The organism is Actinomadura rayongensis, from assembly GCF_009831215.1.
GTDB lineage: Bacteria > Actinomycetota > Actinomycetes > Streptosporangiales > Streptosporangiaceae > Spirillospora > Spirillospora rayongensis.
This window is the reverse complement of record NZ_WUTW01000003.1, coordinates 234,781-291,331: the sequence shown is the minus strand read 5'-3', so window position 1 is coordinate 291,331 and position 56,551 is coordinate 234,781. Positions and strand designations below refer to the sequence as shown.

Annotated in this window: 53 protein-coding genes, 1 tRNA gene and 1 riboswitch (2 of these 55 running past the window's edge); of the genes, 38 read left to right on the top strand and 16 right to left on the bottom strand. The window is 73.0% G+C overall.

Annotated elements, in window-relative coordinates; all coding sequences use genetic code 11:
• The 3 genes from GQ466_RS18225 to GQ466_RS18215 form a co-directional block, all read left to right on the top strand.
• Positions 1–963 carry the 3' portion of a hypothetical protein gene (locus GQ466_RS18225; RefSeq protein ID WP_161104163.1) on the top strand. Its footprint begins 258 nt before the window's first position, so 963 of the gene's 1,221 nt are visible here — the last part of the coding sequence; its start codon lies off the left edge, out of view; it ends in the stop codon at positions 961–963.
• A 394-nt stretch (positions 964–1,357) separates the two neighbouring features.
• The gene (locus GQ466_RS18220; protein ID WP_161104162.1) at positions 1,358–2,407 is read left to right on the top strand and encodes a glucose 1-dehydrogenase; all 1,050 of its coding nucleotides are present in this window, start codon (positions 1,358–1,360) and stop codon (positions 2,405–2,407) included.
• A 22-nt stretch (positions 2,408–2,429) separates the two neighbouring features.
• Positions 2,430–3,845, top strand: coding sequence for a sugar porter family MFS transporter (locus GQ466_RS18215; RefSeq protein WP_337193530.1), 1,416 nt, complete (start codon positions 2,430–2,432; stop codon positions 3,843–3,845).
• 876 nt (positions 3,846–4,721) lie between these two features.
• Here GQ466_RS18215 and GQ466_RS18210 read toward each other — a convergent pair.
• Positions 4,722–4,795: transfer RNA gene (locus GQ466_RS18210), tRNA-Arg, on the bottom strand.
• Positions 4,796–4,911: 116 nt separating this feature from the next.
• Between GQ466_RS18210 and GQ466_RS18205 the strand changes: the two genes are divergently transcribed.
• The 5 genes from GQ466_RS18205 to GQ466_RS18185 all read left to right on the top strand — a co-directional run bounded on the left by GQ466_RS18205 (position 4,912) and on the right by GQ466_RS18185 (position 10,311).
• The gene (locus GQ466_RS18205; protein WP_337193529.1) at positions 4,912–5,703 is read left to right on the top strand and encodes an aminoglycoside phosphotransferase family protein; all 792 of its coding nucleotides are present in this window, start codon (positions 4,912–4,914) and stop codon (positions 5,701–5,703) included.
• Positions 5,687–6,601, top strand: coding sequence for a cobalamin biosynthesis protein (locus GQ466_RS18200; protein ID WP_161104161.1), 915 nt, complete (start codon positions 5,687–5,689; stop codon positions 6,599–6,601). Before GQ466_RS18205 ends, GQ466_RS18200 begins: the two co-directional genes overlap by 17 nt.
• Positions 6,598–8,100: a cobyric acid synthase gene (locus tag GQ466_RS18195; RefSeq protein ID WP_161104160.1), complete on the top strand. Its 1,503-nt coding sequence runs from the start codon at positions 6,598–6,600 to the stop codon at positions 8,098–8,100. Before GQ466_RS18200 ends, GQ466_RS18195 begins: the two co-directional genes overlap by 4 nt.
• Positions 8,101–8,177: 77 nt before the next feature.
• Entirely contained in the window at positions 8,178–8,792 is a 615-nt protein-coding gene (locus GQ466_RS18190; RefSeq protein ID WP_161104159.1) for a DUF1444 family protein, read from the top strand.
• A 52-nt stretch (positions 8,793–8,844) separates the two neighbouring features.
• Entirely contained in the window at positions 8,845–10,311 is a 1,467-nt protein-coding gene (locus GQ466_RS18185) for an AMP-binding protein (RefSeq protein ID WP_161104158.1), read from the top strand.
• Here the strand turns inward: GQ466_RS18185 and GQ466_RS18180 are convergent, their stop codons facing one another.
• Positions 10,312–10,755, bottom strand: coding sequence for a MarR family transcriptional regulator (locus GQ466_RS18180; protein WP_161104157.1), 444 nt, complete (start codon positions 10,753–10,755; stop codon positions 10,312–10,314).
• Between the two features lie 118 nt (positions 10,756–10,873).
• Here GQ466_RS18180 and GQ466_RS18175 point away from each other — a divergent pair, with 118 nt between their 5' ends.
• Both GQ466_RS18175 and GQ466_RS18170 read left to right on the top strand, forming a co-directional pair.
• Positions 10,874–12,058, top strand: a complete 1,185-nt coding sequence (locus GQ466_RS18175; RefSeq protein ID WP_161104156.1) for an MFS transporter — start codon at positions 10,874–10,876, stop codon at positions 12,056–12,058.
• 42 nt (positions 12,059–12,100) lie between these two features.
• Complete coding sequence (locus GQ466_RS18170; RefSeq protein ID WP_161104155.1) at positions 12,101–12,739, top strand: LysE family translocator; 639 nt, start codon at positions 12,101–12,103, stop codon at positions 12,737–12,739.
• On the opposite strand, the gene GQ466_RS18165 is transcribed toward GQ466_RS18170, so the two are convergent.
• From GQ466_RS18165 to GQ466_RS18155, 3 genes are all read right to left on the bottom strand, one after another.
• Positions 12,736–14,412: a serine/threonine-protein kinase gene (locus tag GQ466_RS18165; RefSeq protein ID WP_378186477.1), complete on the bottom strand. Its 1,677-nt coding sequence runs from the start codon at positions 14,410–14,412 to the stop codon at positions 12,736–12,738. The genes GQ466_RS18170 and GQ466_RS18165 overlap by 4 nt on opposite strands.
• 19 nt (positions 14,413–14,431) lie before the next feature.
• Positions 14,432–16,102 carry a serine/threonine-protein kinase gene (locus GQ466_RS30880; RefSeq protein ID WP_202420719.1) on the bottom strand — a complete coding sequence of 557 codons (1,671 nt, stop codon included), beginning with the start codon at positions 16,100–16,102 and terminating at the stop codon, positions 14,432–14,434.
• 77 nt (positions 16,103–16,179) lie between these two features.
• Positions 16,180–16,845, bottom strand: coding sequence for a TetR family transcriptional regulator (locus GQ466_RS18155; protein WP_161104154.1), 666 nt, complete (start codon positions 16,843–16,845; stop codon positions 16,180–16,182).
• 280 nt (positions 16,846–17,125) lie between these two features.
• Here GQ466_RS18155 and GQ466_RS18150 point away from each other — a divergent pair, with 280 nt between their 5' ends.
• Both GQ466_RS18150 and GQ466_RS18145 read left to right on the top strand, forming a co-directional pair.
• Positions 17,126–17,365 carry a hypothetical protein gene (locus tag GQ466_RS18150; RefSeq protein ID WP_103562473.1) on the top strand — a complete coding sequence of 80 codons (240 nt, stop codon included), beginning with the start codon at positions 17,126–17,128 and terminating at the stop codon, positions 17,363–17,365.
• Between the two features lie 128 nt (positions 17,366–17,493).
• The gene (locus GQ466_RS18145; protein ID WP_161104153.1) at positions 17,494–17,760 is read left to right on the top strand and encodes a DUF6504 family protein; all 267 of its coding nucleotides are present in this window, start codon (positions 17,494–17,496) and stop codon (positions 17,758–17,760) included.
• Between the two features lie 65 nt (positions 17,761–17,825).
• Here the strand turns inward: GQ466_RS18145 and GQ466_RS18140 are convergent, their stop codons facing one another.
• The 4 genes from GQ466_RS18140 to GQ466_RS18125 all read right to left on the bottom strand — a co-directional run bounded on the left by GQ466_RS18140 (position 17,826) and on the right by GQ466_RS18125 (position 20,770).
• Positions 17,826–18,506 carry a DUF4328 domain-containing protein gene (locus GQ466_RS18140; RefSeq protein ID WP_161104152.1) on the bottom strand — a complete coding sequence of 227 codons (681 nt, stop codon included), beginning with the start codon at positions 18,504–18,506 and terminating at the stop codon, positions 17,826–17,828.
• A gap of 81 nt (positions 18,507–18,587) precedes the next feature.
• Positions 18,588–18,944 (bottom strand): hypothetical protein, encoded by a 357-nt coding sequence (locus GQ466_RS18135; protein WP_161104151.1) that lies wholly within the window; start codon positions 18,942–18,944, stop codon positions 18,588–18,590.
• Positions 18,945–19,595, bottom strand: a complete 651-nt coding sequence (locus GQ466_RS18130; protein ID WP_161104150.1) for a response regulator — start codon at positions 19,593–19,595, stop codon at positions 18,945–18,947. It abuts the gene before it with no gap.
• Positions 19,592–20,770: a histidine kinase gene (locus tag GQ466_RS18125; protein WP_161104149.1), complete on the bottom strand. Its 1,179-nt coding sequence runs from the start codon at positions 20,768–20,770 to the stop codon at positions 19,592–19,594. Before GQ466_RS18125 ends, GQ466_RS18130 begins: the two co-directional genes overlap by 4 nt.
• Positions 20,771–20,890: 120 nt before the next feature.
• Here GQ466_RS18125 and GQ466_RS18120 point away from each other — a divergent pair, with 120 nt between their 5' ends.
• The gene (locus GQ466_RS18120) at positions 20,891–21,139 is read left to right on the top strand and encodes a hypothetical protein (RefSeq protein ID WP_161104148.1); all 249 of its coding nucleotides are present in this window, start codon (positions 20,891–20,893) and stop codon (positions 21,137–21,139) included.
• Positions 21,140–21,650: 511 nt separating this feature from the next.
• Entirely contained in the window at positions 21,651–21,881 is a 231-nt protein-coding gene (locus GQ466_RS18115; RefSeq protein WP_161104147.1) for a hypothetical protein, read from the top strand.
• Positions 21,882–22,944: 1,063 nt separating this feature from the next.
• On the opposite strand, the gene GQ466_RS18110 is transcribed toward GQ466_RS18115, so the two are convergent.
• Complete coding sequence (locus GQ466_RS18110; RefSeq protein WP_161104146.1) at positions 22,945–23,751, bottom strand: SDR family NAD(P)-dependent oxidoreductase; 807 nt, start codon at positions 23,749–23,751, stop codon at positions 22,945–22,947.
• A gap of 98 nt (positions 23,752–23,849) precedes the next feature.
• On the opposite strand from GQ466_RS18110, the gene GQ466_RS18105 reads away from it, so the two are divergent.
• Positions 23,850–24,470 carry a TetR/AcrR family transcriptional regulator gene (locus tag GQ466_RS18105; RefSeq protein ID WP_161104145.1) on the top strand — a complete coding sequence of 207 codons (621 nt, stop codon included), beginning with the start codon at positions 23,850–23,852 and terminating at the stop codon, positions 24,468–24,470.
• 1 nt (position 24,471) lies between these two features.
• Here the strand turns inward: GQ466_RS18105 and GQ466_RS18100 are convergent, their stop codons facing one another.
• Positions 24,472–25,452, bottom strand: coding sequence for a sigma-70 family RNA polymerase sigma factor (locus tag GQ466_RS18100; RefSeq protein WP_161104144.1), 981 nt, complete (start codon positions 25,450–25,452; stop codon positions 24,472–24,474).
• 114 nt (positions 25,453–25,566) lie between these two features.
• Between GQ466_RS18100 and GQ466_RS18095 the strand changes: the two genes are divergently transcribed.
• The 3 genes from GQ466_RS18095 (at position 25,567) to GQ466_RS18085 (ending at position 29,152) form a co-directional block, all read left to right on the top strand.
• On the top strand, positions 25,567–26,967 hold the full coding sequence (locus GQ466_RS18095) for an MFS transporter (protein WP_161104143.1): 1,401 nt from the start codon (positions 25,567–25,569) through the stop codon (positions 26,965–26,967).
• 114 nt (positions 26,968–27,081) lie between these two features.
• The gene (locus GQ466_RS18090; protein ID WP_202420718.1) at positions 27,082–28,521 is read left to right on the top strand and encodes an MFS transporter; all 1,440 of its coding nucleotides are present in this window, start codon (positions 27,082–27,084) and stop codon (positions 28,519–28,521) included.
• Positions 28,522–28,525: 4 nt separating this feature from the next.
• Entirely contained in the window at positions 28,526–29,152 is a 627-nt protein-coding gene (locus tag GQ466_RS18085; RefSeq protein WP_161104142.1) for a TetR/AcrR family transcriptional regulator, read from the top strand.
• Positions 29,153–29,158: 6 nt separating this feature from the next.
• On the opposite strand, the gene GQ466_RS18080 is transcribed toward GQ466_RS18085, so the two are convergent.
• A complete protein-coding gene (locus GQ466_RS18080) occupies positions 29,159–29,686 on the bottom strand; it encodes a peroxidase-related enzyme (RefSeq protein ID WP_161104141.1) in 528 nt (175 codons plus the stop codon).
• A gap of 46 nt (positions 29,687–29,732) precedes the next feature.
• Positions 29,733–30,518 (bottom strand): SAM-dependent methyltransferase, encoded by a 786-nt coding sequence (locus GQ466_RS18075; RefSeq protein ID WP_202420717.1) that lies wholly within the window; start codon positions 30,516–30,518, stop codon positions 29,733–29,735.
• Positions 30,519–30,626: 108 nt separating this feature from the next.
• Between GQ466_RS18075 and GQ466_RS18070 the strand changes: the two genes are divergently transcribed.
• Complete coding sequence (locus GQ466_RS18070; protein WP_161104139.1) at positions 30,627–31,418, top strand: class I SAM-dependent methyltransferase; 792 nt, start codon at positions 30,627–30,629, stop codon at positions 31,416–31,418.
• Positions 31,419–31,439: 21 nt separating this feature from the next.
• On the opposite strand, the gene GQ466_RS18065 is transcribed toward GQ466_RS18070, so the two are convergent.
• The 3 genes from GQ466_RS18065 to GQ466_RS18055 form a co-directional block, all read right to left on the bottom strand.
• Positions 31,440–33,095 carry an acetolactate synthase large subunit gene (locus GQ466_RS18065; RefSeq protein ID WP_161104138.1) on the bottom strand — a complete coding sequence of 552 codons (1,656 nt, stop codon included), beginning with the start codon at positions 33,093–33,095 and terminating at the stop codon, positions 31,440–31,442.
• 128 nt (positions 33,096–33,223) lie between these two features.
• A complete protein-coding gene (locus GQ466_RS18060; RefSeq protein WP_161104137.1) occupies positions 33,224–33,421 on the bottom strand; it encodes a DUF397 domain-containing protein in 198 nt (65 codons plus the stop codon).
• Positions 33,418–34,260 carry a helix-turn-helix domain-containing protein gene (locus GQ466_RS18055; RefSeq protein WP_161104136.1) on the bottom strand — a complete coding sequence of 281 codons (843 nt, stop codon included), beginning with the start codon at positions 34,258–34,260 and terminating at the stop codon, positions 33,418–33,420. The genes GQ466_RS18060 and GQ466_RS18055 overlap by 4 nt, the downstream gene beginning before the upstream one ends.
• A gap of 208 nt (positions 34,261–34,468) precedes the next feature.
• Between GQ466_RS18055 and GQ466_RS31735 the strand changes: the two genes are divergently transcribed.
• The 19 genes from GQ466_RS31735 to GQ466_RS17960 form a co-directional block, all read left to right on the top strand.
• Positions 34,469–34,912: an ATP-binding protein gene (locus GQ466_RS31735; protein WP_337193528.1), complete on the top strand. Its 444-nt coding sequence runs from the start codon at positions 34,469–34,471 to the stop codon at positions 34,910–34,912.
• A 53-nt stretch (positions 34,913–34,965) separates the two neighbouring features.
• A riboswitch (cobalamin riboswitch) is annotated at positions 34,966–35,089 on the top strand.
• A 57-nt stretch (positions 35,090–35,146) separates the two neighbouring features.
• Positions 35,147–37,282, top strand: coding sequence for a VWA domain-containing protein (locus tag GQ466_RS18045; protein WP_161104134.1), 2,136 nt, complete (start codon positions 35,147–35,149; stop codon positions 37,280–37,282).
• A gap of 49 nt (positions 37,283–37,331) precedes the next feature.
• Positions 37,332–37,934 carry a cob(I)yrinic acid a,c-diamide adenosyltransferase gene (gene cobO, locus GQ466_RS18040; protein ID WP_161104133.1) on the top strand — a complete coding sequence of 201 codons (603 nt, stop codon included), beginning with the start codon at positions 37,332–37,334 and terminating at the stop codon, positions 37,932–37,934.
• The gene (locus GQ466_RS18035; RefSeq protein WP_161104132.1) at positions 37,928–39,277 is read left to right on the top strand and encodes a cobyrinic acid a,c-diamide synthase CobB; all 1,350 of its coding nucleotides are present in this window, start codon (positions 37,928–37,930) and stop codon (positions 39,275–39,277) included. Before cobO ends, GQ466_RS18035 begins: the two co-directional genes overlap by 7 nt.
• Positions 39,274–39,894 carry a GNAT family N-acetyltransferase gene (locus tag GQ466_RS18030; protein WP_161104131.1) on the top strand — a complete coding sequence of 207 codons (621 nt, stop codon included), beginning with the start codon at positions 39,274–39,276 and terminating at the stop codon, positions 39,892–39,894. The genes GQ466_RS18035 and GQ466_RS18030 overlap by 4 nt, the downstream gene beginning before the upstream one ends.
• A complete protein-coding gene (locus GQ466_RS18025) occupies positions 39,891–40,289 on the top strand; it encodes a hypothetical protein (protein WP_161104130.1) in 399 nt (132 codons plus the stop codon). Before GQ466_RS18030 ends, GQ466_RS18025 begins: the two co-directional genes overlap by 4 nt.
• Positions 40,286–41,191, top strand: a complete 906-nt coding sequence (locus GQ466_RS18020; protein ID WP_161104129.1) for a hypothetical protein — start codon at positions 40,286–40,288, stop codon at positions 41,189–41,191. Before GQ466_RS18025 ends, GQ466_RS18020 begins: the two co-directional genes overlap by 4 nt.
• A gap of 316 nt (positions 41,192–41,507) precedes the next feature.
• Positions 41,508–41,897: a cobalamin biosynthesis protein gene (locus GQ466_RS32855; protein ID WP_161104128.1), complete on the top strand. Its 390-nt coding sequence runs from the start codon at positions 41,508–41,510 to the stop codon at positions 41,895–41,897.
• Positions 41,898–41,923: 26 nt separating this feature from the next.
• A complete protein-coding gene (locus GQ466_RS18010) occupies positions 41,924–42,520 on the top strand; it encodes a precorrin-8X methylmutase (RefSeq protein ID WP_337193527.1) in 597 nt (198 codons plus the stop codon).
• Positions 42,517–43,527 (top strand): Rv2231c family histidinol phosphate aminotransferase CobC, encoded by a 1,011-nt coding sequence (gene cobC, locus GQ466_RS18005; RefSeq protein ID WP_161104126.1) that lies wholly within the window; start codon positions 42,517–42,519, stop codon positions 43,525–43,527. Before GQ466_RS18010 ends, cobC begins: the two co-directional genes overlap by 4 nt.
• A gap of 16 nt (positions 43,528–43,543) precedes the next feature.
• Entirely contained in the window at positions 43,544–44,602 is a 1,059-nt protein-coding gene (gene cobT, locus GQ466_RS18000; protein ID WP_161104125.1) for a nicotinate-nucleotide--dimethylbenzimidazole phosphoribosyltransferase, read from the top strand.
• Between the two features lie 174 nt (positions 44,603–44,776).
• Positions 44,777–46,015, top strand: a complete 1,239-nt coding sequence (cobA, locus tag GQ466_RS17995) for a uroporphyrinogen-III C-methyltransferase (protein ID WP_337193526.1) — start codon at positions 44,777–44,779, stop codon at positions 46,013–46,015.
• Positions 46,012–47,919, top strand: coding sequence for a GTPase family protein (locus GQ466_RS17990; protein WP_161104123.1), 1,908 nt, complete (start codon positions 46,012–46,014; stop codon positions 47,917–47,919). Before cobA ends, GQ466_RS17990 begins: the two co-directional genes overlap by 4 nt.
• On the top strand, positions 47,916–49,553 hold the full coding sequence (locus tag GQ466_RS17985; RefSeq protein ID WP_161104122.1) for a GTPase family protein: 1,638 nt from the start codon (positions 47,916–47,918) through the stop codon (positions 49,551–49,553). Before GQ466_RS17990 ends, GQ466_RS17985 begins: the two co-directional genes overlap by 4 nt.
• 107 nt (positions 49,554–49,660) lie before the next feature.
• Positions 49,661–50,176: a single-stranded DNA-binding protein gene (locus tag GQ466_RS17980; RefSeq protein ID WP_161104121.1), complete on the top strand. Its 516-nt coding sequence runs from the start codon at positions 49,661–49,663 to the stop codon at positions 50,174–50,176.
• A 1,835-nt stretch (positions 50,177–52,011) separates the two neighbouring features.
• Complete coding sequence (locus GQ466_RS17975) at positions 52,012–53,292, top strand: sensor domain-containing diguanylate cyclase (protein ID WP_202420716.1); 1,281 nt, start codon at positions 52,012–52,014, stop codon at positions 53,290–53,292.
• A 1,083-nt stretch (positions 53,293–54,375) separates the two neighbouring features.
• Positions 54,376–56,040, top strand: coding sequence for an energy-dependent translational throttle protein EttA (gene ettA / locus GQ466_RS17970; RefSeq protein WP_161104120.1), 1,665 nt, complete (start codon positions 54,376–54,378; stop codon positions 56,038–56,040).
• A gap of 65 nt (positions 56,041–56,105) precedes the next feature.
• Positions 56,106–56,543 (top strand): acyl-CoA thioesterase, encoded by a 438-nt coding sequence (locus tag GQ466_RS17965; protein ID WP_161104119.1) that lies wholly within the window; start codon positions 56,106–56,108, stop codon positions 56,541–56,543.
• A protein-coding gene (locus tag GQ466_RS17960; RefSeq protein WP_337193525.1) for a GNAT family N-acetyltransferase crosses the window boundary here: on the top strand, positions 56,540–56,551 show its 5' portion. It continues 573 nt past the right edge of the window; the window shows 12 of its 585 coding nt (coding positions 1–12); it begins with the start codon at positions 56,540–56,542; its stop codon lies off the right edge, out of view. Before GQ466_RS17965 ends, GQ466_RS17960 begins: the two co-directional genes overlap by 4 nt.

Sequence of the window (56,551 nt, the reverse complement as noted above, 5' to 3'; positions counted from 1 at the left end):
GCGCTCAGGGTCCTGGTGAAGCTCGGCCACGTCACCATTGCGTCGGACGGCCGCGTCACGCTCACCGACATCGGGCACAGGTCCGTCCGCGACCGGGTGCGTTACACGGTCGAGCGGCACGACCGCCGCAGGCTTTACTTCGACGCGTTCGCCTCGCGGCCGCTGACGCGGCCGTATTACGACCCGTCGACTGTCATGCTCCTCTCGTTGAAGGAGGCCCTCGACCAGGCGAAGCGTCGCGACGGACCGAAGTTCTCCGTTCTTTCCGGCGAGCGCCCGTTTCGGATGGCCGCTCTCGCCGAACTCGCCGGCCTGGCCGAACGCGACCGGTTCAATCTGCCGGAGCGCGTCGACATGCCGGTACTCGCCGGCGAGCCCGAAACCGTGTACCTGCCGATCTTCGCCGTACGGGCGGTCGAACCCGGCGGCCGGACCCGCTGTTTCGCCTACACCCGGGCGGGCGACACGGCCGATGACGACGTCACGGCGATATGTGAAGGCAGTCGCGAGGTCGTTGTCGTCTTGGAGAACGAAGAAGCGGATGCGCGCGGTGGCCGGGACGAGAGGAAGACTCAGGAATATCTGCGTAATCGCGGCCTCGCCGACCTGCGTCCGATCCGGCTCGATGACGGAACGCTCCGCGTGACTTTCCCGGCCCGGTGCTTCCAGGCGAACGGCGCCCGAGGTCAGGTACCGCTGAGCAAACTCGGATCGTTCGTCGTTCTGGGCAACGACTTCTTTCACGTCTGGTGCGCCGATGAACGGGTCCGTCGCGATGCCCTCCTCAAACGGGTGGACTCCTACCTCACCGCGCGCCTGCGAGCCGGACGGGATGATGTCGCCCACCACGCTGGGCGGATCGGGCGTCAGCTCGGCCTCGGCGAGATCAGTCTGCCCGAACTTCGCGCGCTTGCCGCCACGTCCGGAAACCAGGACCTCGTAGCACATCTGGATCGGTTGTGAACGGCGGACTACACGTTCGGAGACGTACCGGCAGCCTGAACACGCGGCAGGATTGAGTCCGCAAGCGTTGGTTCAGTAGAATTCAGCCTTCTCCCGCCCGTACTTCTATCTGCAGCATCACGTAGCCGATTGGTGCTCGGTCGACGAGGTCGTCCGCGTAATGGACGCGTTGCCATGGCGCAAGTTTTCCGGTGCCCCTCATGTGGGTCGCTGGGCCCAGTGGTTTCAGAGGGTGCGGTGCACCACCTCACAACGCACTCAGCCCGGTGTCGGTAGAACCTCATTTCACCGAATGTCCAAGGTTGGTCCGTGATCGGTCAACGGGGCGTGTGGTGCGGCGGGCCGCAGGGCAGCACTGTCCAGAGCGTGCGTCGGCGGCGAGGAGACGACACAGATGAAGGCGCTGACCGTGGTCCCCGGACGTCCCGACCTGGTCCGGGTGGAGGAACGGCCCGATCCCGTCCCCGGCCCGGGCGACCTGCTGGTGGAGGGACGGCTGCTCGGCATCTGCGGCACGGACAACGACATCGTCGAAAGCGACGGCTACGGCTGGACGCCACCGGGCAGCGACCGGCTGATCATCGGACACGAGTCGCTGGGCACGGTCATCTCAGCAGACCCCACCAGCGGATTCGCGGAAGGCGACCTAGTCGTCGGCGTCGTGCGCCGCCCCGACCCGGTGCCCTGCATCCCGTGCGCCCACGACGAGGCGGACTTCTGCCGCAACGGCGGCTACACCGAACGCGGCATCAAAGAGCTGGACGGCTTCGGCGCCCAACTATGGCTCACCGAAGATCGCTACGCCGTCAAGCTGAACCCAGCACTCGGGGACAATGGCGTCCTGCTAGAACCTGCCACGGTAATCGCCAAGGCGTGGGAGCAGACCGACCGGTTCCTCACACGCTCCTCATGGCGCCCCGAGGTCGCCCTCGTGACCGGCGCAGGCACGATCGGACTCTTCGCAGCCCTGATGGCAGTCCAGCGCGGCCTGGAGGTCCACGTCGTGGACAACAAGGAGAGCCCGGCGAAGCGCACGCTGGTCCAAGACCTGGGCGGAACGTTCCATACCACGGACGTGCGCGACATCGGCATCCGCCCCGACGTCGTCATCGAGTGCACCGGACACGGCCCGCTGCTCTTCCAGCTCACCGAGATAGTCGCCCCGGACGCGGTGATCTGCCTGACCGGCATCTCATCAGGGCAACGAAAGGTCCCCGTCCCCGCAGACGCGATCAACAAGGGCCTCGTCCTGGACAACACGGTCATCTTCGGCTCAGTCAACGCTGCACGCCGCAATTTCCAGCAGGCAGCCGACGCACTGGCCAAGGCCGACGCCGGCTGGCTTGACCGCCTGATCACCCGACGCGTCCCGATGAATGCATTCGCGGACGGCCTGAACCGCAAGCCCGACGACATCAAGGTCGTCGTAGACCTGCGGTCGTAACGTCCGCGTACCCGAGGAGGACGTGACATTGCAGGGCTACTCCAGCGCACCGATCGATGGGGGAGTACTAGCCGCGATCACGGGCCGAGGCCGCCGCAAGATCTGGCGGCACGCCGTACTGATCGCGGTAGGCGGCTTCCTGTTCGGCTTCGACACCGGCGTAATCTCCGGCGCACTCCTCTACATCAGGACAGACTTCCACCTGAACTCGTTCCAGCAAGGCAGCGTCGTAAGCGTGCTGGTCCTAGGCGCGATGGCAGGCGCACTAGCATCCGGACGACTAGCCGACCGCATAGGACGCCGCTGGATCTTCTGCCTGGAAGGAGCCGTCTTCCTAGTAGGCACGGCCATCGCAGTCCTGTCGACGGGTTACGGAATGTTGCTAGCGGCGCGCCTAGTCCTCGGCCTGGCGGTAGGAGCAGCATCGGCAACCGTCCCGCCATACCTCTCGGAGATCGCACCAAAAGAGATCCGAGGCCGTCTCCTCACCCTCAACCAGATGCTCATCACGATCGGAATCCTGATCGCCTACCTCGTCAACCTGGCCTTCGCCGGCGGCGGCAACTGGCGCGCAATGATCGCAATAGGCGCAATACCCGCCCTGGTCATGGTCATCTCCGCGCTCTGGGTGCTGCCCGAGTCACCCGAATGGCTGCTCTCCCACAACCGCCGCAAACAAGCGCACGCAGTGATAGCCGGCGTCAGCGACGACGCCACCGCGAACCGGCTGATCGAACACCGCGACGAGCAGCGCGCACAAAACCCGTCCGAAACAGGCTGGCGCTCCCTGCTGACGCCCCACGTCCGCCCCGCCCTGATCGTCGGCCTGGTCCTAGCCGCCGCACAACAGCTCAGCGGCGTCAACACGATCATCTACTACGCCCCAACGATCATCGAGAAGACCGGCCTGACCGCATCGAACTCGATCGTCTACTCAATCGCGATCGGCGTCATCAACCTAGCGATGACCATCCTGGCGATCCGCCTGATCGACCGCCTGGGCCGCAGAGAACTCCTGCTCGTCTCGTTCGCGGTAATGACCGTCATGATGACCCTGCTGGGCCTGGCCTTCATCGCAGACTGGCCGTCCGTCCTAACACTCCTAGCCATGGTCCTCTACATCGCCGGCTACGCAGGCGGCGTAGGCCCAGTCTTCTGGACCCTCATAGGCGAGATCTTCCCCCCGTCATCCCGCGCAACAGGCTCAGCCGCCTGCACAGCCACGAACTGGGCAGCCAACTTCGCCGTAAGCCTGGTCTTCCTCCCCATAGCCAACGCCATCGGCCAAGGCGAAACCTTCTGGATCTTCGCAGCAATCGCCGCTCTAGGCCTCCTGTTCACCACCCGTTTCGTCCCCGAAACCAAAGACCGAGACTTCCCCGAACTAGACCGCGACCTACAATCCCGCTTTGCCGCCCACCCCCACGCCACCGCGTAAGCGCATGGCTGCTCCCCAGCCCAGAGCAAGCCGTCCTGCGGGTCGGACCTGTGCGGATGCGATTGCGAACGCGTCCATGGTTTGAAAGTTCTGTCTGCGCAACCGCGCTAGCAGTGTTCGGGCTTGGCCAAAACCCAGCTGCCTGGTCTTTAATCGCGCCCGGTGGGAGCCGAACTTCTAGCCATTGGGTTAGAGAACCTTCGTCTCCTAGCCCGATTCGCCAATTCTCCACTACTTGCGGCAGCGGCTCGCGATGCGCAAGCTGCTGTGCCAGGTCTGTGGGAAGCCTTGCCGGGAGGACGCGGTCTGGGTGCTTTCGGCGCGGGAGTATCAGGATGCCGAAGGTCCCTGGCCCGCGCCCGTTCTGACCGCTCAGCCTCCGCTGTGCCCCGGGTGCGTCGAACGCTCGGTGCGGTTGTGCCCGCATCTGAGGGGCGGGCATGTCGTCCTGCGGGCGAGTCGCTTCACGCCTGCGGCTGTGTCCGGCATGCTCTACCGGCTCACGCCCACTGGGCTGGAGCAGGTTGAGCGCACCACGATCGAGTACGGCGATCCTTGGACTCCTTGGACTCCTTGGATGCGCCCCTCCCAGATGCATATGCGGCTGGAGGAGTACACCGTCTTGGGCCCTGGTCCGTCGGACTGACCGGCGTGCCGTTGCTGCGCGTTGGCCGCGTGAAGATCGCCACGTTGCCAGAGGGGCCGGAACCGTCCGGGGTCTCGTTGGTTTGTGGGCTCGACCTGCGCGGATGCGGGCGGGATCATTCCGCGTGTACTCCGTGAAGCGGGCGTTCCGGCTGTCGGAGGCGGTGTCCGGCTGCGCGCCCGGGTGAGGTGTTCGGGCTGGTCAGGGGGCAACTTACGGGGATCTTAGAGCGCGCCCGGCAGGATTCGAACCCGCGACCGTCGGTTTAGAAGACCGGTGCTCTATCCAGCTGAGCTACGGGCGCTTCGGTGTCCAAGTGGGCACCGGGTCACAGTGTAGGGCCGGGCGTGGCCGGGCTCCACACTGGTTTTGCGTGGTCGGTGCGGTCGTTGTTTGGTCTTATCGTCTATCCCTGTGGCGGTGGACGGTGAGGTGCCGCTTTCCGGGGGTGACGTCACGGAAGGCGTGGTGCGGGTCGGGGACACGGTGCGGCGGCCTGTGGGGGCGCATACTGCGGCGGTTCATGGGCTGTTGAGGTTTCTGGAGCGTTCCGGGTTTGATGGGGTGCCTCGGGTGCTCGGGGTTGATGGGCTGGGGCGTGAGGTGTTGGGGTGGGTGGACGGGGATGTTCCGCATCGGCCGTTGCCTGCTTATGCGGTGGACGAGTCTGCGGTTCGGGGGGTTGCCGGGCTGTTGCGGCGGTACCACGATGCCGTTGCTGCGTACCGGCCGCCTGATGATGCTGTCTGGGATGAGCTGGACGCGTCCAACGCGGATGGTCCTCCTGAGCTTGTCGGGCACTGTGATGTGACTCCGGAGAACGTCGTGTTCCGGGACGGGGTGCCGGTGGCGTTGATCGATTTTGATCTTGCTCGGCCCACCACGCGGCTCTATGACGTTGTCACGGCTGCTCGGCACTGGGCGCCGCTTGCTGATCCGGCTGATCGTGACGCCGTTCTCTATGACGTTGATGCTGGGCGGCGGCTTCGGCTGTTCTGTGATGCCTATGGGCTTGGGCGGGACGATCGGCGAGGTGTGTTGCCGCTGGCCAGGGCTCGGTTCGAGCGGTCTTATGCGGCTATGCGGCGGCGTGCGGAGCGGCTTGGCGGTGGGTGGGCGCGCATGTGGGACGGCGGTGCCGGGGAGCGCATCCGGCGTGCTCAGGACTGGCTCGACCTCCACTGGGAGGATCTTGATGCGCATCTCGTCTAGGGCCGCCGGGTTGCTGGTGGGCGTCGCGCTTGACGCCGCGTTCGGTGATCCCCGGAGGGGGCATCCGGTCGCCGCCTTCGGGCGTGCTGCGAAAGCTCTGGAAGACAGGCTTTATGCGGATCGGAAGCTCAACGGGGTCATCTATACGGCGACGCTCGTTGGAGGGGCGGCAGCCGCCGGGTACGCGGTCGAGCGCAGGGCACACGGCGGCACGGCTGAGGCCGCCGTCACGGCGCTGGCTACCTGGGCAGTGCTGGGCGGTACGTCGCTCGCCCGCGAAGGGCGGGTCATGGCCGGATATCTGGAGCGTGACGATATTGAGGCGGCGCGGAACAGGCTCGGGCATCTCTGTGCGCGCGATCCGAGTCATCTGGACGAAGGCGGGCTCGCCCGGGCCACCGTCGAGTCCATCGCCGAGAACACGTCCGACGCGGCCATCGCCCCGCTCGTGTGGGGCGCGGTGGCGGGCGTCCCGGGGCTGCTCGCCTATCGCGCCGCCAACACGCTCGACGCGATGGTCGGGTATCGCAATGAGCGGTACGAGCAGTTTGGCTGGGCGTCTGCGCGGCTGGACGACGTCCTGAACTGGGTCCCCGCACGGGTCACCGCCGCGATTACCGTCGCCTGCGCCCCGCGTGCCTGGCGCGTCCTCCGCAGGGACGGGGGCAAGCACCCCAGTCCCAACGCCGGACGGTGCGAAGCCGCGTTCGCGGGCGCCCTCGGCGTCAGGCTCGGCGGCGCGAACGTCTACCACGGACGGAAAGAGCAGCGGCCCGAATTGGGTGACGGCAGGCCGCCGGAGACGAGCGACATCCGGCGTGCGACCAGGCTGTCGGCGATTGTCACGGCCGTCGCGGCGCTGGCCGCCGCGCTGGCGGCGAACGGGAGCGGTAGATGAGCGGTGCCATCCTTATAGCCGGGACGACCTCGGACGCCGGCAAGAGCGTCGTCACCGCGGGCATCTGCCGCTGGCTGGCCCGGCAGGGCGTCAGCGTGGCGCCGTTCAAGGCGCAGAACATGTCGCTGAACTCGATGGTCACGGCGGACGGCGCCGAGATCGGACGCGCCCAGTACATGCAGGCCCAGGCCGCCGGCACGGAACCACGAGCGATCATGAACCCGGTCCTGCTCAAGCCGGGCAGCGACCGCCGCAGCCAGGTCGTCGTGAAGGGCCGTCCGGTCGCGGAGGTGGACGCGCTGCAGTACGGCGCGTTCAAGGACGAGCTGCGGACGATCGTCAACGACAGCCTGGCCGAACTCCGCGCGCAGTACGACGTCGTCGTCTGCGAAGGCGCCGGCAGCCCGGCCGAGATCAATCTCCGGGCGGGCGACCTGGTGAACATGGGCCTGGCCCGTGCGGCGGACATCCCGGTCATCGTGGTCGGCGACATCGACCGGGGCGGCGTGTTCGCCTCCCTTTACGGGACGGTCGCGCTGCTCGAACCCGAGGATCAGGCGCTCATCGCGGGCTTCGTCATCAACAAATTCCGCGGCGCGCGCGAACTCCTCGAACCGGGACTGGATCAGCTCAAGAAACTCACCGGACGACCCACGCTCGGCGTCCTCCCGTGGCAACTCGGCCTCTATCTGGACTCTGAGGACACCCTCGCCCTGGAGGCCCCCCGCCCAGACGCCCAAGCTCCGCACGGCGAGGAAACGTTGAGAGTCGCGGTCGTCAGATTCCCGCGCATTTCCAACTTCACCGATTTGGACGCGCTCCTCTGCGAACCGGGCGTCGCCGTCCGATACGCGGCGAGCCCCGGCGACCTGGCCGACGCCGACCTGGTCGTCCTCCCCGGCAGCCGCGCGACCGTCCAGGACCTCGCCTGGCTGCGCGAGAGAGGAATGGCGGACGAAATAGAAAAGCGCGCCAAGCAGAACCGCCCCGTCCTCGGCATCTGCGGCGGCTACCAGATGCTCGCCAGGACGATCCGCGACGACGTCGAGTCCAAGCAAGGCCAGGTCAGCGGCCTCAACCTGCTCCCGGCGGACGTCACCTTCCACCAGCACAAAACCCTGGCCCGCCCGAAAGGCGAGGCATACGGCCACGAGGTGGAGGCCTACGAGATCCACCACGGAATCGTCAGACACCAGGGCGAACCGTTCCTCGACGGCTGCCGAAGCGGCGCGGTCTGGGGGACGACCTGGCACGGCGCGCTGGAGAACGACGCTTTCCGCCGCGCCTTCCTCGAAGACGTGGCGAAAACGGCGAACCGGAAGTTCGTCCCGGCCCCCGACGTCTCCTTCCGCGCGCTCAGAGAAAAGACGCTCGACAAACTGGGCGACCTCATAGCAGACCACCTCGACACGACGGCGCTGAGAAGCCTCATCGAGGAAGGCGCGCCGAAGGGACTGAAGATCGTCCCGCCCGGCGGACCGGTCACGGAAACCCGATAGAACATCACCCACGGTAACGGCCGCATCCCGGTATCGTGATCCACTTGATAAACGCCGTCCCCGGGAGGAGCAACCTCGTGACCGAGCGGACCGATCTCGTCGTCCCGTTGCCGAAGGCGCGGGTCCCGGCCGAGGTCCAGTTGGAGTTCCCGCTGCCGCCGGGCGAGGAGCCCGTCCGGGACGACCTCGCGGGCGACCTCTACGTCACCTACGCCTTCGAGCTGCCCGACGAGAGCGCCGGCCGCAGACGCTACGAGCACGTCGCGCGAAGGCACTGCGACGAGATGGGCATCGCGCCGAAGGACCTGTGGCGGCTCGCGACCATCAACCTCCGCAACCGGCGCCGGGAGCTGTCGCTCGACTGGTACCCCGACGCGAGAGCCGTCACGGTGACGCTCGGCGGCGCCGGGCTGGAGGCCGCGCTGCTGCTGGACGACGGGTTCCTCGAAAAGCTCGCCCAGGACGTCGAGGGCGACCTCGTCGTGGCGGTCCCGGCGCGGGACGTGTTCGTCGCGTCCGGCACCGGCCATCCCGACGGCGTCGAGAAGCTGCGCTGGGCCGTCGGGCAGGTCTGGTCGGACGGACGCAGCGAGGACGACGCCGCCCCCGGCCGCGACGTCCCGGTCGGGACGCTGCTGGTCCGCGATCTGCTCGTCCGGCGCGGCACCGGTTGGGAATTGCTGGCAGGCTGAAAAACCGCGAACCGCGCGTGTCGGCGTGCATACCGGGCGTAGCCTCCTCTCCATGCAGGAGGTTCGGACGGACGACAATCTCGCCGCGGCGCTCGCGCGGCGCGCGGAGACCCGGGGCTGGCGGGACCGCCCCCTGTTCCGGACGGCCGCCGGAACGCTCGGCCACGGCGCGGTCCACGACGCGGCGGCGCGCGCGTCCGGGGTGCTGCACGCCGCCGGGGTGCGGTCCGGCGACCGCGTCCTCATCGCGCTGTTCGATTCGCCCGCGTTCGTTGCGGCGCTGCTCGGTACGTTGCGGCTCGGTGCGGTCGCGGTGCTGACGGGGCCGGAGCAGAGCCCGGACGAGCACGCCCACATCGTCGCCGACGCCGAGCCCCGCACGGTCGTCTGCGCCCCCGACCTGGCCGGACGCTTCCCCGGACGGCACGTGGTCACCGGCGACGACCTCGCCGACGAGCCCGCGCACGTCCCCGACCCCGAGCCCGTCGGGCCGGACGCGCCCGCCTACGTCCAGTACACGTCCGGGACGACCGGCGCCCCGAAGGGCGTCGTCCACCGCCACGGCGACCCCGAGGGCTACGTGCGGGCGCTCGCGGACGGCGCGCTCGCGCTGACGTCGAGCGACGTCGTGCTGTCCCCGGCCAAGGCGTGCTACCCGTTCGGGCTCGGCGCGACGGTCTTCTTCCCGATGTTCCGGGGGGCGTCGGCGGTGCTGTGGCCGGACATCCCGACCGTCGCGGGCGTGCTGGAGCAGGCCCGGACGCACCGGCCCTCGCTGCTGTTCACCGTCCCGACCCTGTACGCGCGGCTCGTCGCGGCCGACGGCGCGGACCTGCGCGACGCGCTCGGGACGCTGCGCGCCGCGCTGTCGGCGGGCGAGCCGCTGCTGCCGTCGCTCGCCGCCCGGGTCGAGGACGCGCTCGGCTGCCCGGTCCTGGACGGCCTCGGCAGCACCGAGGCCGGGCACACGTTCGTCTCCAACACGATCACCCGGCGGCGGCGCGGGACGCTCGGCGTCCCGCTGGACCCGTTCGAGATCGAGGTCCGGGTGGACGGCCGTCCCGCGCGGACCGGGGAGACCGGCGTCCTGTACGTGCGGGGGCCGTCGGTGACGCGCGAGTACCTCGGCCGTCCGGGCGTGCTCGGCGCGGACGGCTGGCTGCTCACCGGCGATCTCGTCCACGTGGACGAGGACGGCTTCGTCCACCACCACGGCCGGCTCCGCGACCAGGTGACCGTGCTCGGCGAGCCGGTCGCGCCGGTGGAGGTCGAGCGGACGCTCGGGCGGCATCCCGGCGTGGTCGAAGTGGCGGTCGTCCCGGACGCCGACGGGGACCTGCGCGCGTTCGTCGTCCTGGACGACGCGACCGCCCCGACCCGTGCCACCGAGGACGACCTCATCGGCTTCGCGGGGGACCGGCTGCCCGCGCACAAGGTGCCGCGCTCGGTGGTGTTCATGGCGGAGATGCCGCGCACGCCGTCCGGGACGATCCGCCGGGCGGCGCTGGCGCGCGGCTGATCACACCTTCAGGTCGGCGAGCGACTCCAGCGCGCGGACCAGCGGCGTCAGCTCGGGCAGGTCGGCGGCCTGCGCGAGCGCGTCCTCCAGCGCGGCGTTGTGGGTGGGGGCGGCGCGCAGCTCCAGCGCGCGTCCCTCGTCGGTGACCTGGGCGTAGATGCCGCGCCTGTCCTCGGCGGAGATGACGCGGGTGAGCAGGCCGCGCTCCTCCAGCCGGGTGACGAGCCGGGTCGTCGCGCTCTGGCTGAGGACGAGCCGGGCCGCCAGCTCCTGCATCCGCGTGTGCGGGCCGTCCGGGCCGGCGAGGTGGTGGAGCACGCAGTACTCGTTGACGCTCAGACCGTGCTCGGCCTGCAGCGACCGCTCGATGCGGTCCTCGATGCGGGCCTGGAGCGCGGCGAGCGTCCGCCAGCCGCGGGCCCGTGCGTCGTCCTGGCGTGACACGGCTCACCCTCCTGCGCGTTTGCCCCGCACGTTCCTTGCGTGCTGAGATAGTCGGCGTCTGCAACTAATGCTTCCGCTCGCTATCGGCGTACGCCGGTAATCCTACCGGAGGACCGTCATGCCCCTCGCCCTGCTGGCCCTCGCGCTCGGCGCGTTCGGGATCGGCACCACCGAGTTCGTCATCGCCGGACTGCTGCCCGACCTCGCCGGCGACTTCCACACGTCCATCCCGGCGGCGGGCCTGCTGGTCTCCGGCTACGCGTTCGGGACGGTCGTCGGCGCCCCGCTCGTCACCGCCCTCGGCGCCCGGCTGCCCCGCAAGGGGATGCTGCTCGGGCTCGTCGGGCTGTTCATCGCCGCGCACGTCCTGTCCGCGCTGGCGCCGGGGTTCCTCGCGCTGCTCGGCGCGCGGATCGTCGCGTCGTTCGCGCACGGCGCCTACATGGGCGTCGGGTCGGTCGTCGCGGCCGGGCTGGTGCGGCCGGAGAAGCGCGCCAGCGCCATCGCGCTCATGTTCGCCGGGCTCAGCCTCGCCAACGTGCTCGGCGTCCCGCTCGGGACGGCCGTCGGGCAGCGGTTCGGCTGGCGCGTCACGTTCTGGGTGATCGCGGTCGTCGGCGTGCTGGCGTTCGCCGGGATCGCCGCGCTGGTGCCGCGCTCGCCGCGTCCGGCGGCCGGGGTCCGCAGCGAGCTGGGCGCGTTCCGGCGCGGACGGGTCTGGCTCGTCCTGCTCACCACCGCGCTCGGCTGGGCGCCCGCGCTCGCCGTGATCACCTACGTCGCGCCGCTGCTGACGGACGTCACGGGGTTCTCGTCCGGCGCGGTGCCGCTCGTGCTGACGTGGCTCGGCGTCGGGATGCTCGCGGGCGGGCTGCTCGGCGGACGCTACGCCGACCGCGCGCCGCTGGCCAGCGTGTACGTGACGATCGCGGCGCTGGCCTTGACGTCGCTCGTCCTGCTGGTCACCGCGCACAACAAGGCGACGGCGGTGGTGACGCTCGCGGTGTTCGGCGTCGTGGCGTCCGCGACGATCCCGGCGCTCCAGTCGCGGGTGCTCGCCACGGCCTCGGACGCGCAGACGCTGGCGTCGGCGGCCAACGTGGCGGCGTTCAACCTCGGGAACACGGTCGGGCCCGCGCTGGCCGGGGTCGCGATCGGTGCGGGGCTCGGTTATACGGCGCCGCTGTGGGTGGCGGCGCTGCTCGGGGCGGGCGGGCTCGCGGCGGCGGTGGCGTCGGCGCGGCTGGAGCGGCCTTCCGTCGCGCCGGTCGCGGAGGGCGCGCGGGAGCGGTCGTCGGTATAAATCCTGTTTTGCCTGGCGAGTCGGGTGATTAGGGTGCCGGTCATGGTCGCCCCCGGAAACCTCCTCGCCTTCTCGGCCCTGGCGCTGCTGATCATCCTGGTGCCGGGGCCGAGCGTCCTGTTCGTGGTCGGCCGCGCGCTCGCGCACGGCCGCCGCGTCGCTTTGACGGGCGTCGTCGGCAACGAACTCGGCGCGCTCGTCCTCACCGCCGCCGTGGCGTTCGGCGTCGGGTCGGTGGTGGCGCGCTCGCTCGTCGTCTTCACGGTCCTGAAGCTGTGCGGCGCTCTTTACATCGTGTACCTGGGCGTGCAGGCGTTCCGGCACCGACGCTCTTTGGCCGAGGCCGCCGACGCGGTCGCCGGGCCGGTCGGGACGTGGCGCGCGCTGCGGCAGGGCTTCGTCGTCGGCGTGACGAACCCGAAGACGCTCGTGTTCTTCGCGGCCGTCCTGCCCCAGTTCGCCGACCCCGAACGCGGCGGCGTGCCCGCGCAGATGCTCGTGTTCGGGCTGGTCTTCTGCCTGCTCGCGCTGCTGTGCGACGGCCTGTGGGGCCTCGCCGCCGGGACGGCCCGCGCCTGGTTCGCCCGCTCGCCCCGCCGCCTGTCCGCCGTCGGCGGCACCGGCGGCCTCATGATGATCGGCCTCGGCGTCGCCATCGCCACCACGGGCCGCAAGGACTAGTACTCGCTGACCCTGATGTCGTCGAAGAAGGCCACGGCACTGTTGTCGCCGAAGCTGCTCGTGTCGATGCCGATGTCGCCGGGGATGAGGGGGTGCTCGGTGTCGGTGAACGACAGGGTGCGGTCTCCGTTGACCCACGCCGTGATCCGGGTCCTGCGGCCGTCGCTCGCGTCCACGGCCACCTGGAGCCGGTTGAGCCCGGTCGTGACGAACGAGCCGATCGTCGCGTGCTTCAGCTCGGTTCGGCCGCCGCCGGCGTATTTGCCGAGCCACAACGTCCCGTAGAGGCGCAGGCCGAGCTGGTAGCGCTCGCCACCGGCCGCCAGCAGGGTCAGGCCCGCCTCCCATGCCGCCGACGGCGGGCCGGTGCGCAACTGGACCTTCACGTCGATCAGGTAGCGGCCCGTCGAGGACACGCGCATGTTCGGGATCTTGCAGCCCTTGTGGGACTGGGCGTCGGCCATGAGCATGTAGCTGCCGTCGTCGTAGACGCCGCAGAGGAAGTGGCTGTCGGGCCAGCCGGAGGAGTCGTCGGAGAAGTCGTCCCGCACGATGAGCGCGCCGGGCTTCGGCGGGCCTCCGGGGCGGGTGGTGAACCAGGCCAGCAGGGCCGCGACGGTGATGAGGGCGACGGCGAAGGCCGCCAGCGGGACGGGGCGGCGCCACCGCCGCGCGCGGGACACGGGCGGGCGCGGTGCGGCCGGGTCGGGCGCGGCGGTGTTGAGGCCGGCCGGGTCGCGCACGGTGTGGTCGGGGGTGGCCGGGTCGGGTGCGGCGGTGTTGAGAGCGGCCGGGTCGGGCGCGGGGGTGACGGGGACGCGGGGGACGGTCGGGGGCGGGGTGTCGGGGACGGTCGGGGCGGGTGCGTCGTCGCCGGTCAGGTGGGCGAGGATCGTCCGGGTCGTGGGGCGGCGGGACGGGTCCTTGTCCAGCGCGGCGGCGACGAGCGGGCGCAGGGCCGGGTCGAGGTCGTCCAGGTCGGGGTCGGCGGTCGCGACGCGGTGCAGGATCTCCGGGACGGTCGAGCCCGCGAACGGGGAGCGGCCGGTGCCCGCGAACGCGACCACGCAGCCCCAGGAGAACACGTCGGCGGCGGGCGTGATCTCGCCGCCGCGCGGGATCTCGGGCGCGAGGTAGGCGGGCGTCCCGACGAACTGGCCGGTGCGGGTGGGGCCGTCCACGGCGTCCAGCGCCCGGGCGATGCCGAAGTCGATCACGCGCGGGCCGGTGGACGACAGCAGGACGTTCGCGGGCTTCAGGTCGCGGTGGACGATCCCGGCCCCGTGGATCGCGCCGAGCGCCGTCGCGATGCCGACCGCGAGCCCTTCGAGCGTCCCGCCGCGCATCGGCCCGCCCGCGCGGACGGCCTGCTCCAGCGACGGCCCGTCCACGAACTCGGTGACGACGTACAGCGGCTCGCCGTCCAGCCGCGCGTCCAGCACGGCCGCCGTGCAGAACCGGCGGACCCGCCGCGCCGCCGTCACCTCGCGCCGGAACCGGGTCCGGAACGCGTCCTCGTCGGCCAGCTCGGCGTTGATGACCTTGACGGCGACGGGCCGCCCTGCGGGGTCCTCGGCCCGGTAGACGGTGCCCATGCCGCCGCGTCCGAGCCGTCCGGTGAGACGGTAGGGGCCCAGCTCGCGCGGGTCGGTGCTCGTGAGGGGACGGGTCACGCGGACGCCTCCCGGGACGTCAGTGGATCTCGGAGATCTCGAAGTCGTCGAACAGAACGGTCACCATCGCGCTGGACGGTCCCACCCGTGCGACGGTCAGGCCGGCGTTCCCGTTCGGGAGGATCTGGCCGCCGTCGGTCGCGGACGCCGCGCGCGTGCCGTTCAGCCAGGCCCGCAGCCGCACCTCGCCGCCGTCCTGCTCGCACGCGAGCTGGACGGTGTTCTGCCGCCCCGGCCGGTAGCCGGGCGCGTCGTCGGAGGAGTACAGCTCCTTGGACCCGCCGTCGGGCGTGACCTTGCGCAGGACGGCACCCTTGCCGTCGCGCCGGACGAGGAACCGGTAGGACGGCAGCAGGTTCGTCTTCCCCGCCGAACTGCGGCAGTAGACGCCGAATTGTCCGTAGTCGGGCCCGCCGGTGATCTCGGCCTTCACCGTGACCAGCTCGCGCACGGGCAGCGGACGCTTGCGCACGTCGATCGGCGAGTCGGTGACGGCCGAGTCGTCGGAGTCGCGCAGGTCGATGCGGTAGTGGCCGCCCTCGTAGCCGTCGTCGGGCGCGGGCGCGGTGTAGACGTTCCCGGACCAGCCGGACGCGGTCTGACTGAAGTCGTCGCTGAACACGCTCGCGGTGTCGGACGGCGGCCCGGACGGACGCAGCGCCGCCCACAGCCCGACCCCCGCGACCAGCAGCAGCGCGACGGCCGCCGCGCCGAGCGCGAGCGGCTTGACCGGGAACCCGCGCGGCGGGGGCGGGTCGTGGCGGGTGGGGTCGGCGGAGACGCGGCGGGTCTGCATCGTCTGGTCGTAGGCGGGGCCGTGCCAGGACGACTGGACCGTCTCGGCGATCTGCGCCGGGTTCGGCCGCGGGTGCCCGACGAGGCGGCTCAGCAGGTCGTCCACCGTCGGCCGCTGCCGGGGGTCCTTGTGCAGGGCGGCGGCGACGAGGTCGCGGAGGGCGGGGTCCAGGCCGTCCAGCGCGGGCGGCTCGTGCGCGACGCGGTACAGGATCTGCGGCATCGTCGCGCCGTCGAACGGGGCGCGGCCGGTGCCCGCGTACGCGACGACGCAGCCCCAGGAGAACACGTCGGACGCGGGCGTGACCGGTTCGCCGCGCAGCAGCTCGGGCGGCAGATAGTTCGGGGTGCCGACGAACTGGCCGGTGCGGGTGGGGCCGTCCGCCGCGTCCAGCGCCCGGGCGATGCCGAAGTCGATCACGCGCGGGCCGGTGGACGACAGCAGGACGTTCGCGGGCTTGAGGTCGCGGTGGACGATCCCCGCCCCGTGGATCGCGGCGAGCGCGGTCGCGACGCCGACCGCCAGGCCCTCCAGGTCCGAGCCGGGCAGCGGCCCGCGGTCGGCGACGGCGCGTTCCAGCGTCGGCCCGTCGATGAACTCGGTGACGACGTACAGCGGCTCGCGGTCCAGCTCGGCGTCCACGACCGGCGCGGTGCAGAACCGGCGGACCCGGCGCGCCGCCGTGACCTCGCGGCGGAACCGCTCCCGGAACGCCGCCTCCCCGGCCAGCTCCGGGTTGATGACCTTGACCGCGACCCGGCGGCCCGCCGCGTCCTCGCCGAGCAGGACGGTGCCCATCCCGCCCCGGCCGAGCCGCGACAGCAGCCGGTACGGGCCGAGTTCCCGCGGATCGCCGGTGCCGAGCGCGTCGTTCTCTCGTGCGTGCGAGGTCATGGAGGGGTCCTGGAGGGGTTCTCGGGGAGCTGTGGGGAAACCATAGCCGTCCCGCACGCGCCGGGAGGAATCGGAATTCAGGTCCAGTCGCGCATGGTCTCGCGGGCGACGGCGGCGAGGTCGGTCATGCGGCGGGCGATGGCAGCGGGGTCCCACACGTCCAGCCGCGCGCACTGGTCGAACGCCACCCGGATCGCCGCCGAGTGGAACGCGACGATCAGCGCGGCCCGCGGGTCCCCGGGGTCGACGCCCTCGCGCTCGGCGACGACCCGCGCCAGCGTCTCCTCGGTCTCGTGGAACCGGGCCATCTGCGCGGCCATGAGCGACGGGTTGGCCTCCACGACCTGCTGGACGCGGCGGAAGCGGCCCGTCTCGTCCGGGCCGGTCTCGGCCACCGCGCGCAGCATCGCGCGCATCGCCTCGACCAGCGCGGTGAACGGCCGCTCGGCGGAGGGCCGGGCCCGGACGGCGGTGATCAGCACCTGGTCGAAGTCGGCCAGGAACGCGGTGACGACGTCCTCCTTGGTGGCGAAGTAACGGAAGAACGTCCGCTGGGACACCTCGACGGCCGCGACGATCTCGTCGATCGTCGTCTCCTCGTAGCCCTTGCGCAGGAACAGGTCGAGCGCGGCGTCGATGAGCGCGAGCCGGGTGCGCTGCTTCTTGCGCTCGCGCAGCCCGGCGGCGGGGACGGCGCCGGCGGCCTCGGGATCGGGCTGACCGGGACCGGGGGCGGCGGTCATCGAGGGCTCCTTCGCGCGGTGCTCGCTTTTTCTTAGTGGGTCTATCACGCCGGGCTCAAGGCCGCCCCCGCCGACCTCCCGCGTAAGCATCTCGTGACCCTCTGTTCCGTGACCGCCACGTTACGCGGGGGCAAGAATGAGCCGACTGAGCCCCGCGCGGCCCGGACCGCCGGGCGGCGCGGGGCGCGCCACCCCCTCGTCGCCGGGCGACCGGCGGCGAACCTTCACCCCGAGGCGGCTGATCACGGTGTCCGTAGCCCGTGCCCAAGAACCGGCGCAGATGCGCCGGCGTCATCTCGCGCTGCTCGCCCGCGCGGTCGGTGCGCGCGGGCTGCACTGGCGCCTGGCGGGGCCGGGGGAGTCGGTCCTCGCGGTCACCGGACCGCGCTCGGGGCAGCAGGTGATGATCGTCGCGATGCCCACCGGGGCGGGCTGGTCGTACCTGTGGACGGGCGGGGGCTACGCCGACGTGACCGCCGTCGATCATGCCGCGGAGGCCATCGCACACCTTCTGACCTGATGTTTCGTCCGACCCCGCCTTGCTCCCCCGTGGCGGCGTTCCCTAGACTCGGCCTGCCGAACACATGTTCGAGCGTTCCGCATGACTTCCCCCGTGCGGCGATGACACGACAGGGACGGGGGGAGTGGATGACGCGCGTGTTCGCCGATCCGGTGGCGGTCGCGACGAGCGGCGGGGAGCCGTCGGAGTTCGTCTGGCAGGGCCGCGCCCGCACGGTGCGGCGGGTGCTGGAGCACTGGGTCCTCACACCGGACTGGTGGCGGGATCCGCCCGCCGACGAGGTCCGGCTGGACTACTGGCGGGTCGAGGCGTCCGCCGGGGAGGGGCTCGCGGTGTACGAGCTGCGGCACGAGCCGTCCGGCGGCGCGTGGACGCTCACGGCCGTCTGGGACTAGGGCGTGCCTCGCGGTCGAAGATCGCTGAACGAGCCGCCGGGCGGCGGGGGACCTTGAAGCACCGGCTAGTCGCCGCGCAGCAGTTGCAGGCGGGTGATCTGGAAGACCGTGACCATGCAGAACGCGGCGGCGAGCGCCTGGCACGCCGCCGCCGCGACGCCGAGGTGGACGTCGAACCGGGCGTCGGCGAGCGTCTCGACGTCCGCCACCGCGAACAGGCGGGCCAGCAGCGCGCCGGACAGCAGGAACGTCCACCAGCCCGCGACGACCGCGCCCGCGACCTGGCGTTCCGTCGTCCGGTACCGGCCGCTGTTGACCCACACGTCGTACACCACGCGCGGCGGCACCCACAGGTTCACGACCGGGCATATCCACCCGAACACCACCCAGGCGCGGTGGTGGCGGTGCGGCCCGGGCGACTGCCGGTGCGCGCGCCACAGCCAGCCGAGGTACAGCAGGCCGGTCATGCCAGCGAGGACGGCGCAGACCACGAACACGTCCGCGTACGGCGCGAGGACCTTCCCGGTGTTCACCGGGTCATAGGTGTCGTGGGTCTCGCCGCGCAGCGGGCCGCCCGCGCGCAGCAGACTGATCCCCGAGCCGAGCGCGATGAACGCGTTGAACCCGAGCAGGAGGAACACCGCGACGCCGACCGCGCGGAAGTCCCGCCGCCGGGCCCAGGCGCCGCAGTGCGGGCAGCGCACGACTTCGCGGGGGATGATGTCGCCGCAGAGCGCACACGGCATGACCCCACCTCCCTGGCGCTTTTGCCCGCACGTATCCCGATCCTACGTAACGCATGACCGGACATCGTCCGATTAAGCGGGTCAGAGGATCAGATGCGTCCCGGCGGTCATGCCCAGCGCCGCGACGACCAGGAACAACGCGAGCCGGCCCCACCCGCCCGTCGCCACCAGCCGCCGCGGCCGGAAACCCGTCGTCAGCGTCAGCGACCACCACACCGCCGCGACCCCGACCGTCAGTGGCAGCGCGCCGTACCCGACCAGGGACGGCACCAGCAGCGCCGTCGGAGCGGTCAGGACGTGCGCGAAAACCGCCGGGCCGCGCGTCCCCTCGGGCAGGCCCGCGTGAAGCCCCGCGAGGACCGCGCCCCACCCCGTCGCCGCGACGATCCACAGCACGACCACCGGCGTCGGGAAGCCCGCCAGCGACTCGGGCGCCACCTAGCGCCCCACCAGCCCGGACTCCCACGCCCACGCCGCGACCTCCACGCGGTTGCGCGCCGCGAGCTTGCGCTGGACGCTCCCGAGGTGCGTCTTGACCGTGGACGGCGACACGAACAGCTCGGCCGCGATCTCCTCGTTCGTCCGGCCGCGCGCGACGAGCCGCACCACGTCCAGCTCCCGGTCGGTCGGGCGCTCGCGCGGCGTCCGGGGCACGGCGGGCGGCGTCGCGAGCCGTGCCAGCAGCCGCACGGTGATCGACGGGGACACCAGCGCCGCGCCCTCGGCCGCCGCCCGCACCGCCTCCACCAGCAGCGCCGGGCCGCTGTCCTTGAGCAGGAAGCCCGCCGCGCCGCCGCGCAGCGCGCCGTAGACGTACTCGTCCATGTCGAACGTCGTGACGATCACGATCCGCAGCGGGTCGGGGACGCCCGGGCCGGCGAGCAGGCGGGTGGCCTCCAGGCCGTCCATGCGCGGCATGCGGATGTCGAACAGGCACACGTCGGGACGCAGCTCGCGGGCCAGCTCGACCGCGCGGACGCCGTCCGCCGCGTCGCCGACCACGGTCATCTCCGGCTGCGAGTCGATGATCATGCGGAACCCGGCCCGCACCATCTCCTGGTCGTCGGCGATGAGCACCCGGATCGTCACGCGGACGATTCTCGCAGGACATCCCTTATGGGCAGGACGGCGGCCACCCGCCACCCGCCGTGCGGACCCGGCCCCGCCCACAATCGGCCGCCGAGGGACGCGACCCGCTCGTCGAGCCCGGCCAGGCCGAACCCGCCGGACGGCAGCAGCCGCCCGCGGCCCTGGCCGTCGTCGGCGACCTCGATCGCGACGGCGTCCGGGCCGCTCCTGGTGATCGCGATCCGCACGGCCGTGGCGTCCGCCGCGTGCTTGCGGACGTTCGTCAGCGCTTCCTGGACGATGCGGTGCAGCGTCGTCGCGACCTCCGGCGGCGGCGCGCCGACGTTTCGGTCGATGGTGAGGAACGCCCTCGGGCCCGTCCAGCGTCCGACCAGGTCGGCGATCTGGTCCAGCCCGCCGACCGGCCGCAGCCCGGCGGGATCGTCGGACGCGTCGCGCAGCAGCCCGACCATGCGCCGCATCGACGCCAGCGCCTCCCCGCCCGCCTTCTCGATCGAGGCGAGCATCCGGTCGAGCTGCTCGGGGCTCTGCGCGGCCTGGGACCCGGCCGCGAACCGGGCCGCCTGCGCCTGGACGACGATGCCCGTGACGTGGTGCGCGACGAAATCGTGCAGGTCCCTCGCCAGCTCCAGGCGCTCGTCCCGGCGGGCGCCGGCGAGCGCGCGGACCCGGCGGGCGTCCAGCGCGCGCAGGTAGAGCCCCGCGCCGACCGCGACGGCGACCAGCACGCCGAGCGGCGCGACGGCGACCGGCAGGACCGCCGCGTCCGGGCTCCGGCCGGCGCAGAACACCACCGCGCCGCCGGTCAGCGCCGCCAGCGCGGGCAGCCGGGGCTGCGGCGCCTTCCAGACGACCCGGACGACGAGCACGAGCAGCCAGAACACCTCCACCGGCACCGTCACGCCGAACTGCGCGGCGTTCTGCGCGGCGACCAGCAGCGTCACCGCGATCGACGCCGCCGCGACCCCGGCCGCCCAGCGCAGGACGTTCCGCCACATAAGCGCGCCGACCGCCGCCGCCACCGCCACGGCGTCCATCGCGAGGTGGACGGGGGAGACCTCGCGCAGGAGGAGCGAGGCGAGCACGGCGAGGGCCGTCGCACCCCAGCCCACCAGGCGCAACAGGCAGCCGCCCGCCGAGTGGACGCGTTCGAGCGTCCCGCGCTGTTCCGTCACGCCTCCTGAGGCTACGACCTGCGGCGCACCACCGGATCAACCGTTCGTATGACCTCGCGGGGCCGAACTGTAGACGGCGGGTTGATGTGGTCCGGGAGGCCGTGCGCGCACCCTTGACTCATGGACCTCATCTTCGTGCCCGCCGCGCTGCTGTTCCTGGCCTTCGTCCTGTACGCGGGCCTGGCCGTGCCGCTGACGGACGTCCTCGAACCGCTGCTCGACCGGTGGCGCGCCCGAAAATCCGTTGAGCACCGCGCGACCGATCCGCCATTCTCACCGCAAGCGCCCGACAGCCCCCGCGACCCGCTCGCCGCCCCGACAGCCCCCGAACGCACACCCACCGCCGCCCGCTCCAACGCACCACCGTAAAACCCGTCCCGGGGGGAACGCACCGGAGAGCCGTCCGCCACCCGCAACGGGCGTCAGTAACAGCGCCCGCAACGGCGTCGGGAACAGCGCCCGCAACGGCGTCGGCAACGGCGCCCGCAACGGCAACGGCGTCGGCAAGGGCGTCGGCGGGGGTGTCGGCGGGGGCGTCGGCAACGGCGTCGGTAACGGCAACAGCGCGCAACGGCGTCGGCGGGGGCAACGGCGCCCGCAACGGCGTCGGTAACAGCATCGGCGGGGGTGTTGGCGGGGGCGTCGGCGACGCCGCCGACGGCGCACCGCCGGAAATCCTGCTCGGGGAGCGCGCCGCAGGGCCGTCCGGCCACGCCCCGCCATGATCTGCGCACCGTCGGTCTCCGGGGCGCCGAAATGTCAGTGGCAGGACATAACGTGAGTTGCAGGTGAGACGAAGGCCACGGAATAGGAACCGGCTCGGAGAGCTTTTTCCTGGCGTGGTACCGGGTACGACCCGTGTCGGAGGAAGGGGTAGCCAGTGAACGAGACGACGTTCCATCTGACCCACCCGCGATTTCACGGACCCGCCGAACGCACGCTCGTCGAGCCGTGGCTCGGCGAACTGTCCGGCCTGTCGCTGAACGGCTACACCGAGACCGCCCCGTCCACCGGCCCGGCCCTCCTGCCGAGCCCGCTGTCGGTGGTGGAAGCGCTGATCACGCCGCCCGGCTACACCGCCCACCGCCGCCGGGTGGCCCTGGCGGCCTGACGCCCCGGTGCCCGTGGCCCAGCACCACGGGCACCCCCGAACCTTCCCGCCCCCGACACATCCCCGCCATTCACACGACTCAGACATAAACACCGTCCATCCGCGCACCCGCGAACTCTCCCCGCTATTCCGACATTCGCATGACGACTAGGTAACAATTACCTCACCGTCACGTCACTGCTCCGTGCACGCCCCACGCGAAAACCGGCGACCCCAAACCGCCGACGCACTTCCACCCACCGTCGCCCAAGACTTCTGCGTACCCGCGGCCCCAAGCCCAGCGCGCGCAACGAGCCCCGCGTATCGCACGACGTGCCGAACGATCTGCCGGGCGACGCATCGCGCCGCGACCCGCAACAACCTCGCACTGACACGACTGCCATGCGCCCACGCGGACAAGCGTGGAGCGGCCGAGTAGTGGGCGGACGAGCAGTGGCCCGCACGGCGCTTCGGCCCGTCAGCGCGTCCCCGGAGCAGCCGACGCCATCGCCAGGCCCGCCACACGTCGCCACACCGCGACGCCTCAACTAGGTCCCGCGTCGCCGCCCGCACGCCCTCACTTGCGTGTCGTGCCGGACGCCGGGTCCGTAGCCGTCCGCTCAGCCCTGCCGCGCGTGAACTCGCGCGCTTCGCACGCATGGGTGCATGGGTGCAGCGCGCCATGGCGCTCCGATCGTCAACGCGGCGTGCAGGCGTCGCAAGGCGACGCCGTGCGCCGCGCTGTTCGCGCACGCCGTGCGCCGCGCTGTTCGCGCACGCCGTGCGCCGCGCTGTTCGCGCACGCCGTGCGCCGCGCTGTTTTGGGGTCGCTGAGTCCGTGTTCTGTGGTTCGCGGTTTCGTGTCGTCGGGTGTGTTGGCGCGTTGGCGGGTGGCGGGGTCGGGGGTCGACTGGGGGTGGGGCGCTTGGGAGAGGGAGATCTTTTGGCTTGTCGGTGCTTGATCGGGGTGGGCGGCCCATGGTCCGGGGTGCCCACGGCGGGAGTTTGTAGGGCGTGATGTGGTTGTGGCTGTGGGCGTGCGTTGGCTTGGCCGCTGGGCGGGGCTTGGGCTGGTGGGGTGCGGTTAGTTGACGGTGGGGGTTAGGGCGCCGTCGATGCGCAGGTTTGCGCCGTTGATGGATGCGCCTAGTGGGCTTGCTACCAGGGCGGTCAGGGCGGCGATTTCGTGGGGTTCGGTCAGGCGGCCGGACGGGTTGGCCAGTGGGCCTTGGAGGAGCGCGCGGGTTGCGGCGGTCGTGTCGTCGCCCATGCCGTGGTGGTGAGCGAAGTTCAGGGCCAGTTCGTGGAAGTGCTCGGTGGCGGTGGGGCCTGGGCTGATCGTGTTGGCCGTTACGCCGGTGCCGGTCAGTTCCTTTGCGAGGGACACCGTGAGGTTGGCCAGGGCCGCCTTTGTTGCGCTGTAGGCCGCCTTCATCGGCAGCGGGAAGGGGTGGGCGGCGCTGCCGATCTGGATGACGCGGCCCCAGCCGGCCGTTCGCATCGGCGGTGTCAGGGCGGTGATCAGGCGGACTGCGGATGCCACGTTCGCGTTGTAGAGGGCCAGCCATTGGTCGGGGCCGTCCGCCGTCCAGGTCGGCTCGCCGTCGTTCGACGCGGCGTTGTTGACCAGGATGTCGATGCCTCCGAAGGCCGTTTCGGCTGCTTCGGCGATGCGCTGGGCGTCGGGGTTGGTCGTCAGGTCGCCCAGGGCGATCGCTGACCGGCCGCCTCGCGCGGTGATGGCGTCGGCCGTTTCCTTTGCGCGTGCGGCGTCGCGGCCGTGGACGATGACCGCGGCTCCCTCGGCGGCCAGGGTCAGGGCGATGGCCCGGCCTATTCCGCTGGTGCTGCCGGTCACCAGTGCGCGTTTTCCGTTCAGCTGCAGGTCCATTCGGCTCCCTGGTGGGTTTTCGTTGGACAGAGTGTCTTTCAGTGGACATGTTGTCTTCCGTTGGACGGTGTGTCAAGCGAAAGCTAGGATCCAGGTCCATGGCCACCCGCAAGTACGAGCAGCGGCTGCGCGCCGACGCCGCCGAGCAGACCCGCCGCCGTGTCCTGGACGCGCTCTACCGGCGGTTGTGCGAGGCGCCCGCCGAGCCGGTCGCCGTCGAGCGCGTCGCGAGCATGGCCGGGGTGTCGCGCTCGACCGTCTACCTGGTGTTCGGCTCGCGGGCCGGGCTTTTCGACGCCCTCGCCGACGACCTGCGCGGACGCGGCGGATTCGAGCTTCCGGCGGGCGGGGGCGGCGGCGATGCCCGCGCGGACCTGCGCGCCTCGATCCGCGCCGCCGTGCCGCTTTTCGCCGAGCACCGGCAGGTGCTGCGGGTCCTCTACTCGATGGCGGCGCTCGATCCCCGGGCCGTCGGCGGCGCGGTGGAGCGCATGGGCCGGGGCCGCGCCGAGGGCCTGGCCTGGCACGCCGAGCGCCTGGCCGGGCAGGATGCGCTCCGGCCCGGCCTGACCCCGGCCCGCGCCGCCGATCTGCTGTGGGCCGTCACCGGGTTCGAGTTCTTCGACCAGCTCCGTTCCGGACGCGGCCTGCCCGCCGCGACGGTCGCCGACCTCATGGTGGAGGCCGCCGAACGGCTGGTTCTGCGCGATGAGCCGTGAGCTAGGTCAGGACGCGCGGCACGGCGAAATCGTCGAACAGCGCCTCGTCGATGAAGCTGGACACGTGCGTGATGCCGGACGGACCGAGCGTCAGCACCTGGATGGAATGGGCGTGCAAGAGGCCGTCCGCGTTGCGCAGGTACATCGCGAAAGCGGGCTGGTTGTTCGCGGTCACCGGCACGAGGCGGTTCCCGCCCGGCCCGGCCGACGAGAGCCGGGAATGCAGGAGCCGCCCGATCGACGCCCGGCCGCTGAACCACGACACGACCGGCGGCATCTCCCACGACGCGTCCTCGGTGAGCAGCCGGGTGAGCGCGGGGACGTCCACTGACTCGAACGCCCGCACGTAGCGGTCGAGGAGCGCGCGGCGCGCGGGTTCGGCCGGTTCGGTGATCTCGTCGTCGGCCGGGACGAGCCGGGACAGCCGCGCGCGGGCCCGCAGCAGCGTGCTGTTCACCCCGGTCGCGGTCATCCCGAGCATCCCGGCGACGTCGGCGGCGGGCCAGGCGAGGACGTCGCGCAGGATGACCACGGCGCGCTGCCGTCCGGGCAGGTACTGCAGCGCGGCGATCAGCGCGAGCCGCAGCCCCGCCCGCGCGGCCACGACGGACGCCGGGTCGTCGGGCGCAACCCCGAGCAGGCGGTCGGCGAGCGGCCGGAGCCAGGTCACCTCGGGCGCGCGGACGCCGCTGCGCCCCGGGTCGTCGGACGGCGGCGCGAGGCCGGACGGCATGACCCGCCTGCTGCTGTGCTCCAACGCGTTCAGGCAGGCGTTCGTTGCGATGCGGTACAACCACGTCCGTATCGACGCCCGCCCCTCGAAACGGTCGTACGACCGCCACGCGCGCAGGTACACCTCCTGGACGACGTCCTCCGCGTCGTGGACCGACCCCAGCATCCGGTAGCCGTAGGACAGCAGCTCGCGCCGGAACGGGTCGGTCAGCCGGGCGAACTCCGCCGCCTGGTCCGAATCGGTTCTCATGTCGCACCTCCCCTCCTACCGACCGGCGACGGCGGGCGAAGTCGTCGGCCGCAGCCCGCCGAATTTCCGGCATCGGCCCGGTTTGTACAGGCAGCCGATGAAGGGAAGACGACTATGGCTCGCAGGACCAGCGGCAGGCTGCTCGGCCTGACCGCGACGGCGTCGCTGATGGTGGCGCTGGACGCGACGGCGGTGTCGACCGCGCTGGCCAGGATCCGCCTGGACCTGGCCGCGACCGTCGAACAGCTCGAATGGACCGTCAACGCCTACAGCCTCAGCTTCGCCGTCCTGCTGATGACGGGCGCCGCGCTCGGCGACCGGTTCGGCCGGCGGCGGATGTTCGCGGCGGGGCTCGGCCTGTTCACGGCGGCGTCGGCGGCGTGCGCGCTGGCGCCGGACGTGGGGTGGCTGATCGCCGCCCGCGCGGTGCAGGGGAGCGGCGCCGCGCTCGTGATGCCGCTCGCGATGGCGCTGCTCAGCAACGGTTTTCCGCCCGAGCGGCGAGCGAAGGCGCTCGGCGTCTTCGCCGGGATCACCGGCCTGGCGGTGGTCGCGGGCCCGGTGGTCGGCGGGATCGTCACCGAGGGCCTGGCCTGGCAGTGGATCTTCTGGCTCAACGTGCCGATCGGCCTGGTGGTGATCCCGCTGGTGCTGCGGGACGTCCCGGAGAGCCGCGGCGCCGGGACGTCCTTCGACCTCGGCGGCGTCGTCCTGGTGACCGGCGGCGCGCTCGGGCTGGCCTGGGGCCTGGTCCGCTCCGGCTCGGCGGGCTGGGACGCGGCCGAGGTGGACGGCGCCCTGGCCGCCGGAGCCCTGCTGACGGCCGCGTTCATCGTCTGGGAGCTGCGCGCCGAGAAGCCGATGGTCCCGTTGCGGCTGCTGCGCGAGCGCGGCTTCTCCGCCGGGAACGCCGCGGGCTTCCTCATGTACGCGGCGCTGTACGGCTCGCTGTTCTTCGTCGCGCAGTTCTTCCAGACGAGCCTGGGCGACGGCCCGATGATCACCGGGCTGCGGCTCATGCCCTGGACGGGCACGGTGACCGTCGTCGCGCCCGTCGCCGGAGCGCTCGTGAACCGGATCGGCGCGCGGACGCTCACCGTCGCCGGCCTGACGCTCCAGGCCGTCGGCATGGTGTGGCTGAGCCTGGCAGCGGACCCGGACGCGGCCTATCCCGCGCTGGTCGCGCCCATGATCATCGCGGGCGCGGGGATCAGCATGGCGATGCCCGCCGTCCAGACCGCGGTGATCAACGCGGTCGCGCCGCAGCGGATCGGGACGGCGTCCGGCGTCTTCAACACACTGCGCCAGCTCGCCGCCGTCTTCGGCGTCGCGGTCCTCGCGGCCGTCTTCACCGCGCACGGCGGGTACGGCGGCGCCCGGGCGTTCGCGGACGGCTTCGCGCCCGCGCTGGCCGTCAGCGGCGCGTTCTCGCTGGCCGGGGCGGTCGCCGCGCTGCTCATCCCGCGCGCGGCGAGGACGGCGCCGACCCCGGCCGTCCCCGCGCTCGCCCGCTGACGCCGTTATTCCCGACTGGGCGGGTGGGAAGTCTCACCTACCGGAACCGGAACTCAACATCCGCTTCGGACGTAGCCTGACCACGTCCCCATCCGCCCAGCCCGGGATCCCCTTTTGACCCACACCGCAGGCGCCGGGCGGCCACGCACCGGCGCCACCTTCCTCGTCCTCTGCCTCGGCATCATGTCCTACGCGCTGTCGCAGTCCCTCGTCTCGCCCGTCCTGCCCACGATCCAGCACCACCTGCACACGTCGCAGAGTTCGGTGACCTGGGTGATGACGGCCTATCTGCTGTCGGCGTCCGTCGCGACGCCCGTCCTCGGCAAGATCGGGGACGTCGTCGGCAAGGAGCGGATGCTGCTCGTCGCCCTGCTCGCGCTCGGGGCGGGCTCGCTGCTGGCGGCGCTCGCCTCGTCCATCGGCGTCATGATCGCGGCGCGGGTGATCCAGGGCGTCGGGGGCGGCGTGCTGCCCCTGGTCTTCGGCATCATCCGCGACGAGTTCCCGCGCGACCGCGTGTCCGGCGCGATCGGGACGGCGGCGGCGCTCATGGGCGTCGGCGGCGGCCTCGGCATCGTCGTCGCCGGGCCGATCGTCAACACGCTCGACTACCGCTGGCTGTTCTGGCTCCCGCTGATCGTCATCGTGGTCGCCGCCGTCGCCACGCACCTGGTCGTCCCCGAGTCGCCGGTGCGCGCGCCCGGCCGGATCAACCTGCTCGCCGCCGCGCTGCTGTCGGCGTGGCTGGTCGCGCTGCTGGTCCCGATCAGCGAGGGCTCGCGGTGGGGCTGGACGTCCGGCCGCGTCCTCGGGACGCTCGCGCTCGCGGTCGTCCTCGCCGCCGCCTGGATCGCGGTGGAGCTGCGGTCGGCCGAACCGCTCATCGACATGCGCATGATGCGGCTGCCCGCCGTCTGGACGACGAACCTCGTCGCCCTGCTGTTCGGTCTCGGCCTGTACTCGCTCATGGCGTTCCTGCCCGCGTTCGTGCAGACGCCGCCGTCCGCCGGCTACGGGTTCGGCGCGAGCGTCACCGAGTCCGGCCTGTTCCTGCTGCCGATGACGGTCACGATGTTCTTCAGCGGCCTCGCGGCGGGACGGCTCGGCCTGCGGTTCGGGGCGCGCGCCGTCCTCGCGCTCGGCGCGGTGCTGCTGATCCCGTCGATGGTGCTGCTTGCCGCCGTGCACGCCGAGCGCTGGACGATCTACCTGGTCGCCGCGCTGTGCGGGGCCGGGATCGGGTTCGCGTTCTCCGCGCTGTCCGCGCTGATCGTGACGGCCGTGCCGCCCGCGCAGACCGGCGCCGCGAGCGGCATGAACGCCAACATCCGCACGATCGGCGGGTCCATCGGCACGGCCGTGACCGGGTCGATCATCACGTCCGGCGCGGTCGGCGGCCTGCCGAAGGAGTCCGGGTACACGCACGGGTTCTGGTTCCTCGCGGGGGCGGCGGCCGTCGCGCTCGCCACCACGCTCCTCGTGCCGCGCGCCCGCCGCGCCGTTCCCGAACCCGTGCGGGAGGCCGGGACGCTCGTCCCGGCGGCCGATAATTGACCCCATGGTCACCGCAGACGCCCGTCCGCTCCGCCGCGACGCCGCCCGCAACCTCGAACGGGTGGTCGCCGCCGCCCGGGAGCTGTTCGCCGAACAGGGCCTGGACGCCAGCGTGGAGAGCATCGCCGCGCGGGCGGGCGTCGGCATGGGGACGGTCTACCGGCGCTTCCCCACCAAGGAGGCGCTGATCGAGTTCCTGGTGGCGCAGCTCGTCCGGGACGCCCTCGACCTCGCCCGGCGGGCGCTGGACGAGAGCGACGGCACCGGCCTGGAGTCCCTCCTGCGCGGCATGGGCGAACTCCAGGCCGCGCACCGGGGCTGCCTGCGGCGGCTGTGGGCGGGCACGCCGTCGGCCGAGCGGCAGGAGTTCCGGTCGATCGTGCAGGAACTGCTCGTCCGCGCGCAGGACGCCGGGACCGTCCGGCCCGATCTGGCGGCCGGGGACGCGCTCGTCCTGTTCTGGTCGCTGCGGCACATCGTCGAGCTGACCGCCGGGGTGGACCCGGACGCGTGGCGGCGGCACCTGGACGTCCTGCTCGCCGGAATCGCCCCGTCGGGCCGCCCGCTCGCGCACCGCCCGCCCACCTACGCCGAACTGGACGAGATCCAGACCCGCCATTCCGCTCGCTGAAAAACGTCAGGCATAACCGCCGGTGACGAGCCCGCGCGCCATCATCGCGTAAGCGCCGGGATCGGCCGGGGCCGTCGTCGCGAGACCGTCCACATAACGGTTGTACATGCAGAACGCGGCGGCGATGAGAATCGCGTCGTGGATCTCCCGGTCACCCGCGCCCGCCGATTTCGCGGCGGCGACGAGTTCGGGCGTCACGGCCGTCCCGCCGCGCTGGACGGCCTCGGCCAGCCGCAGCAGCGCGCGCAGCCGGGGCGTGACCGGAGCGGCGTCCAGATCGGCCGTGACCTGGCCGAGGACGGCGTCGTCGGCCAGCAGCTCGGCCGCGCACGCCCCGTGGGACCCGGCGCAGAAACCGCACCCGTTCAGTTCCGAAACGTAGGCGGCGATCAATTCCCGCTCGCCGGTGGAAAGGGGACCTGGACCGCGCAGCAGCGCCTCGGCGAGCGCCCGCAGCGGCCCCGCCGTCTCCGGCCGGTAGGCGAGCAGGGCGGGGAGTCCGGGCAGGTCGCTGCCGAGGTCGATATGCGGCACGGGCACCTCCGAGAAAAAGATGATCAGCGGCACCCTAGCGGCGCGGTCAGGGTTTGCGGGCCACTCCACCGAAGGTCATGACCTCGTCCGGAAGGCCCCAGCGGTTCGGGAGCGGGCGCCACCGCGAGCACGACACGACGCCCGGTTCGAGCAGGTCGAGCCCGTCGAAGTAGCCGGTGATCCGGTCGGCGCCGCGCGCCCGGATCGGGTGCGGCGTGCCCGACCCGTTCCACACGCGCATTGCGGTGCGGGTGGCGTCGACGTCCAGGCACGCGTGGGTGAGAACGAGGTAGCTCCCGGACGGCAGGGCGTCCACGAGCGTCCCGACGATCCGGGCCGCCTCGGCGTCGTCGGTGAACAGGTGCAGGATCGCGAGCAGCATCAGCGCGACCGGACGGTCCAGGTCCAGCGTCGCGGCGGCGGCCTCCAGGATCTTCTCCGGGTCGCGGGCGTCGGCGTCGACATAGCTCGTCGCGCCCTCGGGCGTGCTGGTCAGCAGCGCGCGGGCGTGCGACAGGACGAGCGGGTCGTTGTCGACGTAGACGATCCGCGCGTCGGGCGCGAGCCGCTGCGCCATCTCGTGGGTGTTGTCGGCCGTGGGCAGACCCGTCCCGACGTCGAGGAACTGCCGGATCCCGCCCTCGTGGACGAGCGGCGCCATGACGCGGCCGAGGAACTGCCGGTCGGCGCGTGCGGCGGCGGCGATGCCGGGCACGTGCCGCGCGACCTCGTCGCCCGCGCGGCGGTCGACCGCGTAGTGGTCCTTGCCGCCGAGCCAGTAGTTCCACACGCGCGCCGAGACCGGCCGGCTGACGTTGACCTCGGGGTCCATGGCGCCCATCGTCGCACATCTCGGACGTCTCGCATTATGAGATCCACTTCTCAAATAGTGGTCACGGTGTCTAGGGTTGCGGAGCAGGCAACGCCACGGGAGGAAGTCATGACCAGCTACACCCACGGCCACCACGCGACCGTCCTGAGTTCGCACGAGTGGCGGACCGCCGAGAACTCCGCCCCGCACCTGCTGCCGCACCTGACGCCCGGAGCGGAGGTCCTGGACGTCGGCTGCGGCCCCGGCACGATCACCGCCGGCATCGCCGCCCGGGTCGCCCGCGTCACCGGGATCGACGCGGCGGCGGGCGTCCTGGAGCGGGCCGCCGCGCACGCCCGCGAGCAGGGCGCGGACAACGTCGCGTTCGCGGTCGGCGACGTCCACGCGCTGGACTTCGCGGACGACTCCTTCGACGTCGTCCACGCCCACCAGGTGCTGCAGCACATCGCCGACCCGGTGCGGGCGCTGGCCGAGATGCGGCGCGTGTGCCGGCCGGGCGGGATCGTCGCCGTCCGCGAGGCCGACTTCGGCGGCATGGTCTGGTACCCGAACCCGCCGGGCATGGACGCCTGGCGGCCCGTCTACGAGAAGGTGGCGCGCGGTAACGGCGGCGAGCCGCACGCGGGACGCCGCCTGGTCGCCTGGGCGCACGCGGCCGGGTTCGCCGACGTCACCGCGACCGTGTCGTCCTGGTGCTACGCCACGCCGCAGGAGCGCGAGTGGTGGAGCGAGACGTGGGGCGGGCGGATGGTCCACTCCGACGTCGCCGAGACGGCCGTCGCGCGCGGCCACGCCACCCGCGCCGAGCTGGAGGCGATCTACGCGGGCTGGAAGGCGTGGGCCGCCGACCCGGACGGCTGGTTCACCGTCCCGCACGGCGAGATCGTCTGCCGCGCCTGACCGCCGGGGCGCCGCGCGGGCCTAGAACGGGTCGGTCAGCTCGCCGAGTTGGTCGGTCAGCTCCAGGTTCGCGCGGTAGTCCACCGGGACGGTCACCACCGACACCCCGTCGTCGGTCAGCGCCTTGCGCAGCGTGGGCAGCAGCTCGTCGGCGGACGTCACCCGGTAACCGCGCGCCCCGAAACTCTCGGCGTAGGCGACGAAATCGGGGTTGCCGAACGCGATGTTGGAGCTGCGGCCGAGTTCCATGTCCATCTTCCAGCCGATCAGGCCGTACGCGCCGTCCTCCCAGATCAGGACCGTGATCGGGACGTTCTCCCGGACGGCCGTCTCCAGCTCCTGCGAGTTCATGAGGAACGCGCCGTCCCCGGTCGCGGCGAGGACGCGCCGGTCCGGGCGGGCCAGCTTGGCCGCGACGGCGCCCGGCACCGCGAACCCCATCGACGACAGCCCGTTCGACACCAGCAGCGTGTTCGGCTCGTACGTCGGGTACATCCGCGCCATCCACATCTTCACCGCGCCGGTGTCGGCGAGCACGATGTCCTCGCGGCCCATCGCGGCGCGGATGTCGGCGACGACCCGGCGCGGCGACAGCGGGAAGCCGTCCTCGGCGCGGCCCTGCTCCAGCTCGGCGCGCAGCAGGTCGCGGATCTTCTCGCCCGTCCCGGCGCCCGCGAACCGGCGGTGGACGGAGTCGGCGAGCTGCCGCAGCGTCCGGGAGATGTCGCCCTGGATGCCGACCGTGACGGTGTAGTGGTCGTCCACCTCGGCGGGGCTCTGGTGGATGTGCAGGATCTTCTTGTCGCCGTCGGGGTTGATCTTGACGGGGTCGAACTCCTGCAGCTCGTAGCCGACCGTGATGAGCACGTCCGCGCGGTCCAGCCCGAAGTTCACGTAGTCGTGCCGCATGAACCCGACGGCGCCGAGCGCGAGCCGGTGGTCGTCGGGGAAGACGCCCTTGCCGTTGAACGTCGTCGCGACCGGGACGCCGAGCGTCTCGGCGAAGTGGACCAGCGCCTCGCCCGCGTGCGCGCGCGTCGCGCCGTGCCCGGCCACCACCACCGGCTGCTGCGCCATCGCGATCACGTCGGCGGCGCGGGCGATCTGCGCGGGCGACGGCTCCTGCGGCCGGACGACGTTCACCGCGAGCGGCTTGAGCGTCGCCGGGACGGGCGCGGACTCGACGTCCTCGGGGATCGCCAGGTACACCGCGCCCGGCCGCTCGGTCTGCGCCGTCTTGAACGCCTTGCGGACCATCTCCGGCAGCGCCTCGGCCGTCGGCGCCAGCTCCGACCACTTGGTGATCGGGCGGAACAGCGACACGAGGTCGATGATCTGGTGCGACTCCTTGTAGATGCGGTCCAGCCCGACCTGCGCGGAGATCGCCACGACCGGCGTGCTGTTGGTCATCGCGTCGGCGACGCCGAGCTGCAGGTTGATCGCGCCCGGGCCGAGCGTGGCCGAGGCGACCCCGGCCCGTCCGGTCAGCCGTCCGTAGATCTCCGCCATGAACGCCGCGCCCTGCTCGTGCCGGACGAGGACATAGCGGATGGACGAGTCGTTGAGCGCGTCGACGAAATGGATGTTCTCCTCGCCCGGGATGCCGAAGACGTACTCGACCCCTTCGGCCTCCAGGATGCGGACGAGCAGCCGGGCGGCGTCGGCCTGCGTGGACATCGGGTGTCCTTCTTCCAGTCGCGGCGCCCGCGGACCGCGGGCATCCTTCTCAGCGTCGTCTCCCATTCGATCATTCCGCTCCCGCGGTGTGGCGCCGCCCACCCCGCGAAGCGCCGGAGCGCCGCCGGTCAGGTGCCGCGCACGGAGTCGAGCAGCGCGCTCCAGCCGGTGCTGGACAGGACCAGGGCGGGGCCCTGCGGGTCCTTGGAGTCGCGGACGACGCACCGTCCGCCCGCCAGGTCCGCCACCTCGACGCACTGCTCCCCGCTGCCGCTGTGGGAGGAGGTGCGCCAGCAGCCGCCGGTGTCGCGCCGCGATTTCGTCACATGCCGCTCCTTGCCGCCTCGCTCATGAGGCGCGCGGAATCCTCGGGGGTGAGGGCCGCCTCCTCGATCCGGCGGAAGCGGTCCCTGTGCTTCGCTATTTCCGCGCTGCTTTCCACATAAACGTCGCCCATCGTGCCTTCGACGTAGGCGATATCGGGGTCGGCGGGATCGGAATAGGAAAGGATGGTGAAACGTCCGTCGAGTCCGGCGTGCTCCATTGTGGAGAAGGGAAGGACCTGAACGGTCACGAAGGACCGTTCGCCCATTTTCACGAGTTTGTCCAATTGTGCGGCCATCACCTGGTGCCCGCCGATCGGGCGGCGCAGCGCGCCCTCGTCCATGATCATGTGCAGCCGGGGGGCGTCGGTCCGGTCCAGGATCGCCTGGCGGATCTTGCGGGCGTCCACGCGGCGCTCGATCTGCTCGCGCGTGGCGAGCAGGCGGCCCGCCGTGATGACGGCGCGCGAGTAGTCCTGGGTCTGGAGCAGGCCGTGGATGAGCTGCGGGTCCCAGGTGCGGATCTCCGCCGCGTCGTCCTCCAGCGCGACGTAGCTGCCCGCGAACACGTCGGCGTAGGCGGTCCACCAGCCGCGCCGGCCCGCCTCGCGGGCGAGGGTGAGCAGCGCGTCCCGGTCGGGGCTCGGGACGCCGTACAGGTCGAGCAGTGCGGCGATGTCGTCGGGCTTGGGGCGGGTCTGGCCGGTCTCCAGGCGGGAGACCGTGGCGCGGGACCAGGCGAGCCGGTCCGCCACGTCCTGGAGGGTGAGGCGCTGCTCCTCGCGCAGCTTGCGCAGCTCGCGGGCCAGCCGGCGACCGCGCACAGTAGGCCGGTAGGTCATGGCAAGCGAGTCTTTCCGTCAGCGCGGCGTCGCACAACGTGATTGCCGGAATCCGCAGGGATTGACGAACTCGGTGGAGCAATCTGGCGAAGGCAGTTGCGCCGCTGAGATTCTCACGAGACGCTGTCGCGTGACGGCTCGGGGACGCAATGTGACGAGTTGCCCAGGGGCGCCCCCGCCCAACGCGTCCCGAGCGGGAGGACCACCCGTGAAAGTCTCACCCCAGACCACCGACCCCCTCGCTCCGCCCGCCGGCTGGACGTGGCCGCTGCCGGACGGCCCCGAGTGCGCCCGGCACGCCCGGGCCGTCCTGGACGAGGCCCTGGCCGCGCTCGGCGTCTCCGCCGAGGCGCGCGCCGACGCCCGTCTCATGGTCAGCGAGCTGGCCACCAACGCCCACCAGCACGCGTCCGGGCGCCGTCCGCACGAGCTGTGGCTGTGCCGGGACGCCGCGTCCGGAACGGTCTACTGCGCCGTGTTCGACCGGGACGCGTCCGCGCGGCTGCCGGGCTACTCCTGGACGTCCGGCGACTGCGGGCGCGGCCTCGCGATCGTGCGGGAGCTGTCGGGCGGCCGGTGGGGCACCCGGGCGGACGTCGCGCGGCTGGGCGATCCCGAACCCGGCAAGGCCGTCTGGTTCGCCATTACCTGACCGTCTTCGTCCTGATCGCCGGGAGTGTGCGATCCTTGCGGACGGCGGACAGGAGGAACCCGGTGCGAATCCGGGGCTGTCCCGCAACTGTGACCGGGGAGCCCGTCCCCACGCTCGACGCCACGGCGGACACGCCGGAAGGCCGGGGACGGACGGTGATCCGGGAGCCAGGAGACTCCGGCCGCCGCTTGGACCGCCAACGGGCGTGGACACCCGACGGAAGGACAGTGGGGCATGGCCTCCAGCGACGCGCGCTACCCGTTCTCCGCGATCGTCGGCATGGACGATCTCAAGCTGGCGCTGCTGGTCAACGCCGTGTCGCCGCGGGTCGGCGGTGTGCTCGTGCGCGGCGAGAAGGGGACGGCGAAGTCCACGATCGTCCGGGCGCTGGCCGCGCTGCTGCCGCCCGTGCCGGTCGTGCCGGGCTGCCGCTTCTCGTGCGACCCGTCCGCGCCCGACCCGCGCTGCCCCGACGGGCCGCACTCGGGCGCCGGTGAGCGTCCGGCGCGGCTGGTGGAGCTGCCCGTCGGCGCGGCCGAGGAGCGGCTGACCGGCTCCCTCGACATCGAGCGGGCGCTGACCGAGGGCGTCACCGCGTTCGAGCCGGGACTGCTCGCCGCCGCGCACCGGGGCGTCCTGTACGTGGACGAGGTCAACCTCCTGCACGACCACCTCGTGGACCTGCTGCTGGACGCCGCCGCGATGGGCGAGTCGCACGTCGAGCGCGAGGGCGTGTCGGTGCGGCACGCGGCGCGGTTCCTGCTCGTCGGGACGATGAACCCCGAGGAGGGCGAGCTGCGCCCGCAGCTCCTGGACCGTTTCGGGCTGACCGTCGAGGTCGCCGCGACGCGCGACCCGGCCGAGCGCGCCGAGGTCGTGCGGCGGCGGCTGCGGTTCGAGGACGACCCGGGCTCGTTCGCGGCGCTGTGGGCGTCCGCCGAGGCGGAGCTGGCCGGGCGCATCGCCGCCGCCCGCGCGCTGCTGCCGGACGTCGCGCTGACCGACGCGGCGCTGCGGCAGATCACGGCGGTGTGCGCGGCGTTCGACGTGGACGGGCTGCGCGCCGACCTCGTCACGGCCCGCGCGGCGCTCGCGCTCGCCGCGTGGAACGGGCGGACCGAGGTGAACTCCGACGACGTCCGGAACGCCGCGCGGCTCGCGCTGCCGCACCGGCGCCGCCGCGACCCGTTCGACGCGCCGGGCCTGGACCGCGACCGGCTGGACGAGGTCCTGAACGAGCACGCCGACCCCGACGACGACCCCGACGGCCCCGGCGGCCCGGACGGCCCCGGCGGCGGGGCCACGGACGGCCCGGGCGGCTCCACGGGCGCGGAGGACGCCACCGGACCCGGCGCTGACGTGGGCACTGACGAGCACGCGGGTGCGGGCGCGAACTCCGGCGCCGACGTGGGCACTGGCGCGAACGCCGGTGCGAGCGCTGACGCGGGTACGGGCGAGGGCGCGAATGCGGACGCAGGCGCAGGCGAGGGCGCGCGTGCGGGTGCGCGTGCGGAAGCGGGCGCGGGTGCGAGTGAGTCGCCGGGGGCGGAGGACGGTCCGCCGGGCGGCGGGCGGGAGAGCGTCGTGGCGGCCGGGGCGGCGTACAAGCCGCGCCTGTTCACCGTCCCGGGCCTCGGCGCGGGCGCGCCGGGACGCCGGTCCAAGGCCCGCACGCCGCACGGCCGCGTGACCGGCGACCGGCCCGGCGCCGCCGGGCTCCACCTGACCGCCACGCTGCGCGCCGCCGCCCCGCGCCAGCGCGCGCGGGGCCGCACGGGCGCGGGACTGGTGCTGCGTCCGGGCGACCTGCGCGCGGCCGTGCGCGACGGACGCGAGGGCAACCTCGTCCTGTTCGTCGTCGACGCGAGCGGCTCGATGGCCGCGCGCCGCCGCATGACCGCCGTCAAGGGCGCCGTGCTCAGCCTGCTGCGCGACGCCTACCAGCGCCGCGACAAGGTCGGCCTGATCACGTTCCGGGGCCGGGACGCCGAGGTCGCGCTGCCGCCCACGTCCTCGGTGGAGGCGGGCGCGCGACGCCTGGAGCGGCTGCCGACCGGGGGCCGGACGCCGCTGGCCGCCGGGCTCGTCCGGGCCGCCGGGGTGCTGCGCGCCGAGCGGCTGCGCGACCCGGCGCGGCGTCCGCTGCTCGTGCTCGTCACCGACGGCCGCGCCACGGCCGGCGCGGACCCGGCCACCGCCGCGCCGCTGCTGGACGGCGTCGCATGCGTCGTCGTGGACTGCGAGTCCGGCCCGGTGCGGCTCGGCCTGGCCGCCGCGCTCGGCGCCCGGCTCGGCGCGGAGACCGTCCGGCTGGACGATCTGGCCGCCGGGAACCTCGCGGGACTCGTCCGCGCCCATCGCGCCGCCTGAGCGCCGCGTTCAGCAGGCCGCGCGCGCGGCCGGAGGAAGGGAGAACCCCATGCCGCAGGGCAAGCCGGAGTACGTGCCGCAGGACGGGCTGACGACGCGGGAGCGCCGCAACCGGCCGCTGCTGGTCGTCCACACCGGGCCGGGGAAGGGCAAGTCGACGGCCGCGTTCGGGCTCGCGCTGCGCGCCTGGAACCAGGGCTGGCCGATCGGGGTGTTCCAGTTCGTGAAGTCCGCGAAGTGGCGCGTCGGCGAGGAGACGGCGCTGCGCGTCCTCGGGGACGGCGGCGAGGGCGGGACGGTCGTCTGGAACAAGATGGGCGAGGGCTGGTCCTGGATCCGCAAGGCGGGCGGCGAGGACGACCACGCCGCCGACGCCCGCGAGGGCTGGGCGCAGATCAAGCGGGACCTGGCCGCCGAGACCTACCGGCTGTACGTGCTGGATGAGTTCACCTATCCGATGAAGTGGGGATGGATCGACGTGGACGAGGTCGTGGCCGTCCTGCGCGACCGTCCCGGGACCCAGCACGTCGTGATCACCGGCCGGGACGCCGACCCGCGCCTGCTGGACGCCGCCGACCTCGTCACCGAGATGACCAAGGTGAAGCACCCGATGGACGCCGGGCAGAAGGGCCAGAAGGGCATCGAGTGGTAGCACGGCTGGTCGTCGCCGCGCCCGCGTCGGGCAGCGGCAAGACGACGGTGGCGACCGGCCTGATGGCCGCGTTCGCCGCACGCGGCCTCACGGTGTCCCCGCACAAGGTCGGCCCGGACTACATCGACCCCGGCTACCACGCCCTCGCCGCCGGACGTCCGGGACGGAACCTGGACGCGTGGCTGTCCGGCGAGGACCTGCTCGTCCCGCTGCTCAAGCACGGCGCGGCCGGCGCGGACGTCGCGGTCATCGAGGGCGTGATGGGCCTCTACGACGGCGCGACGGGCCGTCCGGGCGGCGACTCGGGCGGCGAGTTCGCGTCCACCGCGCACGTCGCCCGCCTGCTGGACGCCCCGGTCGTGCTGGTCGTGGACGCGTCCTCGGCGGCCGGACGGTCCGTCGCCGCGCTCGTCCACGGCTTCGCGTCCTACGGCGAGGTCCGGCTCGGCGGCGTGGTCCTCAACCGCGTCGGCTCGGACGCCCACGAGGCCATGTGCCGCGAGGCCGTCGAGGCGCTCGGCGTGCCCGTGCTGGGCGCGCTGCGGCGGCGCGACGACGTGGCCAAGCCGTCGCGGCACCTCGGGCTCGTCCCGGCCGCCGAGCGCAGCGCCGAGGCCGTCGCGACCGTGGCGCGGCTCGGGGAGCTGGTGGCGGCGTCCTGCGACCTGGACGCCCTGCTCGCCCTGGCCCGCACCGCGCCCCCGCTCACCGGCGCCGCCTGGGATCCGGGCACGCCGCCGCCGGGGGAGCGGCCCGTGATCGCCGTCGCGGGCGGCCCGGCGTTCACGTTCGGCTACACCGAGAACGAGGAGCTGCTGGCCGGGGCGGGCGCGGAGGTCGTCCGGTTCGACCCGCTGCGCGACGAGAAGCTGCCCGCCGGGACGCGCGGGCTCGTCATCGGCGGCGGGTTCCCCGAGGTCTACGCGGCGGAGCTGTCGGAGAACGTCCCGCTGCGCGCCGAGGTCGCCGCGCTGGCCGCGTCCGGGGCGCCCGTCTACGCCGAGTGCGCCGGGCTCCTGTACCTCGCCCGCGATCTCGACGGGGCGCCGATGTGCGGTGTTCTGCCCGATGTCTCCGGAGTCATGGCGCCGCGTCTCACACTCGGCTACCGTGCCGCCGTGGCGATCAACGACTCGGTGGTCGCCCGGACCGGCGAACGGGTGCGCGGCCACGAGTTCCACCGCACCACGACCACGCCGGCGCACGGCTCCCGCGGTGCGTGGCAGTGGTCCCCGGCGGGACCGGAGGGCTTCGTGCGCGGCGCGTGCGTCGCCTCCTACCTGCATCTGCACTGGGCCGCGACGCCCTGGTCCGCGCGACGCCTGGTGGAGGAGACCCGATGACCGGACGGTTCGGCGACCCGGTGCGGCTGGAGGGGGAGCGGACCGTCCTGCGGCCGTTCTCCGTGGACGACGCTGAGGACTACGTCGCCGTCCTGCGCGCGGGCGAGGACTGGCTGCCGCCCAACTTCCCGCGCGAGCTGGACGCCGAACGCCTCGCCTGGTGGTTCGAGGACGGCGTCCACCAGCCGCAGAAGCTCGGCCTCGGCGTCCACCTGGCGATCGCCGACCGGGCGTCCGGCGCGCTGACCGGCACGATCGGGCTGTTCCGCGTCGACTGGTCCAACCTCACCTGCGAGGTCGGCTACGGGATGCGGCCCGCGTGGCGGCGGCGCGGCTACGCCACCGAGGCGCTGAAGCTCGTCGTCCGGTGGGCGCTGCACGAGCGCGGCCTGTACCGGGTCGAGCTGCGGGCGCTGACGTCCAACCACGCGTCGATCCGCGTCGCCGAGTACGCCGGGTTCCTGCGCGAGGGACGGGCCCGGGGCGCGGAGCGGTCGGCCGACGGCGCGCACCACGACCAGGTGGTGTTCGGGCTGATCGCGCGCGACCTGGCCCGCGACGTCCCCGGCGCGCCTGACCCCGGCGCGGCGCCGTCCGGACCAGGCTCGGCGGGATGAACGCACTCGTCCTCTGCGCGGGGGACGGCGCCCGCGACGCCGCCCGCGCGCTGCTGCCGCAGGTGCCCGCCGCCCGGATCGTCCGCGCCGACCCCGCCACGCTGCCCGCCGCCGCCCGCGAGGCCGCCGCGCACGGCCTCGACACGGTCGTCGTCGGCCGCTTCGCCGAGCTGGCGGACGCGGCGGGCGGCGCGCCCGTCCTCGCCGAGATCGCCGCCGCCATGGACGCGCCGCCGCCCGCCGAGTGGGAGGCCGCCGGGGCGCTCGGCCGCTGCGGGCGCGAGCTGTGCCGCCGCGTCGCGGACACGCTCGACGTCGCCGCCGCCCAGGTCGTCCTGGTGGACGCGACCGGCCGCATGACCGGCATGTTCGGCCGAACGGCGCCCGTACGGTGATCGCGCTCGCCGCGCGGGCGCTGGACCGGGCCGGGCTCCCGGCCGCCGACGCGCTCGTCGTGTCCGCCCGCGACGGGAACCTGCGCCGCGCCGCCAACGCCTGCCGCGCCCACCGCAAGGTCGCCGTCCTCACCGGCCCCGGCGCGGGCCCGGCCGAGCTGGCGCGCGAGCTGTTCCCCCAGACGCCCCGCACGTTCGTCGTCTGCGAGGACCTGGACGGCCCCGCCGAGCGCATCGAGCGCGTCCGCCCCGCCGAGGCCACCACCCGGCCGTGGAACGACCCGCAGGTCGTGCTCGTCCTGGACCCGTTCGGCCGCTTCGACGCGCCGTCCTGGCTGGCCGGCGCCCACGGCCCGGTGGCCTGGGCACTGCCAGTGGACGCGTTCACACGTCCCGCCGCGCCCCCCGAGGTCCGCGCGCTGGCCCTGGCCCGCCTCGGCCCGCGCGTCGGCGACCTGGTCTGGGACCTCGGCCCCGGCGCCGGCCCGCTCGCGGTCGAATGCGCCCGCTTCGGCGCGGCGGCCGTGGCGGTCGCCGCCGACCGCGCCGCCCGCGACGCGATCCGCGCCGACGTCGCGGCGCACCGCGTCAAGGTGGCCGTGGCGCGCGGAGAACCGCCCGCCGTCCTGGCGCCGCTGCCCGAACCGGACGCCGTCCACGTCACCGGCGATCCGTCCCTGGCCGCCCACTGCGCCCCCCGCGCACTCCGCGCCGCAGTGGCGGTAGTCGCCCCCGCCGACGCGGACGCGATCCACGAAACCCTCACCACAGCGGGCTTCACCACGGGCTCCGTAATCCTCGCCGGCCTGGCGGTCGTCCACGGCACCCGCACCGCGGACCTCCCCGTCCGCCCGCCCGAGGCCCCACAACGCCCCGTCGAAACCCTGGGCGCCCTCCAGTGACCGCATGCGCCCGCCCAGCAGACCGGCCAGGCCGCGACGCCCCGGCGTTCCCTCGCCGGGCCGCGCCGAGCGCGCTCGTTCAACGCGCCTGCGGCGCGGACCGCCCCGAGCGCCCGCCCGCCGCGCGTCGGCGCCCTGTCGCGTTCGAGCTCGCGCGCAGTGTCCGCGCTGGGGAACTGCTCGAACGCCCGCCCGCCGCGCGTCGGCGCCCTGTCGCGATGCCCGTCGAGCTCGCGCGCAGTGTCCGCGCCGGGGAGCTGCTCGAACGCCCGCCCGCCGCGCGTCGGCGTTCCGTCGGGGCGTGTGGCGGGGTGCGGTGACGGCGCTCGTCGTCGGCGTCGGCCTGTCCTCGCGGGCGGACGCGGCCGAGATCGGCGCGCTGGTGGACCGGGTGCTCGCGGCGGCGGGCGCGCGTTCCGGCGACGTGCGGGTCCTCGCCACGCTCGCGGACCGGGCGACGGCGCCCGCGCTGGTCGAGGTGGCCGCCGCGCGCGGCTGGGAGATCGTCGGGCACGCGGCCGGGGAGCTGGCGGACGTGGCCGTGCCGCATCCGTCCGAGGCCGTCCGCGCCCGCACCGGGACCCCGTCGGTCGCGGAGGCGGCGGCCCTGCGCACCGCTCGTACCCTGGGACGGGCCGTGCTGCTCGTCGCCCGCACGACGACCCCGCACGCCACCGCCGCGCTCGCCGGAGCCGCGCCCCGATGACCGCCCCGACCCAGCCAGGAGACCGCGTGACCGTCCGCCAACCCCACCCGATCGAGGTCCGGTCGTACGAGATCCTGCGATCCCGTGTCGACCTCACCCCGATGCCGCCGCTGTGGCGGGCGGTCACCGAGCGGATCATCCACGTCACCGCGGACCTGGAGTACGCCGTGGACGTCGTCACCCGCGAGGAGCACCTCGCCCGCGGGCTCGCCGCGCTGCGCGCCGGGGCGCCGGTCGTCGCCGACGAGGGCATGGTCGTCGCGGGCATCACCGCGCGGCCCGCCGTCTGCCACATCGCCGACCCCGCCGCCGGACGCCTCGCGCGCGCCGCCGGGATCTCCCGCGAGGCCGCCGCCGTCCGGCTCTCCTACGCCGAGGTCGGCCCGGGCGCCGTGTGGGCCGTCGGGTCCGCGCCCGGCGCGCTGCTGGAGATCATCGCCCGGGACGTGCGGCCCGCGCTGGTCGTCGGGCTCCCGGTCGGGTTCGTCGGCGCCGCCGAGGCCAAGGAGGCGCTGCGGGCCAGCGGGCTGCCGCAGGTCAGCAACGTGTCCGAGAAGGGCGGCTCGGCCGTCGCCGCCGCCGCCGTGAACGCGCTGCTCTACTACGACGGGGAGGCGGCGTGATCGACCTGCGTCACCACGGGGACAGCGAGGTCGGGGGCGGGCTGATCGACTTCGCCGTCAACGTCCGGACCGGGACGCCGCCCGCCTGGCTCGCCGAGCGGATCCGGGCCTCGGTCGCCGATCTTGCTGCTTATCCCGACGCGTCCGTCGCGCGGGGCGCCGTCGCCGCGCGGCATGGGCGCGTTGCGGACGAGGTGCTGCTCACTGCCGGGGCCGCCGAGGCGTTCGTGCTGTTGGCGCGGGTCGTCCGGCCGCGTCGTGCGGTGGTCGTCCATCCGCAGTTCACCGAGCCGGAGGCCGCGTTGCGCGCCGCCGGGCACGAGGTGGAGCGGGTCGTGCTCGGCGGGGATTTCGTGCTGGATCCGTCCGCCGTGCCGGACGACGCCGATCTCGTCATGGTCGGAAATCCGACGAACCCGACGTCCGTGCTGCATCCGGTCGAGACCGTGGCGGCGCTGGCGCGGCCGGGACGGCTCGTGGTCGTGGACGAGGCGTTCATGGACTGCGTTCCCGGCGAGCCGGAGAGCCTGGCCGGACGTCTGCCCCCGGGCATCGCGGTGATCCGAAGCCTCACCAAGACGTGGGGGCTCGCGGGGCTGCGCGCCGGATACGTCCTCGCCGAGCCCGAGCTGATCGGACGGCTCGCCGAGGCCCAGCCGCTGTGGGCCGTGTCCACGCCCGCGCTCGCCGCGATCGAGGCGTGCTGCGCGCCGGACGCCGTCGCCGAGGCCGACGCCTGGGCCGCCGCGATGGGCGCCGAGCGCGACCGGCTCGCCGCCGCCCTGACCGGACGCGGCCTGCACGTCGTCCCGCACGCCGCCGCGTCGTTCCTGTGCGTCCGCGTGCCCGACGGGCTCGGCGTCCGCGCCCTGCTGCGGCAGCGCGGCTACGCGGTCCGGCGCGGCGACACCTTCCCCGGCCTCGGGCCGGACTGGCTGCGGATCGCCGTCCGCGACGCCGCCGCCCACGACGGCCTGCTCAAAGCGCTCGCCGACCTCGGCGTCTAGACAAGAGGAGCCCCCCGTGATCGAGGAGACTTTGGCCGCGATCGTCCCCCCGGACGAGGCCGCGATCCGCGACGCCCGCGACCGCCAGGCGCGGCTGACCAAGCCGCCGGGCTCGCTCGGCGCGCTGGAGGAGCTGTCGGTGCGGCTCGCCGGGCTCGCCGGGACGTGCCCGCCCCCGATTCCCGCGCCCGCAGCCGTCGCGATCTTCGCCGCCGACCACGGCGTCCACGCGCGCGGCGTCTCGCCGTGGCCGCAGGAGGTGACGGCCCAGATGGTCGCCAACTTCCTCGCCGGGGGAGCGGTCGTCAACGCGTTCGCGGCCCAGGCGGGCGCGACCGTCACCGTGGTGGACGTGGGCGTCGCCGCCGACCTGCCCGCCGCCCCCGGCCTGCAGAACCGGAAGATCGCGCGCGGCACCGCCGACCTGTCCGCGGGCCCCGCGATGACCGCCGAGCAAGCACGGGAAGCGCTGGAAGCGGGGATCGAGGTCGCGCGCGGGCTCGTCGCGGACGGCGCCCGCTGCCTGATCACCGGCGACATGGGCATCGCGAACACCACCGCGTCCGCCGCCCTCATCGCGGCCTACACCGGCAGGCCCGCCGAGCAGGTCACCGGGCTCGGGACGGGCATCGACCCGGCCACCCACGCGCGCAAGATCGAGATCGTCCGGGACGCGCTGGCGCGGCTGCCCGAAACCGCCGGGCCGCTGGAAATCCTCGCCCAGGTCGGCGGGCTGGAGCACGCCGCGCTCGCCGGGTTCATCCTCGGCGGCGCCGCGCAGCGCGTGCCGGTCATCCTGGACGGCGTGATCGCCGGGGCCGCCGCCCTCGCCGCCGCCGCGCTGGCCCCCGGCGTCGTCGGCGCCTGCGTGGCCGGGCACCGCTCCGCCGAGCCCGGCCACGCCGCCGCGCTCGCCCACCTCGGCCTCGACCCGCTCGTGGACCTCGGCCTGCGGCTCGGCGAGGGCACCGGCGCGCTGCTCGCGCTGCCCCTCGTCCAGAGCGCCGTGAGGGTCCTGCACGACGTCGCCACGTTCGACTCGGCGGGCGTGACGGGTAAGGACGGCGAGTCATAACGCGCACCCCCGCGCCGTCGTAACGACCTGGTCACGGTATGGGCGGCCGGGCCACATCGGCGGCGCGGGGGCGCTCCATCAGGCCCCTGTTCCGAGTACCTTTATCCGCAAAGACCCATGTCCGTCACGTACGTCCGTCAACGACCGCCCAGCCCCGATCGAGAGACCCACGCCGTGCCCCCGTACCTGCTAGGACTCCGGCTCACCGGCCGACGCGTCGTCGTCGTCGGCGGCGGGCGCGTCGCCCAGCGGCGCGTCCCCGCCCTGCTGGCGGCGGGAGCCTCGGTCATCCTCGTCTCCCCGGAGGTCACCCCCTCCCTGGAGGACCTGGCGGCGGCGGGACGGATCGAGTGGCGGCGGCGCAACTACGCCCCCGGCGACTGCGCCGGGGCCTGGCTCGTCCAGGCGGTCACCGACGACGGCAAGGTCAACGCCACCGTCGTCGCCGAGGCCGAGGAGCGGCGGATCTGGTCCGTCCGGGCCGACGACGCCGACGCCTCGCCCGGCTGGACGCCCGCCTCGGGGCAGGTCGGCGAGACCACCGTCGGCGTCCTCGCGGGCGGCGACCCGCGCCGCGCCGCGGGGCTGCGCGACGCCGTCGTGGACGGGCTGCGCGACGGCGCCCTGGAGTCCCGCCAGTCGCGGCGCAAGCCCGTCGGCGTCGCGCTCGTCGGCGGCGGCCCCGGCGACCCCGGGCTGATCACCGTCCGGGGCCGGCGGCTCCTGGCCCAGGCCGACGTCGTCGTCACCGACCGCCTCGCCCCCCGCGAGCTGCTGGACGAGCTGGCCGACGACGTCGAGGTCATCGACGCCGCCAAGATCCCCTACGGGCGCACCGTCCCGCAGGAGAGCATCAACGACTACCTGGTCGAGCACGCCCGGCAGGGCAAGTTCGTCGTCCGGCTCAAGGGCGGCGACCCGTTCGTCTTCGGGCGCGGCGGCGAGGAGGCGCTGCACTGCGCCCGGCACGGCATTCCCGTGACCGTCGTCCCGGGCATCACCAGCGCCGTCGCGGTGCCGTCCGCCGCCGGGATCCCGGTGACGCACCGCGGGCTGTCCCAGGAGTTCCACGTCGTCTCCGCGCACGTCGCCCCGGGGCACCCCGAATCGACCGTCGACTGGGAGGCGCTCGCGGCGTGCGGCGGCACACTCGTCCTCCTCATGGCGGTCGAGCGCATGGAACTGATCACCGAAGCCCTCATAGGCTATGGTCGGTCGCCAGGCACGCCGGTCGCCGTGGTCCAGGAGGGGACGCTCCCGGCCCAGCGTTCGCTGACGGCGACCCTGGCGACGGTGGCCGCCAGCATGCGGGCCGCCGGAGTCCGGCCACCGGCGATCGTGATCGTGGGCGACGTCGTCACCGTGGCACAGGAGATCGAGACGTTGCGAGCCGACCTGGGACGGGATCCGTGACCTCCCCCGCAGAACGAAGCGCGGTCCAGAACGACGGGCCGGACGCGACCGAGCCGTCCGCCGCGCCCTCCATCGAGCCGTCCGCCGAGCACCGAGACGACAAGGACCGTCCCGTCGAGACGAACCGCTCCGCCGAACCGCCGAAGCCGCCCGCCGCCGTGCGCACCGAGGCCGTGACGCGCCCGCGCGCGTCCACCGTCCGTCCCGGTGAGCTGACCGTGCGCCAGCGCGCCCTCACCGACGCCCTCACCAGCCTGCGCGAACAGCTCGACGCGTTCGAGTTCGTCCTGGACGGCCCCGGCGTCGCCGACGCCCGCGAAGCCCGCTCCGAACTGCGCAACCAGCTCGAGGACTACGTTCTCCCGCGCGTCCAGGCGGCCGGGACGCCCATGCTCGTCGTCCTCGGCGGCTCGACCGGCGCGGGCAAGTCCACGCTGGTCAACACGCTCGTCGGGACGCGCGTCAGCGCCACCGGCGTGCTCCGCCCCACCACCAGCAGCCCCATCCTCGTCTGCCACCCCGACCACGCCGACTGGTTCCTCGAAGGGCCGCTGCTGCCCGGCATGGGACGCGTCCGCGGCCCCGCGCCCGACGCGATCGCCGGCGACCAGCTCGTCGTCATCGCCAGCGACACCCTGCCGCCCGGCCTCGCGCTGCTGGACAGCCCCGACTTCGACTCGGTCTTCGAGGACCACTACGAGTTCGCGACCAAGCTCATGGCCGCCGCCGACCTCTGGCTGTGCGTGACGACCGCCGCCCGCTACGCCGACGCCCAGGTCTGGGACATGCTCGGCCGCGCCCGCGACAACGGCGCCACGATCGGGGTCGTCCTGTCCCGCGTGCCGCAGGGCGCCGGGTCGGAGGTCGTGGAGCACTTCGCGGACATGCTCGCCGAGCACGGCGTGACGAGCGCGCGGCGCTTCACCGTCCCCGAGACCCGCATCGAGGACAGCCGCCTCCCCGAGGAGGCCGTCGAGGACGTCCGGGCCTGGCTCACCGACCTCGCCGCCAGCTCCGCCGACCGGGAGATCGTGGTGTCGGAGACGCTCGCGGCCGTCCTGGACAGCCTGCGCACCCGCGTCCCCGAGATCGCCCGGCACGTCGAGGCGCAGGCCGAGCAGCGCGCCGAGCTGGCCCGCATCGTGGACGGCGCGTACGGCACCGCGCTCGCCGAGCTGGACGAGGCCACCCGCAACGGCTCCCTGCTGCGCGGCGAGGTCCTCGCCCGCTGGCAGGACTTCGCGGGCACCGGCGACCTGCTGCGCTCGCTGCGCGTCCGGGGCCGGGGCAAGGCCGTCAAGCGCGGCGTCCGGCGGCACCGCAGCCCGAGCCGGGTCCGGTCGCTGAAGGCGGCGCTGCGCGGCGGGCTGGAGTCGCTGATCGTCTCGTCCGCCGAGCACGCCGCCGAGCAGGTCATCGCCCGCTGGCGCGAGCACCCCGCCGGCGGGCCGGTGCTCGCCGCGCCGTCGGCCGCGCTCGGCACCGCCTCGCCCGAGCTGGAGCGGCGCGTCACCCGGGCCGTCAGCTCCTGGCAGGACCACGTGCAGGAACTCGTCCGCACCCAGGGCGTGACGAAGCGGTCGGTCGCCAAGCTCGTCTCGTTCGACGCCGAGGCGCTGTCGCTCGTCCTCATGATCGGGCTGCTCGGCTACGGGACGTCGGACGTCACCGTCGACGCCGGCACCAGCGCCGTCCCGCAGCGGCTCCTCAAGGCGCTGTTCGGGGCCGAGTCGCTGCGCGGCATGGGCGCCAAGGCCCGCGCCGACCTGCGCAGCCGCATCGGCATGCTGTTCGACGAGGAGGCGATCAGGTTCGGGCAGGCGCTGGACGCCGCCGGGATCCCGGACCAGACCGTCCCCGTGCAGCTCTACCAGGCCACCCACAACCTGGAGGTTGCCCGATGACCACCTCCGCGGCGCCCGTGGTGCCGTCCGCGCCCGCGCTCGTCGCCCGGCTCGACGGCCTCGAACGCCTCGTCGCCGGCGGCGCCGACCGCGTCGACCCGGCCCTGCTGGACGACGCGCGCGGCCTGCTGGACCGGGCCGGGCAGCGGCTGCGGCTCTCGGGCGACCACACGGTGGTCACGCTCGCGGGCGGCACCGGCAGCGGCAAGTCGTCGCTGTTCAACGCGATCTGCGGGCTGGACCTGTCGCCGACCGGGGTGCGGCGGCCGATGACGTCCAAGGCCCACGCCTGCGTGTGGGGGCTGGACGGCGCCGGACCGCTCCTCGACTGGCTCGACGTGGACAAACGCCACCGCTACGCCCGCGCCAGCGCCCTCGACACGCGCGCCGACCAGTCGCTGCAGGGGCTCGTGCTGCTGGACCTGCCCGACCACGACTCGATCCAGGCCGTCCACCGCGCCGAGGTCGACCGGTTCGTCACGATCGCGGACCTGCTCGTCTGGGTCGTGGACCCGCAGAAGTACGCGGACGCCGCGCTGCACCGCAATTACATCGTGCCTTTCGCCCGGTACGCGGCGGTCACGTTGATCGTCCTGAACCAGGTGGACAAGCTCCAGCCCGGCGAGGTGGACGACTGCGTCGCCGACCTGCGCCGTCTGCTGGAGGCCGAGGGGCTGGCCAAGCCGCGGATCGTGACGACGTCCGCCGTCAGCGACGAGGGCGCCGCGTCCTTCCGCGAGGTGCTGGTCGAGACCGTCGCGGCCCGCGAGGCCCGCACCGGACGGCTCGCCACCGACCTGGACCGGCTCGCCGACCGGTTCGCCGTCCACCGCGGCGACGACGACGTGCCCACCTCGGTGCCCGTCGAGCGCCGCGCGGAGCTGGTCGCCGAGCTGACCGCCGCCGCCGGGGCGCCCGCCGTCGCCGAGGCGATGGAGAGCGCGTACGAGCTGCGCGCGGCGGACTTCGTGGGCTGGCCCGTCCAGACTCTGGTCTCCCGGCTGCGCAGCGACCCGCTGCGCCGGATGCGGCTCACCGAGTTGCGCGAGGAACTGCGCGGCGCGTTCACCGGCCCGGTCGGCGCGCAGCAGGGCGACGTGGACGCGGCCCTGGTCAAGGCCACCGAGGGCTTCACCGACGCACTCCCGGACGCCTGGGCGCGCTCGGTGCGCGCCGCCGCCCGGCTGCACGCCCACGACCTGCCCGAATCGCTCGGCGCGTCGCTGCGGGACGTCCTGCCCGCGTTCAACCAGGTGCCGCGCTGGTGGTGGCTGATCAAGACGTGGCAGTACTTCCTCGCTCTGGTGACGGTGCTCGGGATCGGCTGGATCGGGGTGCTCGTCGCCTACGCGGTGATGGGGACGGACGCCGACACCAACCGGCTGCTCAGCGACGCGGGCCTGATCCCGTACATCGCCGTCCTGGCCGTCTGCACGCTCGGGATGGGCTGGCTGACGGCGGCGGCGTGCCGGAACCTGGCGGCGCTGTCGTCGGCCAAGCACGGCGATCGGCTGGAACGGCACATGCGGGAACGGATCGAACGGCTCGCGGATGCCAAGGTCCTCAAGCCGGTGGGCGAAGAACTCGCCCGGTTCGCCCGGTTCCGTGCCGATGTGGACGCGCTGCGCGGCTGAGAGTTATCCACAGCTTCGCTTGCGACTTTCGTTGACGCTCTGACCTGGGAGAGCGTGGGGTTCGAGCGCGGGCCGCAAGGGCTCGCGTCCGGACGAAGGAGCCCACGATGAACGAAGCCCAGATCACCGTCACCGGCTGGGTCGCGGCCGAGCCCATCTACTCGGTGACGACCGCCGGGACGTCCTGCCTGTCGCTGCGGATCGGCTGCACGCCGCGCCGCTACGACCGCCAGGCCGGCCAGTGGCAGGACCTGGAGACGATGTTCCTGACCGTCCAGTGCTGGCGGTCCCTCGCCGACAACGTCAACGCCTCGGAGTTCCGCCGCGGCCACCCCGTCGTGGTGACCGGCAGGCTCCGGATCCGCCAGTACGAGAAGGACGGCGCGAACCGCTTCGCCGCCGAGATCGAGGCCGTCACCCTCGCCCCCGACCTCAACCGCGGCACCGTCGACTTCCGCCCCGTGACCCGCTCCGCGGGCCTCAGCGAGGACGACCGCCGCGAGGCCGCCGACGCCACCGACCACTGGACCGCCGCCGGCCCCCTGACCCCGCCCCCCGACCCGTCCACCACCCCGACCCCCACCCCCGCCAAGCCTCCCCGCCGAGCAACCCAAGCCGCCTAACCCACACCCCACCCCGTCCACGCCCGCGACCTCGCTCACGCCCGCGACCCCGCTCACGCCCGGCACCTCGCCCATGCCCGGCACCTCGCCCACGCCCGCCACCTCGCCCACGCCGGCGACCCCGCTCACGCCCGCGACCCCGTCCACGCCCGGCACCTCGCCCACGCCCGGCACCTTGCCCACGCCCGGCACCTTGCCCACGCCCGCGACCCCGCTCACGCCCGGCACCTCGCTCACGCCCGGCACCTCGCCCACGCCCGCCACCTTGCCCACGCCCGCCACCTCGCCACGCCCGCCACCCCGTCCACGCCCGCCACCTCGCTCACGCCCGGCACCCCGCCCACGCCCGCCACCTCGCTCACGCAAGCGACCCCGTCCACGCCCGCGACCCCGCCCACGCTCAAAGCGCCCTCGCCACCCGCGCAACTTCCGCCTTAGCCGTAACACGCGTCCCGCCCGCGAAGCACCACTGCCCCACAAAGCCCACCGTCGCCGCGATACCCGCCTCTCCATCCGCGAAGTACCACCACCGCTTCCAACTCCGCCGCATACGACCCGACGCCGCGTGGATAGAGAGTCGGCCCACCACCCCGAGCGTCAATGCCCACGACGAGAGGAGGTTCCCACCAACAGACGAGCCACCAGGAAGACGAAGTGTCCTCACCGCCTCAGCCTCCACGGTGGCCGCCCTGCGCGGCATAGCGTCGCGGCGTCAAGAGCTGGCGTGTTATGGGAGGGGGAGGCAACTGGGGTGGGCTGCCGGGAGTGGGCTGCTGGGGGTGGTCGGGAGCGTGGGGGTTGGTGGGGCGGCTTGGCTTCTGGTGCGGGACGACCGGGGCGCTCGGTATGGGGTGCGGTTCACGTAAGGGAGGTGGAGACGCAAGGTAAAGAAAACCTCACGGCCATCACGGACTGTGGTGCGGCGATCGCAAAAAGTTGTCCCCGGGTCTTTCGTGAGCGTAAAGATATCTGTACCGTCGGTAATCGTGAGTCGGACCCGGATTGCCGTTGCGGGGGACGCTGCCGCGGTCGTGCTGATCAAGGCTTGCGCCGTCCGCGGATCCGTCGTGTCCGCGCGCGTTCGGCTGCGCGCGGAGGTGTCGTGTCGTGGGGCCGGTCGCGTTTTGCGCTTGTCCTCGCGTGGGAGGAGACGGGCTGCTGGGGCGGCCGTCTGCCGTGCGTGGGGAAGTGAATGGGGGACTCGGCGTCGTCGTGGGAACGATGGGTCTCGGCGGCTCGGGAGTGCAGCTCGGGCCTGGCATGGTTCGTCGGGGCGCGGGCGTGCGGCTTGGGCCTGGTGCGGTTCGTCGCGGCGCTGGTGCGTGGCGGACGGGCTCGAACTGGTCGTTGTGCGCGAGGGTGCTCGTGTGCACGGGGGAGAGGTAAGCGCCGGGCGGGCGGCGTCCGGCGGAAAGGGTGGCACGGTCGTCGGGCTTCTCGGCCCGGTGGGCGGGGGACTCGTGGGAGGGCTCGGCGGGGGCGGTGGTGCGGTCCGGGTGCCGGGCGGGGACCGCGGACCGCGAGACCCACGGCCGGTCCGTCCGGCGGGCGGACCGCGAACGGGTGTCGCGGTCATGACCGGGTCCGCCGTCCCCGGCGCGGGGGCGCCGTCGCGCCGTCCCCGCGCGGCGGGGGACGCGGGCCGCCTCAGATCCAGGAAACGCCACGCATGATCTCTTCCCCCTCCGAATGTGCCGAGGCCCGCGGATTCGCTGGCCGTGCGGTGGATGGCCCGATGGCCACCGACTTGTGCGTAATCGAAGCTACCGGTTTCCGGCACGGTGCGCACACGTTGCAACTATCGTGTTACAGAACGTGATGCATAGGGGGGAAGGATGACAGCAGTGCAGTCGTCCGCCGAGGACCGTGGCGGGGACCTCACCCAAAAGCCCAGTTGGCGCGGGCTTTCCGGACGTCCGTCGGTGACGGCCGTGTACGTGTCGGTCGTCATCGCCGTCCACGTCTCCCTGACCGTCGCGGCGCTGTTGGAGGCGCCGCTGCGGTTGAACGATCTAGGGACCTTTGGCGCGATTTTGGCCTGCGGGGTCGTCTGCATCGAGGCGTCCCGGCGTCTCGGCATGCCCGCGGGGGTCGCGCGCGACCTGCTGTCGGCGTGGTGGCTGCCCGCCGCGCTGCTTTTGCCGCCCGCGTACGCGCTGGTCGTCCCGATCCCGTTGCAGTTGCTGCTGCAGTTCCGCGTCCGCCGGACGCTGCTGTACCGGCGCCTGCTCCTCATGGCGGCGCACGGCATCGCGGCGGCGGTCGCGTCCGTGCTGTTCCACCTCGTCGTGCCCGACCCGCTCGCCGGGACGGACTGGGTCGTGGACGTCACCCCCGGCATTCCCGTCGCGGTCGGCTGCGCCGTCCTGTTCACGGTCATCAGCACGTTCATCGTGGCGATCGCGGCGCACGCCGCCAACCCCGAGAGCGGCTGGAAGGACGTCCTGTGGACGCGCGAGAGCCTGCTCCTCGACCTGGTCGAGCTGTGCGTCGGCGTCACGGTCTCGATCTGCGCGACGATCTCCCTCGGCCTGCTGCTCCTCGCCCTCCCGCCCGCTGTCCTGCTCCAGCGCAGTCTGATGCACCAGCAGCTCCAGGCCGCCGCCCGCACCGACGCCAAGACCGGCCTGCTCAACGCCGTCGCCTGGCAACGCGAAGCCGACACCGAGCTGTCCCGCGCCCAGCGCGGCCACGAGTCGCTGGCCCTGCTGCTGATCGACATCGACTACTTCAAGCGCGTGAACGACACCCACGGCCACCTCGTCGGCGACCAGGTCCTGATCGGCGTGGCGAGCACCCTCTGCCACCAACTGCGCGACTACGACATCGTCGGCAGATTCGGCGGCGAGGAGTTCGTCGTGCTCCTCCCCGGCGCCGACACCGTGGAAGCCTGCCGGGTGGCCGAACGCCTGCGCGGCCGAGTCCGCCGCCTGGCCGTCCCCGCCGAAGAGGGAACCGTCAGCGTGACGATCTCCATCGGCGTGGCCCTCTTCCGCATGCACGGCGCCGACATGATCGAGATGCTCGCCGCCGCCGACCTCGCGTTGTACCGCGCCAAACAGTCCGGCCGCGACCGCGTCTGCCTCCCGGCCCTGGACGGCCCCCGCCCCCTCTGACCACACCCTTCCCACCACCCACACCGACCAACCCAGCCAAAGCCGCCTTTCACCGACACCGCACCCACGCCGACCCGCACCACCACGCAACACCGTCCCGCCACGCCGGACACCACCCTGCCCCGCAACCGCGCCGCCACTTCGCGCCGCAGCGAATGCACACGCCGCCCGCGCCGCCGCGCCAACGCGCCCATGCCGCGCTGAGCTAACCCACTGCGCCGTGCGATCGGACTCCTTGGCCCGCCGCGCCGGGCCACCACGCTGCCGCGTGAACGCGCCGCCGCTTCGCGCCGCAACGGGTGCACCCGCCGTCCCGCGCCGACGCGCCGACGCGCCGACGCGCCGGTGCCGCGTTGAGCTAGCCCACCGCGCTGTGCCCTCGGACTCGTTGGCCCGCCGGGCCGCGCCGCCACGCTGCCGCGTGCGCGCGCCGCCGCGCTGGACGCCGCCTTGCCCCGCAACCGCGCCGCCGCTTCGCGGCGTAGCGAGTGCACCCGCCGTCGCGCGCCGTCGCGCCGACGCGCCCGTGCCGCATTGAGCTAACCCACTGCGCCGTGCGATCGGACTCGTTGACCCGCCGGGCCGGGCCACCACGCTGCCGCGTGCGCGCGCCGCCGCGCTGGACACCGCACTGCGCGTGCGCGTGCTGCCGCGCTGTGCCGCAGGCCGCACTGCGAGTAGCGCACACGCTGTGCCGTCGTGCTGTCGCGTCTCCTTGTTCAACCCGTGTCGCGCTGAGCTTGCTCCCCGCTCCCCGCTCGCCGCTTGCCGTCCGCCGTCCGCCGCTCGCCGTCCGCTGTCTGCCGTCCGTGCTCGCGGCTGCCGACGGGTGCGCTGGGGCGGCTTGGGTGTTCGGGTTTGTTGGGTTGGAGTGCTGTGCTTGTGGCGGGTCTGGCGCGGTGGGGTGTTGGGCTGGGTTGTGGGATTGGGGTGTGGTTGTGGATGGGGGCGGGTGTTGGGGGTGGGGTGGTGGGGGGCTTTTGGGGGTGGATTTTGGGGGGTGGGGACGGTGGGGGGCTTGGGGTGGGGTGGACGGGGTCAAGGTGCGTCGACCGGTGCCCGGAAGGCTCTAGGCTTGACGATATGGCCGAGTACATCTACACGATGCAGCGTGTGCGCAAGGCACATGGGGACAAGGTCGTCCTGGACGACGTGACCCTGCACTTCCTCCCGGGCGCCAAGATCGGTGTTCTGGGTCCGAACGGCACCGGTAAGTCGACGCTGCTGCGGATGATGGCCGGTCTGGAGCAGCCGTCCAACGGCGACGCCAGGCTCATGCCGGGCTTCAGTGTCGGCATCCTGCAGCAGGAGCCGCCGCTGAACGAGGAGAAGACGGTTCTCGGGAACGTCCAGGAGGGCGTTGCGGAGACCAAGGCGCTGCTCGACCGGTTCAACGAGATCGCCGAGCAGATGGCGACCGACTACTCCGACGAGCTGATGGCCGAGATGGGCAAGCTGCAGGAGCAGTTGGACCATCGCAACGCCTGGGACCTCGACAGTCAGCTTGAGCAGGCGATGGACGCGTTGCGCTGCCCGCCGCCGGACGCGGACGTCACCAGGCTGTCCGGGGGTGAGCGGCGCCGGGTCGCGCTGTGCAAGCTGCTGCTGGAGGCGCCCGACCTGCTGCTGCTGGACGAGCCCACCAACCACCTCGACGCCGAGAGCGTCAACTGGCTGGAGCAGTTCCTCGCGAAGTACGAGGGCACCGTCCTCGCCGTCACCCACGACCGGTACTTCCTGGACAACGTGGCGACGTGGATCCTGGAGCTGGACCGGGGCCGCTGCCACCCCTACGAGGGCAACTACTCGACCTATCTGGAGAAGAAGGCCGAGCGCCTCAAGGTCGAGGGCAACAAGGACGCCAAGCGCAAGAAGCGCCTCCAGGACGAGCTGGAGTGGGTCCGCTCGAACCCCAAGGCGCGGCAGACCAAGAGCAAGGCCCGTCTCCAGCGCTACGAGGAGATGGCGGCGGAGGCGGCCAAGACCCGCAAGCTGGACTTCGAGGAGATCCAGATCCCGCCGGGTCCGCGCCTGGGCAACACGGTGATCGTCGCCGACGACGTCACCAAGGGGTTCGGCGAGCGGCTGCTGATGGAGCACCTGTCGTTCAACCTGCCGCCGAACGGCATCGTCGGCGTCATCGGCCCGAACGGCGTCGGCAAGACGACCCTGTTCCGCATGATCGTGGGGGAGGAGGGGCCGGACACCGGCGTGCTGCGGCTCGGCGAGACCGTCCAGATCTCCTACGTGGACCAGGGACGCGGCGGGCTCGACCCGCAGAAGACGGTGTGGCAGACCGTGTCCGACGGCCTCGACCACATCAACGTCGGTCAGGTCGAGATGCCGTCCCGCGCGTACGTGGCGGCGTTCGGCTTCAAGGGCCCGGACCAGCAGAAGCCGACGGGCGTCCTGTCCGGCGGTGAGCGCAACCGGCTGAACCTGGCGCTGACGCTGAAGCAGGGCGGCAACGTCCTGCTGCTGGACGAGCCCACCAACGACCTCGACACCGAGACCCTGTCCAGCCTGGAGAACGCGCTGCTGGAGTTCCCCGGCTGCGCCGTGATCACCTCGCACGACCGGTGGTTCCTGGACCGGATCGCGACGCACATCCTGGCCTGGGAAGAGGGCTCGAACTGGTTCTGGTTCGAGGGCAACTACGCCGACTACGAGAAGAACAAGGTGGAGCGGCTCGGCGCGGACGCGGCCCGTCCGCACCGCGTCACCCACCGCAAGCTCACCCGGGACTGATCCCGGGACGGGCCGCTGGTCCGGGTACCATCACCCGGACCAGCGCCCCCGAACCCAGGTGAGACATGCAGCGCACCGAACCGCCTCCCGCCGAGTTCCGGCACGTCTACGAGTTCCATCTCCGCTTCGGCGACATCGACTCGCAGGGACATGTGAACAACGTGAAGTTCCTCGGCTACCTGGAGGACGCGCGGCTGGAGATGTTCCACGGCGACCCCGTCCGCAAGGGCGAGGAGCCGGTGCGCGGCATGGTCATCGCGCGGCACGAGATCGACTACAAGCTGCCGCTGCTGCCGACCGTCCATCCCGTGCGGGTGGAGACGTGGGTGCGGCAGGCGCGGGCGGCGTCGTTCACGCTGGGCTACGAGGTCCGCGACGACGCCCACGTGTACGCGACGGCGACGTCCACGATCGTGGCGTTCGACGTGGAGGCGAACCGGCTGCGGCGCTTCACGCCGTACGAACGGGAGTTCATCGGCCGGTACCTCGCCCCGGCGGAGTGACCGGCTCC

Excerpts from the sequence above, each read along its gene's own strand:
- GQ466_RS18155 (WP_161104154.1), bottom strand. The coding sequence starts at position 16,845 with ATGACCGCCGCCCCCGGTCCCGGTCAGCCCGATCCCGAGGCCGCCGGC.
- GQ466_RS18030 (WP_161104131.1), top strand. The coding sequence starts at position 39,274 with ATGACCGGACGGTTCGGCGACCCGGTGCGGCTGGAGGGGGAGCGGACC.
- GQ466_RS18095 (WP_161104143.1), top strand. The coding sequence starts at position 25,567 with ATGGCTCGCAGGACCAGCGGCAGGCTGCTCGGCCTGACCGCGACGGCG.
- cobO (WP_161104133.1), top strand. The coding sequence starts at position 37,332 with ATGCCGCAGGGCAAGCCGGAGTACGTGCCGCAGGACGGGCTGACGACG.
- GQ466_RS18140 (WP_161104152.1), bottom strand. The coding sequence starts at position 18,506 with ATGCCGTGTGCGCTCTGCGGCGACATCATCCCCCGCGAAGTCGTGCGC.
- GQ466_RS17975 (WP_202420716.1), top strand. The coding sequence starts at position 52,012 with ATGACAGCAGTGCAGTCGTCCGCCGAGGACCGTGGCGGGGACCTCACC.
- GQ466_RS18045 (WP_161104134.1), top strand. The coding sequence starts at position 35,147 with ATGGCCTCCAGCGACGCGCGCTACCCGTTCTCCGCGATCGTCGGCATG.
- GQ466_RS18175 (WP_161104156.1), top strand. The coding sequence starts at position 10,874 with ATGCCCCTCGCCCTGCTGGCCCTCGCGCTCGGCGCGTTCGGGATCGGC.
- GQ466_RS18025 (WP_161104130.1), top strand. The coding sequence starts at position 39,891 with ATGAACGCACTCGTCCTCTGCGCGGGGGACGGCGCCCGCGACGCCGCC.
- GQ466_RS30880 (WP_202420719.1), bottom strand. The coding sequence starts at position 16,102 with ATGACCTCGCACGCACGAGAGAACGACGCGCTCGGCACCGGCGATCCG.
- GQ466_RS17980 (WP_161104121.1), top strand. The coding sequence starts at position 49,661 with ATGAACGAAGCCCAGATCACCGTCACCGGCTGGGTCGCGGCCGAGCCC.
- GQ466_RS17965 (WP_161104119.1), top strand. The coding sequence starts at position 56,106 with ATGCAGCGCACCGAACCGCCTCCCGCCGAGTTCCGGCACGTCTACGAG.
- GQ466_RS18105 (WP_161104145.1), top strand. The coding sequence starts at position 23,850 with ATGGCCACCCGCAAGTACGAGCAGCGGCTGCGCGCCGACGCCGCCGAG.
- GQ466_RS18170 (WP_161104155.1), top strand. The coding sequence starts at position 12,101 with ATGGTCGCCCCCGGAAACCTCCTCGCCTTCTCGGCCCTGGCGCTGCTG.
- GQ466_RS18065 (WP_161104138.1), bottom strand. The coding sequence starts at position 33,095 with ATGTCCACGCAGGCCGACGCCGCCCGGCTGCTCGTCCGCATCCTGGAG.
- GQ466_RS18195 (WP_161104160.1), top strand. The coding sequence starts at position 6,598 with ATGAGCGGTGCCATCCTTATAGCCGGGACGACCTCGGACGCCGGCAAG.
- ettA (WP_161104120.1), top strand. The coding sequence starts at position 54,376 with ATGGCCGAGTACATCTACACGATGCAGCGTGTGCGCAAGGCACATGGG.
- GQ466_RS18185 (WP_161104158.1), top strand. The coding sequence starts at position 8,845 with ATGCAGGAGGTTCGGACGGACGACAATCTCGCCGCGGCGCTCGCGCGG.
- GQ466_RS18120 (WP_161104148.1), top strand. The coding sequence starts at position 20,891 with ATGGACCTCATCTTCGTGCCCGCCGCGCTGCTGTTCCTGGCCTTCGTC.
- GQ466_RS18145 (WP_161104153.1), top strand. The coding sequence starts at position 17,494 with ATGACGCGCGTGTTCGCCGATCCGGTGGCGGTCGCGACGAGCGGCGGG.
- GQ466_RS18220 (WP_161104162.1), top strand. The coding sequence starts at position 1,358 with ATGAAGGCGCTGACCGTGGTCCCCGGACGTCCCGACCTGGTCCGGGTG.
- GQ466_RS18055 (WP_161104136.1), bottom strand. The coding sequence starts at position 34,260 with ATGACCTACCGGCCTACTGTGCGCGGTCGCCGGCTGGCCCGCGAGCTG.
- GQ466_RS18110 (WP_161104146.1), bottom strand. The coding sequence starts at position 23,751 with ATGGACCTGCAGCTGAACGGAAAACGCGCACTGGTGACCGGCAGCACC.
- GQ466_RS18085 (WP_161104142.1), top strand. The coding sequence starts at position 28,526 with ATGGTCACCGCAGACGCCCGTCCGCTCCGCCGCGACGCCGCCCGCAAC.
- GQ466_RS18100 (WP_161104144.1), bottom strand. The coding sequence starts at position 25,452 with ATGAGAACCGATTCGGACCAGGCGGCGGAGTTCGCCCGGCTGACCGAC.
- GQ466_RS18070 (WP_161104139.1), top strand. The coding sequence starts at position 30,627 with ATGACCAGCTACACCCACGGCCACCACGCGACCGTCCTGAGTTCGCAC.
- GQ466_RS18150 (WP_103562473.1), top strand. The coding sequence starts at position 17,126 with ATGCGCCGGCGTCATCTCGCGCTGCTCGCCCGCGCGGTCGGTGCGCGC.
- GQ466_RS18075 (WP_202420717.1), bottom strand. The coding sequence starts at position 30,518 with ATGGACCCCGAGGTCAACGTCAGCCGGCCGGTCTCGGCGCGCGTGTGG.
- GQ466_RS17985 (WP_161104122.1), top strand. The coding sequence starts at position 47,916 with ATGACCACCTCCGCGGCGCCCGTGGTGCCGTCCGCGCCCGCGCTCGTC.
- GQ466_RS18200 (WP_161104161.1), top strand. The coding sequence starts at position 5,687 with ATGCGCATCTCGTCTAGGGCCGCCGGGTTGCTGGTGGGCGTCGCGCTT.